Consider the following 57,671-nt stretch of genomic DNA (forward strand, 5'->3'; position numbering starts at 1 on the left):
AAATCTGCGAACTCACCTGGCAACTCAAAGGCCAAGCCACCGGCCGCCAAGTCGACAACGCCACCGTCGGCATCACCGCCAACCAAGGCCTCTTCGGCCACGGCAGCTCCGTCATCATCGCCCGCTGACACGGACGGGTTCGACGAGCCATGCCGGAACTCATCACCGTGCGCGTCAAACCCGGTAGCGCCAAGGGCCCGCTGGTGGAAGCCGGTCCGGACGGCGAGCTGACCGTCTATGTCCGCGAACGCGCCGTCGACGGTAAAGCCACTGCCGCGGTCGTCAAGGTCCTCGCGGACCATTTCGGCGTACCCCGCAGCCGGGTCGAGCTGGTGTCCGGCGCTGCGTCGCGCATCAAGCGCTTCCGCATCGACTGAGGTCTTCAGTGGGCGGCGCTGGTGGTGTCGGTGTGGCACGCGTCCGGCGGGGTGCCGACGACGTCGAGCGCGGGATTGCGGTCGAAGAAGCCGAAAGGTTTGAGCCAGAACGACACCACGTCGACGGGCATCACCGGCCAGTCCTCGGCGCGGGTGATGTGGTGGATGCCGAACACGTACCACAGCACCACGTCGGTGTTCTCGATCGGGCGATCCGCCGCGGTCCAGCGCGTCAGCCCGGTGTCGCGCGCCGACTGATTGACGAATTCGCCTGCGGGCCAACGTTCGTCGGGTCGGTTCGGGGTGACCCACAGGGTATGGGCGATCACGCCCGCGCGCTCCAGGACCGGCGATCCCGGCTCGAACATCGCCGGGATCGCGCCGCTGGGCACCAGTTTGTACGCCGGGTGCGCCCCGAGGGCGGTGACGACGTTGGGGTTGACCACCTTCCACGCACGCTGGGTCGCGAAGCTGACGTCCTGCTTGGCCTCCCCCTCGGTGCGCAGCGGAATGTTGTGCACCACCAGCGACAGACCGTGCGGATTGTCCGGTCCGACCGGTTCGGCGAACGACTCCGACATCACCACGGTGTTGTCGGGACCGTCGATGTCCATGTCGAGACGGGCGACCAGGAAGTGCTGGTGGAACGGCGCGTAGGTTCGTTCGTCGACCAGGGTGCCGTTCGGGTTCGGCGCGCCGGCGGGCAGTGGCGTGGTGACCATGATGCCGGTCGCGCGCACCTCGCATTCGATGTTGCCGTCCTGATAAAGCCGCCAATAGACCAGGTATTCGTAGTTGGCGACCGTGACGTGGAACGAGATCGTCAGCCGGCGCATGCGCCGCACCTCGGCACCGATCTCGTGGTCGACGTGCTTCCACAGCACGGCGTTGTCTTCCTCGTGGATGCAGATCGCGTTGGTGATCGTGTACGGCTCACCCTTGCTGTTGTGCAGCACCGCGTCGAGGTAGCGGATCTCGCCGAGGCAGTCGCAGCCGAGTTCCAGCGAGGTCGTCATGAACCCCAGTCCCCATTCGCCGATGTCGAATGCGGTGCGGCGGTAGTGATCCGGCGACGGGTCGCGGTAGGGAACGATCATCTCGGCGAACGACATGCGGTGCGCGATCGAGCGGTCCCGGTCGCCGTCGCGGTAGCGCACGGTGTGCAGGGTCATGCCCTCGCGGTGGTTGAATCCGATACGCAGCGACCAGTTCTGCCAGCTCAGGAGCCGGCCGTCGAGGGTGAACGACGGGCCCTCGGGCTGGGTGATGTGGAGTGGCTTGAGCGGTTCGCGGCGGCCGCGGCCGAGGATGCGCTCGGGGATGTGCGCGGGCACGTACTCCCCCATCACCTCCGGCATCGCCTCCCGGCCCGCCGCGAACGGTCCGTCGTCCTCGACCCGCAGCAGTTCCATCGTGTTCAGGTCGATCACGCAGTGCAGCCCGCTGATCAGCCGCGCGTACGGGTTGGCCCCGGGTGCGGCCTTGACCCAGCTGTCCGACCAGCCGATGCGGCGGTCCCGGAACTCCGGCGGGGCGACGGCCTCACCGTAGGTCCAGGTGTCGAAGAACACCAGGTCCATGTCGGTGATGCCGCGGCCGCGCAGGGCGGCGACGACGTCGGGGTGGGTGCGCAGCAGTTGATCGCACTCCACGAACTCGTCGACGGTGAAGTTCGCCTGCACCCCGGGGATGTGCTCGAGCACCTCGACCCGCGCGTCGGTCAGGTTCACCACGGCCTTGTAGGTGGCGTTGGCGGAGCGGTTGAGGCACAGGGCCTGTGCGCGGCGCGGCGGCCGCGGCCCACCCTGATCGAAGTCGGCGAGCTCGGCCTTGGACGGCTCGACCAACTCGATGGACGCGAAACGCCACCCAGGTTCGGTTCCGGAGGCCGGGGCGACACCGTGCTCGCGGCGCAGTGTCTCGGCGACCGCGGTGAACTCGTCGGCGCCGAGCGGATCGAGCGGATACGACACGGATCAACGCAACCACATCAGCCGACCCGCGGCGGGGTGATTCGGCCAACGCGTCAGCGATGGGCCAGGAAGAAACCCTCCCAGGCCCGGCGGCGCTCGGAGTGCGGGTCGAGTTCGACGCGGCGGCGCCGGTCGAGCACCAGAACCGGCCGCTCCTCGCGGGTGTACTGCGGCCAGTCCGGGCCGGGTACCGCGCGCTCGGCGAACGACAGCCATCTCCCCTGCACATCGTCGGTGACCTTCTTGGCGCTGCGCGAGTCCAGCCCCGCGGCCAGCAGCCTGCCGAACCGCGACCGGTAGACGTCGAACACCGCGAGCAGCTCGGTCGCGTGGGTCGCCCCCATGCCGGACAGGCGCAGCGCGGCGGTCGCGTAGTCGTAGCGGTAGACGTACGTCGGCGCATGCGCCGAATGCCCGTGCGCCATCTGCCACACCGCCGACCCGAAGATGAAGTCCCCGCCGAACCTCACGCACGCGTCGGCGGCCGGATAGCCCGGGTAGGCGGCCAGAATCTGTTGGCGTGCTTCCGGATCCACGGCGGCGAGCAGCTTCTCGATGGCCGCCTGGTTGGTCGGCAGCAGTTTGAGGAAGCGGGTGAACAGCCGGCCCTCGTCGGCGTTGGTGCCGACGATCAGCGGCACCCGGTGCGCCGTACCCTCGCGCATCGCCTCGATCGGATCCTGGGGCAGATACTCGGTGCCGTAGGTCGGCCCGATCGCGAACGCGCCCAGCATGTCCCGCTGCCCGTCGAGGATCACCTGATCGAGGGCGTCGACGAGTTCGGCGGGCCGCGCCGCCATCAACGCCTGCGCGGCGTCGGAACCGCTCGCGCCGAGCCGGCGGGCGAACCGGGTCGCATACTCGGCGGCGGTGTCGACGTCGCTGATCATCCCGGCTGCCGGGCTCTGCGAGATCGCCTGCGCGAAAAGGCCTTTGGCCTCCGGTGTGGCCATCAGCGTGGCGACCGCGTGGGCCCCCGCGCTCTCGCCGAAGATCGTGACGTTGTCCGCGTCCCCGCCGAACGCCGAGATGTTCTCGCGCACCCAGCGCAACGCCATCACCAGGTCGCGCAGGAACAGGTTGTCGTCGATCCGGATCCCCTCGGTGGACAGCGACGACAGGTCCAGGCACCCGAGGGCACCGAGCCGGTAGTTCACCGACACGTACACACAACCCTTGCGGGCCAGCGAAGCGCCGTCGTAGATCGGGGTCGCCGAACTACCCAGCAGGTATCCGCCGCCGTGGATGAACACCATCACCGGCAGCGGATCACCGGCCCCACGGGTTTCGGCGCCCACCGGGGCCACCACGTTCAGGGTCAGGCAGTCCTCGCTCATCGGCTGGTATTTGCCAGGGGCGAGGATCGTGTACATCCGCTGCTGCGGCGAGCAGGCACCGTAGCCATGGCAATACCGCACCCCGGGCCAGGGCTGAACCGGCTGGGGGGCACGCAGGCGCAACGGGCCGACCGGCGGCCGCGCGTACGGGATGGATCGCCAGCGGTTGACGCCGTCGCGGGTGAAGCCCTCGACGGTGCCCGAGGCGATCTTCACTCGGACGGTGTGCTCGTGCATTCTGCGACCGTAGCGAACTCCCACGCGGCCTGCCTGACGATCCCACCCGTGTCCGATGGCTAACCTGGCCGAATGCGTATCGCTGGCTTGCTCGCGGTGAGCGTCCTGGTTGCTGCCTGCTCTCAATCGGTGGGCGGCCAGGCCGAATCGTCGCAGCCGTCCTCCTCCCCGCCGCCTCCACCGTCGACGCAGCCGTCGGTTTCGCCCTCGACGCAGGGTCCGGCCGCGCCGTCCGGCGCGCCCGCGGCGACCGCGTCGATCGACGAGGTCATCGCCTGGATCGAGGCGGGCACCCCGGCCGACGCCGAGTCCTTCCACGTCACGTTCCGCGACGGGGTGACCACCCGGCTCGGCGAGGAGACCGCCTTCGTCGCCGCGTCCGGCACGCCGCACAGCTACACGCAGTGCATCACCGGCGCGGGCACGTTGACGTGCCTCCTCGATCTCACCTCACCTCCGCCGCGCCCGGCGCAGGCCGAAGGCCAGTGGAAGCCGGGCTGGATCGAGTTCTCCGGCACCGATCTGACGGTCGGCGCGCTGCGCGGCGACCCCGGTCCGTTCCTGAACGGATCCGGAGCCGAACTGCCGGCCGGGCAGTCGTTGACGTTCGGCGACACCCGATGCCGCAGCGACGTGTCCGGTCTGTACTGCGTGAACTACGCACACCGCGGCGCGGTGCGGATCGCCGCCGACGGGGTGGCGCCGTACGGCTGCCTGGCCGAGACCGCCGCCCCACCCGAGGCCGCGGCCCGGTTCAGCTGCTGAAGGCGCGTCACTCCGCGCCGAGACGGGCCTTCTCGCGGGCCTTGTCCGGATAGGTCAGGGTCATACCGACGGCGCCGACGATCACGACGACCGGGATCACCGCTTTGGTCACGTGCACGGTGGCCGGAGCCATCACCGCCAGGTAGCCCAGGACCGCGATGAGCGCGAACACCAGCGCCCACATCAACGTCAGCACCTGGTTGGTGCGCCGGAACGCGGTTTCCTCCCAATCCTGGCGCGCCGCGCTCGGAGGTGCGTACTGCGCGGTGAACGGTTCGAATCCCAGCGACGCCAACGCCATCACGGCCAGCACCCCGCTCGACAGCGTGGTCGCGTAGGTGTCCATCCAGTCGAGATCCTGCGCGCCGACGAACAGCCCGGCCACCGTGACCGCGGTGAAGAACACCGCGGTGACGATGTCGAGGAGCCGTAGCCCGGCGAATCCGACCGACACCCCGAGGAGCAGCGTCGAGAGCACCGCGCAGATCGCGCCGAACATCCAGGTGCTCGGCCCGTCGGCGACGACCCAGTAGATGATCCACGGGATGAACCCGATGAACGGACTGCGCTCGAACCATTGGTCCACGCCGAAAGCATTACAGAGTCCGGGTCGGGCGACACGTTTGCGTCTCCGTATCGAACCCTCAGCCGAGCCGGAAGGTTCCGGTGACCAAGGTGGGCGTCACGCTGACGCCGTTGATGGACGCCTGGGGACGGCCGTCGGGCAGGAATTCGATCGGGCCCGCGGGTGAGAGGTTGCGCTTGTTGCGGACGTTGTTGCGCACGTCGAAATCGCTGAACTCGTCGAGGTGGAACGGGTCGAAGTCGCGGTTGCCCTCGGCGAATCCGCTGAACTGCACCCCGGTGGCGGTGCCGTCGGGCCGCACCACCCAAGACGCCCGCACACCGTCGGATTCGGCGGTGTACATGCCGGCGACGCCGGAGACCGACGCGGCGGTGAAGGTGTAGTCGACGTCGTTCATCCTGACGGTGCCGACGAGGTCGGTGCCGTCGAAGTCGGCGGCCAACGTGTCGCGGAATCGGGACTTCAGGTCGATCGCCCCGTCGGTCTGGTTGCCGAAGAACCATGCCTCGTCGTCGATTCCGTTGCAGGCGTAGGCCGCGACCTCGGCTCCGTCGACGCTGACGCCGATCGTCATGGTCTTGCCGTCGGGGGCGGCCATGTCGGCCATGTAGCGGGCGGTGGCCGGAAATGCGACGACGCTGGTGGTCTCGGGCGCGGGCTGCGCGGGTGTGGTGGTGTCCGTCGTCGACGTGCTGGTGCAACCGGACAGCGTCCCGAACGCCATCGTCGCACCGACCGCCGCGAGCAGGGAACGGGTGGTTTTTCTCATGGGGCCAGCATGATCTTCGCCGCGACGGCGTACTTGGAGATTGTGTGGAGATTGCGTGGAGATCGTCCCTACGGTCCGCGCAGGAATGCGGCCACCTCGTCGCAGAACATCGGCCAGGCGGGCTCGGTCGCGGTGAGCAGATGGTTGTTGCTCGGCAGCGCGACCAGGCGGGCGTCCGGGATCAGTGCCGCCAGTTCCTCCCCGTAGCGCAGCGGGACCCGGCGGTCGTCGCGCGAGTGCAGCACCAGCGTCGGGCACCGCACCTGCGCACACAGTTCGCGCACGTCGATGCGACCGAACTCCTCGAGGAAGTGCACCGCGTTCTCCGGTGAGGTGGTGCGGCGCTGCAACTGGTCGAACGCGGCCCAGTCCTCGCGGGTGCCGTCCGGGCGGAACTGCGCGGCGAACACCTGCCGGAAGGCGGGATCGTCGCGGCCCCAGCCCACCCGGGCGAGCTCGAGATCCAATGCCGCAGCGCGCTTTTCGTCCTCGTTCTGGGCTCTGACGGCACGACCCCTGGCGTACGCGCCGCACAGCACCAGGTGGCTGACGTGGTCGGGGTGGCGCGCCGCGTAGGCGACCGCGACGGCACCGCCCTGCGACACCCCCAGCAGTGCGAACCGGTCCAATCCCACGGCGTCGACGACGGTCTCCAGATCGGTGACCCAGTCGTCGAACGTGAACGCGCCGACGTCCCAGTCGGACAGCCCGCAGCCGCGCTCGTCGTAGCGGACGAACCGGTACCGCAACGACATCTCGCGCACGCCGTGCCGCCACACCGGGCTCTCGCTGTCGTAGCTCAGGTGCGTCATCCAGTTCGCGGCCTTCACCAACGGCGGCCCGTCACCGGAGACTGCGTACGCCAGACGCACCCCGTCGGCGGCGCGGGTGAACGCGATGTGCTGCGCGGGGATCGGCGCCTCGGGTTCGGCCTCCGGCGTCCCGGCGGTCTGCGCGTCGCGCACCCGGCCCACGAACTGGTATCCGCGGCCGCGCACGGTGCGGATGTAGCGCTGCGATTCGCCGTCGTCGCCCAGCGCGCGCCGCGCGGCCTTGATCCTGCTGGTCAGCGCCGCCTCCCCGACGAAACGCCCACCCCAGACGCTGTCGAAGAGTTCTTCCTTGGTGACGAAGCGGTCGTGGTTGCTCACCAGGAGGGTCAGCACGTCGAACACCTGGGGTTCGACCTTGATCACCGTCTCACCGGAGCGCAGTTCGTAGCGGGCGGCATCGAGGACGTAGTCGTCGAAGCACCAGACCCGTGGCGACGAGGAAAGCGCGGAATCAGCGCTGCTCACGCGCTAACAGTACCGACAATCACGCCCTCGGGGGCGGTTGATCAGCGCCAGCCGTCGGCCGCGCGGGCGGCCTGCATCACCGCGTCGCACAGCTCGCGCAGTTCGGCCGTGCCGGCCCCCTCCTCGAGTGCTGTCGCCATGTCTTCGGCCGCACACCGGACCTGGTAGACGCGGTCGGCGAGCACCGAGGCCTCCTCGGCGGACAGCACCACGGCGTCCTCGGGCACCGAGGTGCCCTTCACGAGGGCCCGTTGTTCGTAGGCGCGCTGCCGGCACGACTGCCTGCAGTACTGCCGGCGCCGGCCCATGCCGGCGTCGGCCACTTCGCGGCCGCACCAGCGACACGTCTGGGGTCGCCGGCGGGTCCCGGTCGCGGGGCTCAGCGAGGTCACGTGGGTGACTGTAGACGGGGGCGTTGGGTAATCCCGGTATCATCAACCGACGAGTCGGGAACTCTTCGCACACGTTTGACGTTGACGATCCCGGACCAAAAGCATTCGCAGAGGAGTTGACGATGGCTGATCGTGTCTTGAGGGGCAGCCGCCTCGGAGCAGTGAGCTACGAGACGGACCGCAACCACGACCTGGCGCCGCGTCAGGTCGCCCGCTACCGCACCGAGAACGGTGAGGAGTTCGACGTACCGTTCGCCGACGACGCCGAGATCCCCGGCACCTGGCTGTGCCGCAACGGCCTCGAGGGCACCCTGATCGAGGGTGACGTCCCCGAGCCCAAGAAGGTCAAGCCGCCGCGCACGCACTGGGACATGCTGCTGGAGCGTCGTTCGATCGAAGAGCTCGACGAGCTGCTCAAGGAGCGCATGGAGATCGTGAAGGCGCGCCGCCGCGGATAGTGCCTGGCGCCGCGCCTCAGCGCGCGGCGCCGCGGGCGCGGTCGATGCGCGCCCGGATTCCCCACTGCGCGACCTTGACGATCGCCTCGCGGATCGTCGACCCGTCCATCTTGGACACACCGTGCTCACGTTCGGTGAACGTGATCGGCACCTCGACCACGGTGAAGCCGGCATTGATGGACCGCCAGGTCAGATCCACCTGGAAGCCGTAACCCTTCGAGTCGACGGCGCCGAGCTCGATCTTCTCCAGCACCTCACGCCGGTAGGCGCGGTATCCCGCGGTGATGTCGTGGATGTCGACGCCGAGCAGGATCCGCGAGTACGCGTTCGCGGTCCGCGACAGCACCAGCCGCCGGCGCGGCCAGTTACGCACGTTTCCGCCGGGCACATACCGCGACCCGATCACCACGTCCGCGCCCGCGTCGATCTCGTCGAGCAACCGGTGCAGGTCTTCCGGGGCGTGACTGCCGTCGGCGTCCATCTCGACCAGCACCGTGTACTGGCGGCTCAGCCCCCACGCGAAGCCGGCGAGGTAGGCCGCGCCGAGCCCGTCCTTGGACGTGCGGTGCATGACGTGCACACGGTCGGGGTCGGCGAGCGCGAGTTCGTCGGCCAGCTCGCCGGTGCCGTCGGGGCTGCCGTCGTCGACGATCAGCACGTGCACGTCGGGGGTCGCGTCGGTGACGCGGGACACGATCGAGAGCAGGTTGTCGCGCTCGTTGTACGTCGGGATGATGACCAGGGTCCGGGCGCTGGGACGCCAGACGGGTTCGGCTTGACCGTTCGAGCCGTCGGGGACGCTCATGTGGCTCCTTCGTCGCTGGTCGATCGCCGACCTCTCAGTCTGGTGGGCACGAATGATCCATTGTGCAGTATCGCCCCCAGAACAGCCGAAACGCCGATGGCCGCCAGCAACGCCTGCAGGTACGGGCCGAACCGGGTGGCCGGTGTGACGGTCGTCTTCAGCCGCACCTGCTGATCGAGGTAGGCCGGCTCGAACCAGCCGGTGCGGGCCACCTCGTGGCCGTCGGGGGCGATCACCGCGCTGATGCCGGTGGTGCCCGCGACGACGACGTAGCGGTCGTGTTCGACGGCGCGCAGCTTGCCGAACGCCAGCTGCTGTTCGCTCATCGCTTGGTCGAAGGTCGCGTTGTTGCTCGGCACAGCCAGCAGCTGGGCGCCGTTGCGGACGGCGTCGCGGGCGGCGCGGTCGAAGATGACCTCCCAGCAGGTGGTGATCCCGATCGGGATCCCCGCCGCCTCCACCACGCCGTCACCGTCGCCGGGCACGAAGTAGCCCGCCCGGTCGGCGTAGGACGACAGCTTGCTGAAGAAGCCACGCCACGGCAGGTATTCACCGAACGGCTGCACGATGCGTTTGTCGTGGCGCTCGGCCGGGCCGCCCTGCGGGTTCCACACGATGACGGTGTTATGCGAGACCGGGTTGGTGCGGCTGTAGCCGGGCGCGGCGACGACTCCCCCGACCAGGATCGGCGCGTTGACCGCCGCGGCAGCCATGGAGATCTCCTGCGCGGCATCGGGGTTCGCGATCGGATCGATGTCGGAGGAATTCTCCGGCCACACCACCACCATCGGTTGCGGGGCGCGTCCGGCCCGGACGTCGTCGGCCAGGCGCAGCGTCTCGCGGACGTGGTTGTCGAGCACCGCGCGGCGCTGGGCGTTGAAGTCCAGGCCGAGGCGCGGGACGTTGCCCTGCACGGCGGCGACCGTGACCGGGGGCTCGTCTCCGGCGCCGAGGCCGGCCTTGCGCACGTGCGGCCAGGCCAGCGTCGACACGATCAGCACCAGCGTGATGCACAAGCCGGGCAGCACGACCGCCGGGGGCGCGGCGGCCCGGGCGGTGGCATCGCGCCGCCACCACGAGGCCGTCTCCAGCACCAGCGCGGCCAGGCTGAAGCCGATCAGCACCACGGCGAACGAGACCAGCGGGGCGCCGCCGACGTGGGCCAGCGGCAGCAGCGGGCTGTGGCTCTGGGAGAACCCGACCACCCCCCACGGGAAGCCGCCGAACGGGACGCTCGATTTCAGCCATTCCTGGGCCACCCACAACGCCGCGAACCACACCGGCCTGCCGGGCAGCCGCCGCACGACCACGGCCAGCAGCCCGAACAGCGCTGGGAACAGCGCCTGCGCGGCGCTGAGCGCCAGCCACGGCAGCGCCCCGACCAGCCCGCTGATCCAGGGCAGCAGTGGCACGTAGAACGCGAGCCCGAACAGGAACCCGTAGCCGAAGCCGCCTGCGGCGGTGGTGCGCTCGCGGGTCAGCACCCATCCGAGAAGCGCGAACGCGAGGATCGCCAGATACCACCAGCCGAACGGCGGGAAGCTGACGCACAGCGCCAGCCCCGCCACGATGGTGACACTCAACACGGGCAGGCGATCGACGATCGCCTGCCCGAGACGCCGTATGCGCGAGGGCGTCTCGGCCTCAGCCGTCTCGGTCTCAGCCATGGATGACTTCGCCCCGGTGCACGGTCTGCCTGCACCGCGGGAGGTCGTCGGTGAGGCTGGGCAGGACCGGCACCCGGGACCGCGGATCGGTGGACCAGCGCTGCACGGCATCGGTGGGGGCGCTGACGTCGAACGCGTCGGCTTCCCACACCGCGTAGCTCGCGGGCGCTCCCGGCACCAGGGTGCCGGTGATGCCGTCGCGGACTCCGCCGGCCCGCCACGCTCCCTTGGTCGCCGCGGCGAACGCCGCCCGCGCCGAGATCGCGCTGCCCGGGGTGTGGTGGGTGGTCGCCGCGCGGACCGTCGCCCACGGGTTGATGTCGGTGACCGGGCTGTCGGACCCGAACGCTAGGGGCACGCCTTGGGATGCTAACAGCGCGAACCGGTTCAACCCGGCGGCTCGATCGGCACCGAGCCGCTCGGCGTACATGCCGGTGGGCCCGCCCCACAGCGCGTCGAAATTCGGCTGCATGCTGGCGATCACGCCCCAGCTGCCGAGCTTGGCGGCCTGCTCCTCGGTGACCATCTCCAGGTGTTCGAGCCGGTGGCCGCAGCGCGCGACCGCGGGCCCGCCGAAGCGGTCCACGGTGGCCTGCAGGGCCGCCGTCACCGCGGCGACCGCGGCGTCGCCGATGACGTGGAAGCCCGCGGTCACCCCGGCCTCGGTGCAGGCGCACAGGTGCGCGGTGATCGCGTCGACGTCGAGGTAGCTGTTGCCGTGCGGGGCCGCGCACTCCGGTCCGGCGTCGGTGTAGGGGTCGTGCAGCCACGCGGTGCGCGATCCGAGCGCGCCGTCGACGAACAGGTCGCCGGCCAGTCCGCGGGCCTGGGTCTGCGCGATCAGGTCCCGGGCCTCGGCGGCGGTGCCGACGTGTTCGCCCCAGTAGCCGACGACCTCGACTCCGTGCTCGTGGGTGCGCAGTTCGTGCCAGTCGTCCAGGCCGCCGATCTGCGGACCCGCGCATTCGTGCACGGCGACGATGCCGGACGCCGCGGCGGCGTCCAGCGCGGCGGTGCGGGCCTGCGCGCGCTGGCCGGCGGTCAGCTGCTCGCGAGCGACGCGGCGCACCCGGTGGTGTGCCTCGGCGATCAGGGGCAGGTCGTCGGCGATGCCGGCGGCGTGGCGCAGCGGTGTCGATGCGACGGCGGAGTGGACGTCGACGCGGGACAGGTAGGCCGACCGCGGTCCGATCGCGGCGTCGATATCGGCGGTGCTGGGCGCGCTGCGCTCCGGCCAGGCCGTCTCGTCCCAGCCGTGGCCCCAGATCACCCCGTCGGGATGCGCGGCGGCGAACTCCCGCAGCAGCGTCAGGCAGTGCCGCAGCGAGGTGGCGCCGCGCAGGCCGAGTCCGGTCAGGGCCAGGCCGGTGGCCGTGGTGTGGACGTGGCTGTCGACGAAGGCGGGGGCGACGAAGGCACCGTCGAGGTCGGTTTCGGTCGCGTCGGGGAACTGTGCCCGGCCAACGTCGTCGCTGCCCAGCCAGGCCACGACGCCGTCGCGCACGGCCATCGCCGTCGCATCCGGCATCGCCGGGCTGTGGACGCGGCCGTTGAGCAGAAGGGTGGTGCTCACTCCGGCGAGCGCGGCAGTGCGGGTCCGGCGGGCGGGACGTCGCTTCGGAAGTCGCCCGGGACGTCATCGATGACCTCGATGACCTCACCGTCGACGTACTCGCCGCGGCCCGACCGGCGGGTGGCTGCCGAACCGACGGTGCTGACACCGACGATCAGCGGCGCGCGCCGGGCCGCCATCGCGGTGAGGACGGGCCGCGCGGCGGCGCGGGTCGGCGGCAACAGCAGCAGCGCACCGAGGACGGAACTGGCCAGGCCGGGAATCACGACGAGCACGGTACCGAGTGCCACGAGCACGCTGTCGGTGACGGCGCCCTGCGCGTCGGCCAGCGTCAGCCCGGACCGCAGCTTCTGCAGATGGCGGCGCAGCTGCGAACCGGCGAGTGCCAGGCCCAGCAGGAACGCGCCGGCGACCAGCAGCATCGTCCAGCCGAAGCCGATCGTCGAGATCAGCGCGACCAGCACCGCCAGCTCGGCCAGCACGTAGACAAGGAACACTCGCATCGCCATAGTGTGCCAACGGATGGGACGCGGTGACGGTTCCGGGGGCGCGTTCAGCTCACTGCGAGGCGGCCTCGACCTCGATCGCGGCGTGCACCTTGTCGACCCCGCCGCGGATGAGCGCCTGCGGCACCCACCACCACGCATGCCACCAGTAGCGCCGGGTGACCATGTCGAACACCCGCCGGGTCTCGGAGGCGGGGAGATTGCGCGCCACCGCCTCGACGGGTTCACCCTTCGGCTTGCCGAGCACCCCGCACTCGCAGATCGTGACCCGAGGGGTGTTGCGGATGCGTTTGGTCTTCCAGGACCCGGCGTCGGTGCTGATCAGCAGTTTGTCGCCGTGCGGGACACCCCACACCGGGGTCGGCTTGGCTCTACCGTCCTTGGTGAAGGTGGTCAGCAGCAGGTATTTCGCGGTGTAGACGTCGGTGAACGTCGGGTGCCGGTCCCCGGGGTGCGCCATGAACCTTCTAGTTGACCGGTCTGATCTCGATCGAAACGTTCTTCTCCATCCCGCCGCGCAGCTTCGAGAAGAAGTTGAACGTCTTGCCCAGCAGGCCGTAGCGCTTGCCGAGGGCGTCGTAGGTCTTGGCGTTCATCGCCTTGGGCAGGATCACCGCGGTGGCCTCGACGGCCTCGCTCTTCGGCTTGCCGGAGCGGTCGCACTCGGCGATCGTCACCCGAGGGGTGTTGCGGATGCGCTTGACCTTCCAGGACGACTCCTGGGTGATCGCGATCAGCGCCTCTCCGGCCGGGGCGGCCCAGATCGCTGTCGGCTTCGGCCTGCCGTCCTTGGTGAAGGTGGTCAGCAGGATGTATTCCGACTTGGCGACGTCGGCGAAGGTCACAGGCATACCGACCAATCTAGTGAACGTCAGCCCTCGAGGTCGCCCTCGGTTTCCAGCAGCACCTGCCGAAGACCGTCGAGAGTGGACTGCTCCGGCGCGGCCCACATGCCGCGGCCGGCGGCCTCCAGCAGCCGTTCGGCCATCCCGTGCAGCGCCCACGGGTTCGACTCGTTCATGAACTTGCGGTTCTCCGGGTCGAGCACGTAGCTCTGGGTGAGCTGTTCGTACATCCAGTCGGCCATCACCCCGGCGGTGGCGTCGTAGCCGAACAGGTAGTCGACGGTCGCGGCCATCTCGAACGCGCCCTTGTAGCCGTGCCTGCGCATCGCGTTGATCCAGCGCGGGTTGACGACGCGGGCGCGGAACACCCGGGTGGTCTCCTCGTTCAGCGTCCGGGTGCGCACCGCGTCGGGCCTGGTGTTGTCGCCGATGTAGGCGGCCGGGTCCTTACCGGTCAGCGCGCGCACCGTGGCGACCATGCCGCCGTGGTACTGGAAGTAGTCGTCGGAATCGGCGATGTCGTGCTCGCGGGTGTCGGTATTCTTGGCGGCCACCGCGATTCGCCGGTAGGCCCGGTTCATGTCGTCGGTGGCGGGCGCCCCGTCGAGGCCGCGACCATAGGCGAAGCCGCCCCAGGCGGTGTACACCTGCGCGAGGTCGGCGTCGTCGCGCCAGTTGCGGCTGTCGATCAGCTGCAGCAGACCGGCGCCGTAGGTTCCCGGCTTGGAGCCGAAAATCCTTGTGGTGGCGCGCCTCTGGTCACCGTGCTCGGCCAGGTCGACCTCGGCGTGCGCGCGCACGTAGTTGTCCTCGGCCGGCTCGTCGAGGCCGGCGACGAGCTGCACCGCGTCGTCGAGCATCGTGACGACGTGCGGGAACGCGTCGCGGAAGAACCCGGAGATGCGCACGGTGACGTCGATGCGGGGGCGGCCCAGCTCGGCGAGCGGGATCGCCTCCAGGTCCACGACACGCCGTGATGCGTCGTCCCAGATCGGCCGGACCCCGAGCAGCGCGAGGACTTCGGCGATGTCGTCGCCCGCGGTGCGCATCGCCGAGGTGCCCCACACCGACAGCCCGACCGACTCAGGCCAGCGGCCGTAGTCGGTGCGGTAGCGCTCCAGCAGCGAATCCGCCATCGCGACACCGGTTTCCCATGCCAGCCGGGACGGCACCGCCTTCGGGTCGACGGAGTAGAAATTGCGCCCGGTGGGCAGCACGTTGACCAGACCGCGCAGCGGTGAGCCGGACGGCCCGGACTCGATGAACCGGCCGTCGAGGGCGCGCAGGATCTGCTCGACCTCACCGGCGGTGCCCGCCAGCCGCGGCACCACCTCGGTGGCGGCGAACCGCAGGATCGCCGCGACGTCGGGGTCCTCGGTGAGGCTGTCGACGGCCGCGGCGTCCCAGCCGGTGGCCTGCAGCGCCGCGACGAGTTCGCGGGCGCGGGCCTCGGCGGCGTCGACGGCGGCGCGTTCGTCGCTGCCGTCCTCGGTCAGGCCCAGCGCCTGGCGCAGGCCCGGCACCGTCTGTTCGCCGCCGAACAGCTGGCGCGCCCGCAGGATCGCCAGCACCAGGTCGACTTGCGCCTCACCAGTTGGGGTTTCACCGAGGATGTGCAGGCCGTCGCGAATCTGCACATCCTTGATCTCACACAGCCAGCCGTCGACGTGCAGCAGCATGTCGTCGAACGAGTCCTCGTCGGGGCGGTCTTCCAGCCCGAGGTCGTGGTCCATCTTCGCCGCGCGCATCAACGTCCAGATCTGCTGGCGGATCGCGGGCAGCTTGCCCGGGTCGAGCGCGGAGATGTTGGCGTGCTCGTCGAGCAGTTGCTCCAGACGCGCGATGTCGCCGTAGGTTTCGGCGCGGGCCATCGGCGGGATCAGGTGGTCGACCAGCGTCGCATGGGCGCGGCGTTTGGCCTGCGTACCCTCGCCGGGGTCGTTGACCAGGAACGGGTAGATCAGCGGCTGATCGCCCAGGGCGGCGTCGGTGCCGCAGCCCGCGGACATGCCCAGGGTCTTGCCGGGCAGCCATTCCAGGTTGCCGTGCTTGCCCAGGTGCACGATCGCGTCGGCTTCGAAGCCGTTGGAGAAGCCGCGATCGAGCCAGCGGTAGGCGGCCAGGTAGTGGTGGCTCGGCGGCAGGTCCGGATCGTGATAGATCGCCACCGGGTTCTCGCCGAAGCCGCGCGGCGGCTGAACCATCAGCACCACATTGCCCGATCGCATCGCCGCGATCACGATCTCACCGTCGGGGTCACGGCTGCGGTCGACGAACAACTCGCCCGGCGGCGGGCCCCAGTGCTCGGTGACCGCATCGGCCAGGTCGGCGGGCAACGTCGCGAACCAGTCGCGATAGTCCTTGGCGGACACCCGGATCGGGTTTCCGGCCAGCTGCCCCTCGGTGAGCCAGTCGGCGTCCTGTCCACCGCGCTCGATCAGGGCGTGGATCAGCGCGTCACCATCGCGGGCTTCCAGACCCGGAACCTCACCGACGTCGTAGCCGGCGTCGCGCATCGCGGTCAGCAGCCGGATGGCGCTGGCCGGGGTGTCGAGGCCGACCGCGTTGCCGATGCGGGCGTGCTTGGTCGGATACGCCGAGAACACCACCGCGATGCGTTTGTCGGCCGGGGCGATCGAGCGCAGCCGGGCGTGGCGGACCGCCAGGCCCGCGACCCGTGCGCACCGTTCGGGATCGGGGACGTAGGAGATCAGCCCTTCGTCGTCGATCTCCTTGAACGAGAACGGGACCGTGATGATGCGGCCGTCGAACTCGGGCACCGCGACCTGGGTCGCGACGTCGAGCGGCGAGAGCCCGTCGTCGTTCGCGTCCCACTGCCCCTTCGAACTGGTCAGGCACAATCCCTGCAGGATCGGGATGTCAAGGGCGGCAAGGTGAGCGACGTTCCAGGTGTCGTCCGCACCGCCCGCGCCGACGGCGGCGGGTGTCGCGCCACCTGCGGCGAGCACCGTGGTGATCAGCGCGTCGGCGGTGCCGAGCAGCTCGATCAGCGCGTCGTCGGCGGTGCGCAGCGACGCGCAGAACACCGGAAGTGCCACTCCCCCGGCGTGTTCGATCGCCTCGCAGAGCGCCTCGATGTAGCGGGTGTTGCCCGCCAGGTGCTGGGCGCGGTAGTACAGCACCGCGACCGTCGGTCCGTCAGCGGTTACCGAGGGGCGTTGCAGCACACCCCAGTTCGGGGTGGTGACGGGTTCGGCGAAACCGAAGCCGGTCATCAGCACCGTGTCCGACAGGAACGCGTGCAGGTTGGCCAGGTTCTCGGTACCGCCCTGCGCGAGGTAGATGTGCGTCTGCACCGCGACCCCGGCCGGCGTCGTCGAATGGGCCATCAGGTCGGCGTCGGGGGTCTGCTCGCCGCTGACCACCACGGTCGGCACCCCGCTGGCCACCACGGCGTCGATACCGTCCTCCCAGGCGCGGTAGCCGCCGAGGATGCGCACGATCGCGATGTCAGCGCCGCGCAGCAGTTCGTCGAGTTCCCCGTCGACCAGCCGGGCCGGGTTCGCCCACCGGTAGGCCGCTCCGCTGGCCCTGGCGGTGATCAGGTCGGTGTCCGACGTCGAGAGCAGCAGAACGGTCGGGCTGGCGGCGGGTTCGGTCACCCCTCATTCGTACCGGACCGGGGTCGGGCCGCTGAGCGCGGTCTCGGCTCAGCCGTGCCAGCGGCTGTACCAGGTCTGGCGGTAGGGCAAACCGAGCGCGGCGACGAGTGCGGCGACGATGGCGGCGAAGACGATGAGTTCGAACATCGGCGTTCCTTTCACGTGTTCGAATGACTACGCGGACGGTACCGCCGGTACTGGGTAAATTGCGGGTTGTGTGCGCGAGGAGACGACTCGTCGCGCCGAGTGACGTAGGTCACGAACACGGTGCCGGCACAGCGGAATCCCGGAGCTACTCGGCGGTGATGAAGCCCTGCTCGACCATCCAGTCGCGGGCGACGACGCTGGGGTCGAGGCCGTCGACGTCGACGGCCTTGTTCATCGCCATGATCGCGTCATTGGTCAGTGCCGCCGTGACAGGCGCGGTCACCTCGGCGATCTCGGGATGGGCCTCGAAGAACTCGCGCTTCATCGTCACCGACGGGTTGTAGTGCGCGAAGAACTGCTTGTCGTCGGTCAGCACCACGAGGTTCAGCGCGGCGATGCGGCCGTCGGTGGTGAACACCTCGCCGAAGTCGCATTCGGTGCCGTCGGCGGTGGCCTGATAGATGATCCCGACCTGCAGGATCGGGGTCTGCGCCCGCGCCGGGTCGAAACCGTAGGCGGCGGCCATCCCCGGGAAACCGTCCTGGCGGGCCCGGAATTCGGTGTCCACGCAGGTGCGCGCCGCGGCGGGATCGCGCAGCACCAGCGCCGCGTAGTCCGACAGGGTCCGCACGCCGGTCCGCTCGACGGTCTGCGGGCTGGCGGCCAGCGCGTAGGTGTCGTCCATCGGTCCGGGTTCCAGCCACACCATGTCGTTGCGCCGGAGGTCCTCGTCGCGGACAGCCTCGTACTGTTCCCGGGTGTCCGGGATGGGTTTCTCGTGGCCGAGGTAGTTGATCCACGCGTTGCCGGTGAACTCGTAGGCGACGTCGACCTGCCCGGAAAGCTGTGCCTCCCTTGTACTTCGGGAGCCGACGATGCCGGTCAGGTCGCGGACGTCGGCGCCCGCGGCGGCCAGCGTGAACTCCAGGATGTAGCCCATGATCACCTGCTCGGTGTATTCCTTGGACCCGACGGTGATCTGCACGCCTTCAAGACCGGGGGTGGGCTGGATGGTCCCGGGCCCGACCCGCAGCGGCACCGTGCTGCCCGATCCGAGCCCACAGCCGGACAGCACGACCGCGATCGCGGTCGCCAGGACGAGCACCGTGCGCATCCTCATCAGCGCAACCCCTTCGGGCTGATGAAGTGTTCGGCGAGTCCGCCGAGCCAGTCCACCAGCAGCGCCAGGCACACCGCGAGCACGCTGCCGAGGATCAGCGTGACGTCGTCCTGCAGCTTGTAGCCGGTGTCGATCAGGATGCCCAGCCCGCCGGCATTGACGAGGAACGACAGCGTCGCGGTACCGACCGCGAGCACCAGCGAGGTGCGCAGTCCCGCAAGGATGTACGGCACGGCCAGCGGCAGTTCCACCCGCAGCAGCAGCGAGCGTCGCGACATCCCCTGCCCCAGTCCGGCGTCGATCAGCGACCGGTCGACCTGGTCGATGCCCAGGATGGTGCTCGACAGCACCGGGAGCAGCGAGTACAGCGCGATCGGCAGTACCCCGATCCAGAATCCGGTCTTGGCGGTCACCAGGAACAGCAGCACGAGCAGGCCGATGGCGGGTGCGGCCTGGCCGACGTTCGCGATCCCGACGAACAACGGCCGCAACATCTTTGCGCCGGGGCGGGTGACCAGCACCCCGAGCGGTATCCCGATCAGCAGCACGATCGCGGTCACCGCGGCGGTGATCAACAGGTGCTGCCAGATCAGCGTCGCCACATTGGCCGGGTTGATGTTCTCCTGCTGGGTGGCGGTCAGGTCGCGGTCGAACGCCCAGAACACCACGGCCGCCGCGACGATCAGGACCAGCACCGGCTGCACGAACAGCCGCAGCCGCTCGCCCCGCGCGGCCGCCGGGGCGCCGGGTGCGTCGGCGGGCGCCGTCACTGTCGAGGTCACGACGGGTCGTCCCCGGCGGCCGCCGACGCCGCGGAAGACTCCGCCTTGGCGCGCAGGCTGGTGATGGTGTCGATCAGGGTGTCGAGCGTGACCACGCCCTCGTAGCGGTTGCCGGGGCCGGCGACGACGGCCGAGGCGTGTTGTTCGGCCAGGATCGCCTCGAGGGCGTCCTCCAGCGTGGAGTAGGTGCTGACCACGTCGAGCTTCTCGACCGCGTCGGCCAGGGTGGCGGCGTGCCGCAGCCGGCTCTCACGCACCCAGTTGACCGGCCGTTGCCGGTCGTCGAGCACCACCGCCCAGTCGTGCTCGGTGGCCGCGATCACCGCGCGCACCGCCTCGACGCTGTCGCCGCGGTGCACGGACGGCCGAGGTTCCAGCGCGACGTCCTTGACCCGCAACAGCCCCAGTTGCTGCAGCGAGGCCCCCGACCCGACGAAGCCGGCGACGGTGTCGTCGGCGGGGTTGGCCAGGATGTTCTGCGGGGTGTCGTACTGCAGCACCTTGGACTGCTGGCCCAGCACCGCGATGCGGTCGCCGAGTTTGACGGCCTCGCCGAAGTCGTGGGTGACGAACACGATGGTCTTGCGCAGTTCGGTCTGCAGCCGCAGCAGCTCGTCCTGGAGGGTGCTGCGGGTGATCGGGTCGACGGCGCCGAACGGTTCGTCCATCAACAGCACGGGCGGGTCGGCCGCCAGTGCCCGGGCCACCCCGACGCGCTGCTGCTGTCCACCGGAGAGCTGACGCGGGTAGCGGTCGGCGTACTGGGCGGGTTCGAGCCCGACCAGGTCGAGCAGTTCGTCGACCCGGTCGTTGATCCGGCGGCGGTCCCAGCCGAGCAGCCCGGGAACCAGGCCGACGTTCTGGCGGATCGTCATGTGCGGGAACAGACCCGCCTGCTGGATCGCGTAGCCGATCGAGCGCCGCAGTTCGGTGGGCTTGATCGCCAGCGCGTCCCGGTCGCCGATCAGGATCCGCCCCGAGGTGGGTTCGCTGAGCCGGTTGATCATCCGCATCGTGGTGGTCTTGCCGCAACCGGACGGCCCGACCAGGACCACGATCTCCCCGGCCGGGATCTCCAGCGAGACGTCTTCGACGGCAGGCGTTTTGGCGCCCGGGTAGACCTTCGACACGTGGTCGAGTTCGATGCGCGCCCCGCTCGGGCCTGATTGGGTGCCGGATTGCGCGGATTGTGCTGTCACCGAATGCCTTTCGACGTCGTGAGCCGCCCGAGCAGAACCAGGGCGGCGTCGAGAACGAGCGCCAGGATCACGATGAGCAGCGTTCCGCTCAACGCCATCGGCAGCGCGGTCGGGCTGCCCACCCTGGCCAGCCCGGCGAAGATCAGGTTTCCGAGGCCGGGGCCTTTGACGTACGCCGCGATCGCGAGCACGCCCATCGACATCTGGGTGGCCAGCCGCATCGCCGACAGCACGGCCGGCCAGACCAGCCGCAGCTCGACCCGGCCCAGCGTCTGCAGGCGGCTCATCCCGATGCCGCGTGCCGCATCGGTCAGCGCCGGGTCGACCGCGTTGAGCCCGACGATGGTGTTGCGCACGATCGGCAGCAGCGAATAGAGCACCAGCGCCGCGACGCTCGGGATCACACCCAGGCCGAACAGCGGGATCAGCAGGCCCAGCAGCGCGAACGCAGGCACCGTCAGGATCACGCTGGACGTCGCGGTAGCGATGTTGGCCGCCAGCGCGTTGCGGTAGGTCAGCACCCCGATCGCCACGCCGATCACGGTCGCGATCAGCACGCTTTGCACCACCGCGCTGACGTGCTGATAGGAGTCGAACGCGAGCTGCGGGTAGTGCGTGGACACGTAATCCCACAGCCCGGTCATGACGGCTGCACGTACCCGATCTTGAAGTGGTCGAAACGGGTCCGATTCGATTCGTGCTGAATCAAAGGATGGTCCGCGGGCCCCGATCCAGGCACGGTATTCGAGCGGGATCTACGGAGGAGAACGGATGTCAACACTGCACGTGGTCAAGCTCGGCGCCCATATCGGGGCGCGTATCGACGGGGTGGATCTCGCCCGCGGGGTCGACCCCGACACGGCGGCGCGGATCAACGCCGCCCTGCTGGAGCACAAGGTGATCTTCTTCCGGGGTCAGCACGATCTGGACGACGAGGGGCAGCTGGAGCTGGCCCGCGCGCTGGGTACGCCGACCACCGCCCACCCGACGGTGACCTCCCGCGGGGCCAAGGTGCTGCCGATCGACTCGCGCTACGACAAGGCGAACGCCTGGCACACCGATGTGACGTTCGTCGACCGCATCCCGAAGGCGTCGTTGTTGCGCGCGGTCACGCTGCCGCCCTACGGCGGCACCACCGCGTGGGCGTCGACCGAGGCCGCCTACGACCAGCTTCCGGAGCCGCTGCGCGTGCTCGCCGAGAATCTGTGGGCGGTGCACACCAATCAGTACGACTACGCCGGCGACGCCGACGCGCGCCTGCGCCCGCTCGCCGACACCGAACGCCAGTACCTCGAGGAGTTCGTCTCCGACTACTACGAGACCGAGCACCCGGTGGTGCGGGTGCACCCGGAGACGGGGCGCAAGGTGCTGCTGGTCGGCCTGTTCGTCAAGCACTTCGTCGGGCTCGGGCACGCCGAGTCCGCCACGCTGTTGAACCTGCTGCAGGCCCGGATCACCAAGCTGGAGAACACCATCCGGTGGAACTGGGAGCTGGGCGACCTCGCCATCTGGGACAACCGGGCCACCCAGCACTACGCGGTGTCCGACTACGACGACCAGTTCCGCCGCCTGAGCCGGGTCACGCTGGCCGGCGACATCCCCGTCGACGTCGCAGGCCGGCCCAGCCGGGTGATCGCCGGCGACGCGTCGTCGTACTCGCCGGTGGTCGACCCGGTCCGGCCCGCGGCCCCGGCCAGCCTCGCGAGCTGACGGTCCGTCGGGCCGGCGAGTACCGTGGACGCGTGGTCAGAGCGCGTGAGACGGACGCATGTCCGGGGGCGCTGCAGACCCACCGCGCGGCCGACGGGGACCTGGTCCGCATCCGGTTGCCCGGCGGGGCGATCACCGCAGCCCAGATGGAGACCGTCGCGCAGGCGGCCATCGAGTTGGCCGCTTCGACGCTCGAGCTGACCTCGCGGGCGAACCTGCAGATCCGCGGGGTGCGTGACCCCGCCGCGGTCGCCGCGCTGCTGACCGACGCCGGGTTGCTGCCGTCGACGTCCCACGAGCGGGTACGCAATATCGTCGCGTCTCCGCTGTCGGGACGTGCCGGCGGCGCGTGCGACGTCCGAGGGCTGGTCACCGCGCTCGACACGGCCGTACAGGCCGATCCGGCCCTGGCCGCGCTGCCCGGCCGGTTCCTGTTCGGCATCGACGACGGCCGCGGCGACATCTCCGGTCTCGGCGCCGACGCTGGTGTGCACGCCCTCGACACCTCCACCGCGGCACTGCTTCTCGCCGGCCGCGACACCGGTGTGCGGATCCCGCTGGATGCCGCCGTCGACGAACTCCTCGGCGTGGCCCGCCGATTCCTCGACGTGCGCGGAAAGCACTGGCGGGTCCGCGAACTCGACGACCCGATGCTGCTGGTCCGCGGCCGCGACGCCGACGCGCCGGCCGGCGCCACCTGGCCGCCGGTGACCCGCCCCCCGGTCGGCTGGATCGAGCAGGACGACGGCCGGATCGCACTCGGCGCGGCGGTGCCGCTGGGGGTGCTCGACGCCCAGCTGGCGCGCTACCTCGCCGCGGTCGAGGCGCCGATGGCGGTGACGCCGTGGCGGTCGATTCTGCTGTTCGACCTCGACGAAGAGGTCGCCGATGTGGCGCTGCGGGTGCTGGCCCCGCTCGGGCTGATCTTCGACGAGAACTCGCCGTGGCTGTCGGTGTCGGCGTGCACCGGCAGCCCGGGCTGCGCACAGTCGGCCGCCGACGTGCGGGCCGACGCCGCCGCGGCGGTGGATCCCGCCGTCCCGGGGCACCGGCACTTCGTCGGGTGCGAACGCGCCTGCGGCAGTCCGGCACACGCCGAGGTCCTGGTGGCGACCGGAGACGGCTACCGGAGCCGAAAAGCCCACCCGTAGGGTGAGCGGGTGCTCGACTACATCCGCGACGCCGCGGAGATCTATCGCCAGTCGTTCGCGACCATCCGTGCCGAGGCGGATCTGGCGCGGTTCCCCGAGGACGTGGCCCGCGTGGTGGTGCGGCTGATCCACACCTGCGGGCAGGTCGACGTCGCCGAGCACGTCGCCTTCACCCCCGACGTGGTGGCACGCACGCATGCCGCGCTGGCGGCCGGCGCCCCGATCCTGTGCGACTCGTCGATGGTGGCCGCCGGCATCACCCGGTCGCGGCTGCCCGCCGACAACGAGGTGGTGTCGCTGGTGGCCGATCCGCGTGCCCGCGACCTCGCCGCCGAGCTGGGCAGCACCCGGTCGGCCGCCGCGGTCGACCTGTGGGCCGAACGCATCCCCGGCGCGGTGTTCGCGGTCGGCAATGCGCCGACCGCGCTGTTCCGCCTGCTCGAGCTCGTCGACGACGGGCTGGCCGCACCGGCGGCGGTGCTCGGCGGACCGGTCGGGTTCGTCGGCTCCGCGCAGTCCAAACAGGAACTCATCGACCGTCCGCGAGGCATGTCCTACCTCGTGGTTACGGGCAGGCGCGGCGGCAGCGCGATGGCCGCCGCCGCGGTGAACTCGATTGCGGCAGAGGAAGAATGAGCACTCGTCAGGGAACACTCTGGGGTGTCGGGCTCGGGCCCGGCGACCCTGAACTGGTCACCGTCAAGGCGGCCCGGGTGATCGGTGCGGCCGATGTGGTCGCCTACCACAGCGCCCGCCACGGCCGCAGCATCGCACGCGGTATCGCCGAGCCGTACCTGCGGGACGGCCAGATCGAGGAGCACCTCGTCTACCCGGTGACCACCGAGACGTCCGACCATCCGGGCGGCTACGCCGGCGCGATGGAGGACTTCTACCGCGAGTCCGCCGACCGGATCGCCGCGCACCTCGACGCCGGGCGCGACGTCGCGTTGCTCGCCGAGGGTGACCCGCTGTTCTACAGCTCCTACATGCACATGCACACGCGGTTGACGCAGCGATTCGACGCGGTCATCGTGCCCGGGGTGACGTCGGTCAGCGCGGCGTCGGCCGCGGTGTCGACACCGCTGGTGCAGGGCGACCAGGTGCTGACGATCCTGCCCGGCACACTGCCGCAGGCCGAGCTGCAACGCCGCCTCGCCGACACCGACGCCGCGGTGATCCTCAAGCTCGGCCGCTCCTACCCCGCTGTCCGGCAAGCGCTTTCGGGGGCGGGCCGGCTCGACGACGCGTTCTACGTCGAGCGCGCCAGCACCGAACGGCAGCGGGTGCTGCCCGCCGCCGATGTCGACGACGGATCGGTGCCGTACTTCGCACTCGCGATGCTCCCCGGTGACGGGCGCAGACGCGCGGGCACCGGCTCGGTCGCGGTCGTCGGGCTCGGCCCCGGCGACACCGGGTGGATGACCTCGCAGAGCCGCCACGAGCTCGCCGCGGCGACCGACCTGATCGGGTACGGGCCGTACCTGGACCGGGTCGGACTGCGCGACGGGCAGCGCAGACATCCTTCCGACAACACCGACGAACCCGCGCGGGCCCGGCTGGCGTGCGAACTCGCCCAGCAGGGCCGCGCGGTCGCGGTGGTGTCCTCCGGGGACCCCGGGGTGTTCGCGATGGCGACCGCGGTGCTCGAAGAGGCCGAGCAGTGGCCGGGCGTCGAGGTCCGGGTGATCCCGGCGATGACCGCCGCCCAGGCCGTGGCGAGCCGGGTCGGTGCGCCGCTCGGGCACGACTACGCGGTGATCTCGCTGTCGGACCGGCTCAAGCCCTGGGACGTGATCGTGCGCCGGCTGTCGGCGGCCGCGGCGGCCGACATGGTGCTGGCGATCTACAACCCGGCGTCGAAGTCGCGCACCTGGCAGGTCGGCGCGATGCGCGATCTGCTCCTCGAGCACCGCGATCCGGCCACCCCGGTGGTGATCGGGCGCGACGTCGGCGGTCCGCACGAGTCGGTCACGGTGACCGCGCTGGGCGACCTGGACCCGGCCGCCGTCGACATGCGCTGTCTGCTGATCATCGGCTCCACCCAGACCCGCTGGCACCGCAGCGCCGACGGCGCGGACCGGGTGTTCACGCTGCGCCGCTATCCGCCGAGTTGACAAGCGTCGTACATAATTGACAGTCGTCAGAACCGCAGGTTAATCTCCGCGCGTGCAGCGAGGACTACCGGTGCGGTCCCCGACCGACCGGCGTCAACCACAGAAGAGCGACCTGCGCCGCGTCGCGATCCTGGAATCCCTGAACCATCATCTGCGGGAATCGGGTTTCGACGCACTCAACATCGCCGACGTCACCCGCCGCGCCGGGGTGACCCGCTCGGCGTTCTACTTCTACTTCGAGAACAAGGCCGCGGGTGTGGCCGCTCTGCTCGAGCCGATGTACGACGACGGCTTCCTGGCCGGCGACATCCTCACCGACACCACCCGACCCCCGCGTCGGCGCATCCGCGGCATGCTCGAGGCCCTGCTCGACACCGTCGACGAGCACCGCTACCTGCTGCAGGCCATGCTCGAGGCACGCGCGACCAGCCCGTCGATCCGTGACGTGTGGGATCAGGCCCGAGAGACCTTCGTCCCGACCGTCGCGCAGATGATCACCGCCGAACGCGACGGCGGGCGCGCGCCGGGCGGGCCCGCACCCGAGATCCTTGCCAGCATCCTGCTGGAGTTCAACGACCGCCTGATGGAGCGCTACACCGTCGGCGGCCGGCTCAGCCGCGAAGACCTGCTGACCGCGGCCGAATCCGTATGGCTGCGCACGATTTACCTCAACGACGAGGACAACCACCGATGAGCGCTTGCGCGAAGAGCATCAAACCCCGAAGGACGGCGCCGTGAGCATCCCCCGCACCCCGGAAGACATCACCCCACAGTGGCTGGGCTCGGCACTCGGAACCGAGGTCGACGACGTCACCGTGACCGCGATCGGCACCGGGCAGACCGGCGCGACGTACCGGGTGAGCGCGGCCTACCCGTCACCGTCGGCGGATCGGCCCACCACGTTCGCGGTCAAGTTGCCCGCCCAGGACGACGCGGTGCGTGAGCGGGTCGCGCTGGGCTACCTGTCCGAGGTCGACTTCTACTCGTCGATCACCACCCATGTCGCGGTTCCCGTCCCGGACTGCTTCCACAGCGAGATCTCCTCGGACGGTTCGGATTTCGTGCTCATCCTGGCCGACATGGCGCCGGCCGAACAGGGTGACCAGATCGCCGGATGCAGCACCGCGGAGGCCACGCTGGCCGTCGAGGCGCTGGCCGGTCTGCACGGCCCCAGCTGGGGTGACCGCCGCTTCTTCGACCTGCCGTCGATCGTGATGCCCAAGCCGGGAGACGAGGCCGCCTCGAAGGGCCTCGGGGACGTCGCGGTGATGGCGGCGAACATGACGCTCGACAAGCTCGGCGGCTCGGTCAGCGACGAGGACCGCGACACGCTGCTGACCTCGATGGGCCTGGTCACGCCGTGGCTGATGGCCGAACCGGACCGATTCTCGCTGATGCACGGCGACTACCGGCTCGACAACCTGCTCTACGACCCCGACCGCACCCGCGTCACCGTCGTCGACTGGCAGACCGTCGGGATCGGTTTGCCGACAAGGGATCTGGCATACTTCACCGCGACCAGCCTGCTTCCCGAGGACCGCGCGACCGTCGAACGCGACCTCGTCGAGCGCTACCACGCCGCACTCGTCGGGCACGGCGTCACCGGGTACGACGTCGAAACCTGTTGGCAGGACTATCGGCTCGGCGTGTTCCAGGCGCCGCTGATCACCACGCTGGGGTTCGCGTTCGCGGCGTCGACCGAACGCGGCGACGAGATGATCCTGACCATGCTGCACCGCGGTTGTCGCGCGATCCGCGAGCTCGGCGCGATCGACCTGGTCAGGTCGTATGAGGCTTCGTCGTCGACCACTGCGTGACCGGCATCGCCGGACGCCATCCGGTGAACGAGCCGACCGCGTCCCCGCGGTAGTGCTGGTAGCGCCGCAACTCGCCGCCGTGTCGTGAATACCACTGCGCCAGCACGGCTTCGGACTCGACGGTGACAGCGTTGACCACGATCCGGCCGCCAGCACGGAGGTGTTCCCAGCAGGCCTCGATCAGGCCAGGGCTGCTGACCCCGCCGCCGACGAACACCGCATCCGGCGGAGGCACCGACGCGAACGCCTCGGGCGCTCCCGCCGCCGTGTCGACGCGCGCGCCGAACGTATCGGCGTTTCCGGTGATCCGTGCCCGCCGGGTCTCATCGCGTTCGAACGCCACGGCGCGACAACCCGGCCCGGACAGGCACCACTCGATCGCGACACTGCCGGATCCGGCCCCGACGTCCCACAGCAGTTCGCCGGGCCGCGGCCCCAGCGCCGCCAGGGTGGCCGCCCGGACCGCCTGTTTGGTGATCTGTCCGTCGTGGGCGAACGCGTCGTCGGGCAGCGCGCCGTAACGCCGCTCGTCGGGCAGGTACCGCACCGCCATCACGTTGAGGTCGTCGACGTCCCCGGGTGGCCGGGCCGCCCATTCCCGCGCCGTGGACGAACGCCGCAATTCCCTTGGGCCGCCGAGCTGTTCGAGGATCGTCAGCTCCGAGTCGCCGCGGCCGGTCGCGGTCAGCAACCGCGCCAGCGCCACCGGGCTGGAACCGTCGCGCGACAACACCACGGCCTGACCGCCGCGGCGCACCGCGGTGTGCACATCGTTGGTGACCAGGCTGATGATCTCGGTGTCCTGAACCGGCCAGCCGACCCGCGAACACGCCAGCGTCACCGACGACACGTGCGGCAGCACGGCGACCCGGTCGGCGCCGAACATCCTGATCAACGTGCTGCCGATGCCGTGCAGCAACGGGTCGCCGCTGGCGACCACGTGGACGTCGCCGTCGGTGTCGTCACCAAGTGCGCGCAAGGCGGGCAGCAGCGGCGACGGCCACGCGCGACGTGTCGCGGTGACGCTGTCGTCGAGCAGCTCGAGCTGCCGCCGCGACCCGTAGACGACTGTCGCCCTGGCCAACTCGTCCTTCGACGCGGCCGGAAGCCCCGACATCCCGTCGGCGCCGATACCCACGACGACGATCATGACCGTCTGTTCTTCGCGCAAGCGCTCATCAGTAGCTTTTTGTTCTTCGCGCAAGCGCTCATCAGCTGTTTGTTCTTCGCGCAAGCGCTCATCACCGCGGCAGCCTCCGCCACATCCACCTCGGCATCATCCGGAACACGCAAGCCAGCACCGCCAGCGACGCCGGGATCCACACCGTGGTCCGGCCCTTGCGCAGCGCCCTCACCGTCGCGTCGGCGACCTGCGCGGGCGTGCTCGACAACGGCGCGGGCGACATTCCCTCGGTCATCCTTCCGATCACGAATCCCGGCCGCACCAGCAGCAGCCGCACCCCGGTGCCGTGCAGCGCGTCGGAAAGCCCGTTGCAGAATCCGTCCAGCCCCGCCTTGGCCGAACCGTACACGTAGTTGGCGCGGCGCACCCGGTACCCGGCGATCGACGAGAACGCCACCAGCGTCCCCGAACCCGCTGTGCGCATCCGGTCGGCGAGCACCGTCAACAAGCTCACCTGCGCGACGTAGTCGGTGTGCGCGATGGACGCGGCGTGCGCGGCGTCCTTCTCGGCGCGGGACTGGTCGCCGAGGATCCCGAACGCCAGCACCGCGGTGCCGATCGGCCCGTGCTCGGCGATGATCGCGTCGACGACGGCCTCGTGTGCGGCCAGGTCGTCGGCGTCGAACTCGACCGCGTGCATCGCAGTCGCCCCCGCCTGCCGCACCGCGGCGATCTCCGCCTGCAGATCCGCGGACCTGCGGGCGGCCAGCACCACCGTCACTCCGGGGGCCAGCCGCTGCGCCAGCTCCCCACCGATCTCACTGCGGCCGCCGAACACGACGACCAGGCCGGTATCGCTCACAGCGCCGATTATCTCCTGCGCTAGCGTGGACCCCGATGCCGAAGCCGACGACACGACTGACCGACGATGCGCTCGAGTTCCTGACCGAACGCCATCTGGCGATGCTGACCACCCTGCGCGCGGACGGCTCGCCGCACGTCGTCGCCGTCGGGTTCACCTTCGACCCGGCCACCCACATCGCCCGGGTCATCACCACCGGCGGCTCCCAGAAGGCCGTCAACGCCGAGCAACGCGGCGTCGCGGTGCTCAGCCAGGTCGACGGCGCCCGCTGGCTGTCGTTGGAGGGTGCAGCCACCGTGAACTCCGACCCCGACGCGGTCCGCGACGCCGAACGGCGCTACGCGCAGCGCTACCGCACCCCGCGGCCGAACCCGAAGCGCGTCGTGATCGAGGTTCGGGTTCAGCGGGTGCTGGGCTCGTCCCGGCTGCTCGACCGCGGCGAGGCCTGACCGGGCTCAGGGCACCGGCACCACGACCAGGTCGTGCGGCCGGTTGTTGACCGACAGGGCACCGTCGGCGGTCACCACCACGATGTCCTCGATGCGCGCGCCCCACTGTCCCGGGAAGTAGATCCCCGGCTCCACCGAGAAGGCCATGCCCTCGGCCAACGGCAGCGTGTTCCCGGCGACGATGTAGGGCTCCTCGTGCACGGACAGCCCGATACCGTGTCCGGTGCGGTGCACGAACGCATCCGCCAGGCCCTCGGCGGCGAGCACATCGCGGGCGGCCGCGTCGATCTGCTCGGCGGTGACCCCGGGACGCACCGCGTCGACCGCGGCGCGCTGGGCCCGCTGGAGCACCGCGTACCGGCGTGCGACCTCAGGGTCGGGCTCGCCGAGGCTGTAGGTGCGTGTCGAATCGGAGTTGTAGCCTGGATCGTAGGGACCGCCGATGTCGACCACGACGATGTCACCGGCCTGCAACTCGCGGTCGGAGCACTCGTGGTGCGGGTCGGCGCCGTGCGGCCCCGATCCGACGATGATGAAGGCGACCTCTGAATGTCCTTCCGCGACAATCGCTTCGGCGATGTCGGCAGCCACGTCGGCCTCGGTGCGGCCGGGGACGAGAAACTCCGGGACCCGCGCGTGCACCCGGTCGATCGCGGCGCCCGCCTTGCGCAGCGCGTCGATCTCGGCGGGATCCTTGATCATCCGCAGCCGGCGCAGCACGTCGGTGGCCAGCACCGGCACCGTGCCCAGCACCTCGGCCAGCGGCAACAGGTGCAGCGCGGTCATCGAATCCGTCACCGCAACCTGCTGTGGCCCGTGCCCGCCGAGGGTCTCGGCCACCATCCGGTACGGGTCCTCACCGTCGACCCAATCACGAACCGCCACACCGAGTTCGGCCACGGCCGACTCCTTCAGCGCGGCGAGTTCCAGACGGGGCACCACGATCGTCGGGTCCCCCACGGCCGGCAGCACCAGCGCGGTGAGCCGCTCGAAGGTCTGCGCCCGCGATCCGGTCAGATAGCGCAGGTCGTAGCCGGGGGTGATGACCAGACCGGCCAGCCCGGCATCCGCGGCGGCGGACGCGGCGGCGCGCAGTCGGTTCGCGTACACGGCGGTCCCGAAACGAGCTTCCGTCATACCGTCCAGGCTAGTGCCGGGCCGGACTCCTCCGCGAGCAGACACAAACTCGCATGACACGCCGCGAGAGTGTGCGAGTTTGTGTCTGCTCGCGGGGAAAGGCGACCTGGCAGGATGGCGCGCATGGCCACCCAACCCTCACTGGTGCTCCTCGACGGCGCGAGCATGTGGTTCCGTTCGTTCTTCGGTGTCCCGTCCTCGATCACCGCGCCGGATGGGCGGCCCGTCAACGCGCTGCGCGGATTCCTCGACGCCGTCGCGACCGTGATCACCCGGGAACGCCCGCACCGGCTCGTGGTGTGCCGTGACGACGACTGGCGGCCGCAGTGGCGTGTCGATGCGATCCCGTCCTACAAGGCGCATCGGGTGTTGGAGGAGAACCCTTCCGGCGAACCGGATGTCGAGGAGGTTCCCGACGAGCTGACCCCGCAGGTCGACATGATCATGGAGATCCTCGACGCGTTCGGGATCGCCACCGCGGGTGCGCCGCAGTGCGAGGCCGACGACGTGCTCGGCACGCTCGCCGAGCGGGAACGCCGAGATCCGGTGGTGGTCGTCAGCGGCGACCGCGACCTGCTGCAACTGGTTCGCGACGAACCGGTCCCCGTCCGGGTGCTGTACCTGGGGCGCGGCCTGGCCAAGGCGGTCAAGTACGGCCCGCACGAGGTCGCCGAGACCTACGGCGTGCCGATCGACCGCGCCGGGCCTGCCTACGCCGAGCTGGCGCTGCTGCGCGGAGACCCGTCCGACGGGCTGCCCGGGGTCCCCGGCATCGGGGAGAAGACCGCGGCGACCCTGCTGGCCCAGCACGGCTCCCTGGACCGCATTCTCGTTGCGGCCCAAGACCCGTCGTCGAAACTGTCGAAGGCGCACCGCAACAAGCTGCTGGCCGCCGCCGACTACATCGGCAAGGCCGAGCCGGTGGTGCGGGTGGCCACCGACGCTGAAGTGGACTGGTCCACCGACGGCGACAAGCTGCCCCTGTCCGCCCGCGACCCGCGCAAAGTCGTCGAACTCGCGGAACGCTACGGCGTGTCGTCGTCGATCGGGCGTCTCCAGGCAGCGCTGGACGCGCTGCCCGGGTGACGCCGGGGCGCTACTTCGGGCGTCCCACCTCGTAGGTGCCGTTGTCGTCCTGGAAGGTCACCGTCACCTGGCGCTTCGTGCCGTCGATGCTGACCTCGCAGTTGAAGCTGTCGCCCTTCTTGACCGTCGGGCTCACCCCGTCGTTGCACTTGACGTCGTTGACGTTCTTGGCGCCGTAACCGTTGGTCTCGTCGGTGAGGATCTGACGGACACCGGTCTGGGCGGCGTCGATGTCGAGCTTGGTGGTCACGAAGAAGCCCGGCTTCCAGAAACCGAGCACCAGCACCGCTGCCAGCACGATGGCGACGAGCACACCGACGACACCGCCGATGACCGCCATCGAGCGCTTCGACCCGCCCTCCTGGCCCGGCGCCGGATACCCCGGCGCCCCCGGGTACTGGCCGTACTGACCGGGCTGTCCGGGCTGTCCGTACTGCCCCGGCTGTCCGTACTGGCCGGGCTGCCCGTACTGGCCGGGCTGCTGCGGGTAACCGCCGGGCTGGCTGTACTGACCGGGCTGCGGATACGCGGCCGGGTTGTATTCGGTCGGCTGCTGCTGGCCGTACTGATCCGGCGCCGGGTACTGCTGCGGCGAATAGGTCGGCGGCTGCGTCGGCTGCTGATACTGCGGATACTGCTGCGGCTGGTAGGCAGGCGGCTGCCAAGCCGGCTGCTCGGTGCTGGGCGGCTGCCAACCCTGATTCGCCGCGCCCTGATTCGCGTCGCCGGCCGGTTGGTCGCCCTGCTCAGGCTGCTGACCCGGCCACGGCTGCGTCGGGTCAGATCCCTGCGGTCCGCTCATTTCTCTCCTTGGTCATCCGCGCGCCTGGTGCGACGGGGGCCTGCTGCGACAACACACTACCCGGCATCAACAGCTACGACGCCGCGCCGAACGTCGTTGATAGCGCGTTTCGCGGTCGCCCGCAAAGCCGGTGTCGGCGCGGCGTTGCGCACCTGATCAGCGAGATCGAGCACCTGCCTGCACCAGCGCACGAAATCACCCGCCGACATCGACGCGCCGGTTCCCCCGGTGTCCCCGGCGGCCAGCGCCGAGGCCAGGTCCCCGGTCGCGGCCCACCGATGGATCGCGGCGACGAAACCGGTGTCGGGTTCGCGGCTGGGCGGGAGCCGGTGGCGGTGCTCGTCGGCGCGCAACTCACCCGACAGCGCGCGGGTGCGGTTCAGGGCGCGGCGCAGCCGTCCGGTCGGGATGTCCGAACCGTCCTGCGCACCCGGACCGTCGCGGCGGGACTCGTAGAGCACCGAGGACAGCGCGGCCGCCAGTTCGGCGGCGTCCAGGCCCTCCCACACCCCGGTGCGCAGACATTCGGCGACCAGCAGGTCGCTCTCGCTGTAGATGCGGGCCAGCAGCCGGCCGTCGTCGGTGACCGCGGGGCTGTCATCGGTGGTCGTGATGAATCCGCGCTCGGTCAGCAGCACCACGATCCGGTCGAAGGTCTGCGCCAGCGAGTTCGTCGCCGCCGAGATCTTCTGGCGCAGTTGCGCGTTGTCGCGCTCGACCCGCAGATAGCGCTCCGCCAGCCGGGCCCGCTCCTCCCGGTCGGGCAGCGAATGCGCCGAGTGGGCCTTGACCCGGTTCCGCAGCGCGATGAGCTCGGGGTCGATGTCGCCCTCGGGTGCCGGACCGCTGCGCCGCCGGGCCGACGGGACGTCGAGGTTGCCGGCCGCCGACCGCAGCGCGGAGGCCAGGTCACGCCGGGCCCGCGGGTTACGGAGCTCGACGTGCTTGGGCAGCGACATCCTGCCGAGCGGACCGGCCGCGCCTGCGTAGTCGGCCGACGAGATCCGGCCGGCCCACCGATGTTCGGAGAGCACCAGCGGCCGCGGATCGTCGTCGTCGCGCGCGGGTTCGAGCACCACGGCCAGCCCGCCGTGCTTGCCGTGCGAGATCGAGATGATGTCGCCACGGCGCAGCGCCGCCAGCGCGTCGTTGGTGGCCTGCCTGCGCTGCAACCGCGACGCCCGCGACTGTGCGCGTTCGCGTTCGGTGATCTTTCCGCGCAGACGAACGTAATCCAGGATCGGCGCGTCGCGGCCGCCCATCTCGGCGGCGAGTTCGGTGAGCATCCGTTCCCCGCGCTCGACCCCGCGCACCAGGCCGAGCACCGAACGGTCCGCCTGGTACTGCGCGAACGACCGCTCCAGCAGCCGGTGCGCCTGCTCGGGACCCATCTGGTGGACCAGGTTGATCGTCATGTTGTAGGTCGGGGTGAACGAACTGCGCAGCGGGAACGTCCGGGTCGACGCGAGCCCGGCGACCTCGGCGGGGTCGACGTCAGGGTTCCACAGCACCACGGCGTGGCCCTCGACGTCGATGCCGCGCCGCCCGGCCCTGCCGGTCAGCTGGGTGTACTCCCCCGGCGTCAACGGCATGTGCTGCTCGCCGTTGTACTTCACCAGCCGCTCCAGCACCACCGTGCGGGCCGGCATGTTGATGCCCAGCGCCAACGTCTCCGTGGCGAACACGGCTTTCACCAGACCGGCGGTGAACAGCTCTTCGACGGTGTGGCGGAACGTCGGGAGCATGCCCGCGTGGTGGGCGGCCAGGCCGCGCAGCAGCCCTTCGCGCCACTCGTGGAAGTCGAGCACGATCAGGTCGGTGTCGTTGAGGTCGGCGGTGCGGCGGTCGACGATCTCGGCGATGCGGGCCCGCTCCTCGTGCGTGGTCAACCGCAGCGACGACCGCAGGCACTGCTTGACCGCGGCGTCGCAGCCCGCGCGGGAGAAGATGAAGGTGATCGCGGGCAGCAGCCGCGCCTGCTCGAGCACGGTGATCACCTCGGGCCGCCCGGGCGTGCGGTACACCCCCTGCGGGCGGCCCTGTCTGCCGCGGCCGCGGGGCTGCCAGTCCAGCAGCCGGTCGGCCTCGCGGCGGTGCGCGATGTGGCGCAGCAGCTCCGGGTCGACGAGCAGGTTGCGTCCGGCCGGACCGGACGCGCGGTAGTCGAACAGGTCGAGCAGTCGCTTGCCGACCAGGACGTGCTGCCACAACGGCACCGGCCGGTGCTCGTCGACCACCACCGTGGTGTCGCCGCGCACCGCCTTGATCCAGCCGCCGAACTCCTCGGCGTTGCTGACCGTCGCCGACAGGCTCACCAGCCGCACCTCCTCGGGCAGGTGCAGGATCACCTCCTCCCACACCGCACCGCGCATCCGGTCGGCGAGGAAGTGCACCTCGTCCATCACGACGTAGGAAAGGCCGTGCAGGGCCGGCGAATCCGCGTAGAGCATGTTGCGGAGCACCTCGGTGGTCATCACCACGACATCGGCGTCACCGTTGATCGACTGGTCACCGGTCAGCAGGCCGATGCGTTCGGGCCCGTACCGGGCCACCAGGTCGTTGTGTTTCTGATTGCTCAGCGCCTTGATCGGGGTGGTGTAGAAGCATTTGCGCCCGGCGGCCAGGGCCAGATGCACCGCGAACTCGCCGACGATCGTCTTACCCGCACCGGTGGGTGCGCAGACCAGCACGCCGTGCCCCTGGGCCAGCGCCTCACAGGCGCGCACCTGGAAGTCGTCCAGCGAGAACGGCAACAGCGCGGTGAACGCCGCGAGACTGTCCGCGGACGAACCGTCGGACACCTCAGGTCGCGTCGTCATCAATCACAAGTCGCGACGGGGCGGGCACCGCGGTCGGCGCCTCGACGGGTTCGGCGGTGCCGATCGGGGCGGCCTCGTCGTCGGGGACGTCGTCGAGAGCGGCGCGGCGGGCCTTGCGCTTGTCGCTGATCCGCGCGATCTGGATCGCGACCTCCATCAGCGCCGTCATCGCCAGCGCCAGCGCGAGCATCGAGAACGGATCCGAGCCGGGGGTGACGAACGCGCAGAACACGAACAGACCCATGATCAGGCCGCGCCGCCACGCGCGCAGCCGCTCGTAGGTCAGCACGCCGACCAGGTTCAGCATGATGATCAGCAGCGGGAACTCGAAGCTGATCCCGAACACCAGCAGCAGGTTGATCAGGAATCCGAAGTACTGGTCGCCGGACAGGGCCGTGATCTGCACGTCGCTGCCGACGGTGAGCAGGAACCCCAACGCCTTGGCCAGCACGATGTAGGCCAGCAGGGCGCCCGCGACGAACAGACCCGCACCGACCGTGACGAACGCGACCGCGAACCGGCGCTCCTTGGCGTACAGCCCGGGGGTGATGAAGGCCCACATCTGATAGAGCCACACCGGGCAGGCCAGCACGATGCCCGCGGTCATGCCCACCTTGAGTCGCAGCATGAACTGGTCGAACGGCGCGGTGGCCAGCAGCCGGCATTCGCCGTCGGGTGCGATGGTCGCGCGCGCCGAGTCGGGCAGCGAACAGTACGGACCCCGCAGCCAGTCACCGAGGCTGGGCAGGCCGAGCACGCCGTGGCTGTACCACAGGAATCCGAGGATGGTGGTCAGCAGCACCGCGGCCACCGAGATCAGCAGCCGGCTGCGCAGTTCGGTCAGATGGTCGACCAGCGACATCGTGCCGTCGGGGTTGACCCGGGACCGCCGCTGCCGGGGGTCGAGCTTCTTGAAGAGTCCGGGTATCTGCACAGGGGGCCTAATTGCTGCTCACAGCCGCGAAATCACGAACGCGGCCGTAGCCGCGTCCTGCGAATTGTCCGGTCAGGCCGGGCGTTTGTCCGAACTGGGGTTCGTCGACGGCTCCACGACCCGCTCGGACGTGATCTGCGTCGGCTGCGCGGACTGCTCCGGCCCGGTCGAATGGGATGTCGGGTTCGAATCCGACTGCATCTCCTTGATCTCGGACTTGAAGATGCGCATCGACTTGCCCAGCGAGCGTGCCGCGTCCGGGAGCTTCTTGGCGCCGAACAGCAGGACGAACACGGCAATCACGATCACCCAGTGCCAGGGTTGTAGACCACCCAATTTGGTTACCTCCAGACGTCTGGCGCTCAGCTTACTCGCCGGCGGAGTCGATGCCGACCCGATACGCCGCGAGCGCGGCCGACGCGGACTGCCGGACCTGCTCGGCGAGCCCGGCCGGGGCAAGTACCCGCACCGCGGCGCCGAAGCCCAGCACGAACCGCGTCATCCACTGGTCGGAGGCGTACGTCATCGACGCTTCGCAGGACCCGTCGGGGAACTCCTTGCGCACCCGCAGCGGGTAGTAGTCGAACATCCACGACGCCGAACGGTCGATCAGCAGGGTCGCGGTCGGCAGCGACGGATCGGCGGTGTCCGGGTCGAACAGCGAGGTGTCCGGGCCGGACCGCACCGCCGGGGGTGGCGGCACCGCCGGTTCGTCGAGCACGCGCGCGTCGACGATGCGGTCGAACCGGAACAGTCGCACCGACTCGGCGGTCCGGCACCAGGCCTCCAGATAGCTGTGGTCGGCGACGAGCACCACCCGGATCGGGTCGACCACCCGGCTGGACAGCATGTCGCGCGACGCCGAGTAGTACTCGATGGCCAGCGCCCGGTCGTCGCGCACCGCGGTGCGCACCGCCGCGGCGGCCTCGCTCTCGACCGGTGCCGGCTCGTCGACGGCCGCACCCTCGACGTGGCCGACGGCCCCTGCCGCGGATTCGATCTTCGCGATCGCACTGCGGGCGGCCTCCGGGTCGACCATCCCCGGCACGTCGACCAGCGCGCGCAGCGCCACCAGCACACCGGTGGCCTCGGGCGAGGTCAGCCGCAACGGGTGGTCGATGCCGGCCGAGAAGGTGACCTCGATGGTGTCGCCGGAGAACTCGAAGTCGATTAGGTCACCGGGTCCGTAGCCGGGCAGCCCGCACATCCACAGCTGGTTGAGATCGTCGCGCAGCTGTTTGACGCTGACCCCGAGGTCGGAGGCGGCCTCGGTGTAGGTGATCTTCGGGTTGGCCTGGAAGTACGGCACCATGTTGAGCAGCCGCACCAGCCGGGCGCTGATGGCGGTCACCGGGTCTCGGCCCCCTTGCCTGCCTCGATGCCCGCGTCGACAGTCGCCAGATGCGCCTCCAGCCGCGCGATGACTTCGTCGCGCAGCGATTCCGGTTCCAGCGCCAGCGCGTCGGCGCCGTAGCTGGCGACCTCCCTGGCGAGCCGGTCGAACATGCCGATGTCGATGGTGATCTCCTCCCCCGCGCGTCCCCCGATCGTCCTGGACCGGACCACGGTGCCGCGGCGGCGCAGCGCGGTGGCGCGCCCGTCGGCCACCCACACCGTGGCCTGCCCGGCCGTCGGCCACTCGCCGACCACCTTGGCGACGATGCCGCGCAGGTCGACGTCCTCGGGTCTGCGCACCGCGCCCTCGGGCCCGGTCGGCCGCACCTCGGGGCCGATGCGGGACAGCCGGAAGGTCCGGATCGCATCGCGGTCGCGGTCGTGGCCGACGACATACCAGCGGCCCCGGTCGGTGACCACACCCCACGGCTCCAGCGTCCGCGTCGTGTACGGCTCGCTGCGCGACGGACGGTACGGGAAGGTGACCGCACGTCCGGAGTCGATGGCGGACAACAGGATTCCGAGCACCTCCTCGGAGCCGCGCAGCCCGGGCAGCGCGCCGGTGGAGGTGATGGCCACGTCACCCTCGGGCGCCTCGACGTCGACACCCGCGGCGCGCAGTTTCAGCAGCGCCCCCTGGGTGGCGGTGATCAGCTCCGGGGATTCCCACAGCTGGGTGGCCACGGCGACCGCGGCGGCCTCGTCCGGGGTCAGTTCCACCGCGGGCAGCGCGTACGCGTCGCGGTTGATCCGGTAGCCCTCGGTCGGGTCCGACGGGGACACCCGGCCGGTCTCCAGCGGGATGCCCAGGTCGCGCAGTTCGTTCTTGTCGCGCTCGAACATCCGCGAGAACGCTTCGTCGCTGGCCTCACCCGAATAGCCGTACACGGTTTCGCGGATGCGGTCGGCGGTGATGAAGGACCGCGTCGACAGCAACGCGATGACCAGGTTCATCAAGCGTTCGACTTTCGAGATCGCCACGGCTACGAGCTTAGGGTGCGCGGCACATCCCGTTCGACAGGCGATGTGCGAGTCCGGGCACAATCGATGCGATGGGCACCCGATGGCAGCAGTCCGACCGGCCGCGCGGCCGCGATTACGACGCCCGCTGGCAGCAGCTGGCGGCGTCCGGGGCGAACGTGCACGGCGAGGCGGACCTGATCGAGGAGCTGCTGCGCCGCACCGGCGGCGCCCGCGTCCTGGACGCCGGCTGCGGAACCGGAAGGGTCGCAATCGAACTCGCCGCACGCGGCTACTCGGTGGTCGGGGTCGACGCCGACCCGGGGATGCTGGAGGCCGCACGGGCCAAGGCGCCGGCGCTGCGGTGGGTGGAGGCGGACCTGGTGGACGCCGACAGACATCTGCACGAGACGTTCGACGTGGTCGCGCTGCCGGGCAACGTGATGATCTTCCTGGCCCGCGGCACGGAGGAGGCCGTGGTCGCGGCGCTGGCGCGCCTGCTCGCGCCCGGTGGCTTGGTGGTCGCGGGCTTCCAGCTGGCGCCGGGACGGCTGACGTTGCAGCGCTACGACGAGATCGCCGCCGCGGCGGGCCTGACGCTCACCGACCGCTGGTCGACGTGGGACCGAGCCCCGTACGACGGCGGTGACTACGCGGTGAGCGTGCACCGGCTCACATAGACGCCCGGCTCACATAGACGCCCACTCACATAGAAGCTATGAGCCGCTTCACCCGCTCGTCGACCGAGCGGAACGGGTCCTTGCACAGCACGGTGCGCTGAGCCTGGTCGTTGAGCTTGAGGTGCACCCAGTCGACGGTGAAGTCACGGCCGGCCTCCTGGGCGGCGCTGATGAACTCGCCGCGCAGCTTGGCCCGGGTGGTCTGAGGCGGGGTGTTGACCGCGGCCTCGATCTCCTCGTCGGTGGTGATGCGGGCGGCCAGCCCCTTGCGCTGCAACAGGTCGAACACGCCGCGGCCCCGCTTGATGTCGTGGTAGGCCAGGTCGAGCTGGCTGATCTTCGGGTCGGACAGCTCCATGTTGTAGCGGTCCTGATAGCGCTGGAACAGCTTGCGCTTGATCACCCAGTCGATCTCGGTGTCGACCTTCGCGAAGTCCTGGCTCTCCACCGCGTCGAGCTGGCGCCCCCACAGGTCGACGACCTGCTCGATCTGGGTGTTGGGCTCGCGGCTCTGCAGGTACTCCACCGCACGGGCGTAGTACTCGCGCTGGATGTCGAGCGCGCTGGCCTGCCGCCCGCCCGCCAGCCGCACCGGGCGCCGCCCGGTCAGGTCGTGGCTGACCTCGCGGATCGCGCGGATCGGGTTGTCCAGCGAGAAGTCGCGGAACGCGACACCGGCTTCGATCATCTCCAGCACCAGCGACGCCGACCCGACCTTGAGCATCGTGGTGGATTCGCTCATGTTCGAGTCGCCGACGATCACGTGCAGCCGGCGGTACTTCTCGGCGTCGGCGTGCGGCTCGTCGCGGGTGTTGATGATCGGGCGCGAGCGGGTCGTCGCCGAGGAGACGCCCTCCCAGATGTGCTCGGCGCGCTGCGACAGGCAGTAGGTCGCCGCCTTGGGCGTCTGCAGCACCTTGCCGGCGCCGCAGATCAGCTGGCGGGTGACCAGGAACGGCAGCAGCACATCGGAGATCCGGGAGAACTCGCCGGCCCGCACGATCAGGTAGTTCTCGTGGCAGCCGTACGAATTGCCCGCCGAGTCGGTGTTGTTCTTGAACAGGTAGATGTCGCCGCCGATGCCCTCGTCGGCGAGGCGCTGTTCGGCGTCGATGAGCAGGTCTTCGAGGACGCGCTCACCGGCGCGGTCGTGGGTGACCAGTTGGGTGAGGCTGTCGCATTCGGCCGTCGCGTACTCCGGGTGGCTGCCCACGTCCAGATACAGGCGCGCACCGTTGCGGAGGAACACGTTGCTGCTACGTCCCCACGACACCACCCGGCGGAAAAGGTAGCGGGCGACCTCGTCGGGACTCAGTCGTCGGTGGCCGTGGAACGTGCAGGTCACCCCGAATTCGGTCTCGATGCCCATGATTCGTCGCTGCACCTCATCGAGACTACTTGTTGTCTGGCTCACAGGTCGGCCGGACACTCGCATCACGAGGGCGCCCCTGTGGATAACCGGGGTCGAGCCCCTGCGGCCGGTGTCAGCATGAGCCATGGGGGAAATCGCACATGTCGACCCGGACCGGCTGATCGCCGCGGCCGACCGGTTCGGCCGCGTTGCCGACGACGTCGCGCGCGAACGCCGGCCCGCCCTCGACCCGGCGGCGCTGGCCGGCGCCGCGGTGGCCGCCGTCGACGTCGACGGCCTGCTCGCGGACGGGGTCACGGCGGTGATCGCGGGCTTGAACGACTGGGCTGGCGCCGCCAGTGCGACAGCCGAGTCGTTCCGGCAGACCGATACCGCCAACGGAGCCCGGTTCGGTCCGCGATGAGCCCGACGGTCTCGCTGGCGCGGCAATGGAATCCGGAGGCGCTACTGGCCCTGGCCCGGGAGTGCGACGACGCGGCGCGCACGCTGTGCGCCCATCTCGACGACGCGGTCGGCGAGGCCGATCGCAGCCGGGAGCACTGGATCGGCGACGCTGCCGACGCGGCCCGCGCTCGTGCCCGGGAGCTGGAGGAGCAGGCGGACACGGTGGCGGCGCGGATGGTGACGGCGTCGGCGGCCGCCCGCGACGGCGCCGCGCAGATCGGGTCGGCGCGCGACACCGTGCTGGATCTCGCGGATACCGCGACGCTGGAGGGCTTCGCGGTGTCCGAGGACGGATCGGTGGCCGTCGGCGCCGGCCCGACTCCGCTGCTGGTGCTGCTCTCCGGCGGTTCGGACGCGGTCGCCGCCGACCTGCTGCGGGTGCGGGCCGGTGAGCTGACGGCCCGGCTGACCGGGGCGCTGCACCGGCTCGACGCCGCCGATGCCGACGCGGCCGCCGACCTCGCGGCGGCGCTGCGCGGCCCCGAACCCGCGCCACCGGCGGCGACGGTGCCCGCGGGCGCCTGGCCGGTCGGCGCCGGCGACGTGGTGGCCGGCTGGCCGGCGATGGGCCAGGACCGGATCGCCGCCCAGATCGACGCGATGACCGACGCGCAGCGCCGCGAGTTGATCGCGCGGTTCCCGCAGCAGGTGGGTAACACCGACGGGGTGCCATGGCCGATGCGGGTCGCGGCCAACCGGACCAACATCGCCGCGGCGATCCTCGCCGAGTCCGGTGCCGACGAGCCGTCCACCCGCCGGATCGAGTTCTATCGCGGTCTGCTCGGCGAGGTCGACGACCCGGCAGGCGGCGCGCGGATCTCCCGCCAGATCCTGGCTTTCGATCCCGCCCGCGCGTCCCTGGTGGAACTGCACGGCGATCTGGGCGCCGCGCGCAACGTCGCGGTGCTGGTGCCGGGCGTGAACACCGCGATCGAGCGCTCGGCGGCGAACACCGCGACCGCGCGAAGGTTCGTCGCCGGGTCCGGCGGGCAGGTCGCGGTGATCACCTATCTGGGTGGCCCGTTCCCGCAGGTGCCCGACGTCGCCTCGGTGCTGGACGCAGCTGATCCGCGCTATGCGGTGGAGATGGCGCCGCGCCTGGTCGCGTTCAGCGAGGACGTCGCCCGGCAGGCACCCGACGGCGCGCTGGTGACGGTGATCGGGCACTCCTATGGCGGGTCGATCGTCGGTACCGCCGAGACCCTGGGCCTGACCTCGGACCGCACCCTGTTCCTGGCCGCGGCGGGCGCCGGGGTCGGGGTGGACGACTCCGGGGACTGGCACAACCGCAACCCGTTCGTCGAACGCTATTCGATGACCGCGCCCGGTGACTTCATCGAGCTGGTGCAGGGCATCCCCGGCGGGCCGCACGGGGCCGACCCCGACGAGATGGCCGGCGTGATCCCGCTGCGCGCAGGCAATTACGACGACGGCACACCGGTGGCCGGCTGGGATGCGCACTCCGGCATGCTGAACCGGCCGTCGGATTCGTGGCGGACGATCCTGTCCGTCATCACCGGGGGTTCAGTGGCGGCCGCGCCAGCCTAGCCGCGTGCTGATCTGGTCGGCGGCCTCGACGATCTGGCCGGCGACCTCATCGAAGCGATCGACCGACAACCGGTAGGACGGGCCGGAAACACTGAGCGCCGCAACCACTTGCGAGTGCAGGTCGTGGACCGGCGCGGCGACCGCGTTGAGCCCGACTTCGAGTTCCTCACTGACACTGGCCCATCCACGCTCACGAACGGCGGCCAGCTGGGTCTGCAGGCCGGCCATGTCGGTGACCGTCGCCTCGGTGAACGACGGCAGCGGAGTCGTCAGCCGCGCCCGCACGTCGTTGGGGTCCAGCCCCGCAAGCAGCACCTTGCCGCTGGAGGTCGCATGTGCCGGGCAGCTCTGCCCCACCCAGGTGCGCAGCGTGATCTCCGCGGGCCCGATGGCCTCGACGATGTTGACGATTCGATCCTGGTCCAGCACAGCAAGATTGGCGGTCTCCCCGACCGAGACGCTGAGCATGTCGCATGCGGCCTGGCCGAGTTTGACCAGATCGTTCTGCCCGCCGGCGACGTGCGCCAGCCGCGGGATCGCGAACCCGAGCCGGTACTTGCCGCGCTCGGAGACCTGCTCGACGTAGCCGCGGGATTCCAGCACCGCGACCAGCCGCGACACGGTCGACTTGTGCACCCCGAGTTCGGCGGCGATCTCGGTGACACCGGCCTGACCGAGTTGCGCGACGATCTCGAGCACCAGCAGTGCGCGATCGACCGACTGAACCGCGGCGGGCTGGTCCGGGGAGGACGTGTCCAGGTGCGCAGGCATTACCGGGCCACCTTATACGCCGATGCGGCCGAGGTTGACGACACGTCGGCGCACCGCGGCGATCTCGCGCACCCCGTCGCCGAGCAGACTGCGGTGCAGCGGGGACAGTTCCGACATGGTGACGACGTCACCCGGGGTGCGCCCGGCGGCGATCTGCTCGACCTGGTGGGTCATCCGCAGCCGCTGCAGCATCGCGAACACGTCGCACAGTGTGCGGCTGTCGGCCTCGGTGAGCGCACCGGCCTGCGCGGCGGCTGCCAGCCGCGCCGGGGTGCTCGCCGAGGTCATCCCGGCCGAAAGTCCGCCCCAGCGGGCGAGGTTCACGATCGGGGTCAGCGCGTGGTTCTTCACATCGAACGTCCCGCCGCGGCGCGCCAACACATCCCGCAGCGACCATGTCCGGATCTTGCCCGCCAATGCGTCGAGCAGCTGCAGCCGCAGCGTCTCCGGGTGCTGCCGGCGGATCCGCTGGAAGGCCTCCGCCGCGGTGTGCAACGCGGCGTCACCCCACCCCACCCGCGCGTCCAACAGCAGCGACGACATGATCAGGCCACGGTCGCGCAGCGGGTCTTCGACCCACGCGTGCGCCGCGCGCGACCACTGCGACTGCGACCGCGCGAAGGCCGGCGTGGACGCGATGGCGCCGTTGCTGTCGGCCGGCAGTCCGCAGCCGTCGAGCAACCGGTGAACCTCCGCGGCGACGGACCGCAGCCGCACGTCCTGCCCGTCGAGGTCGTCGCGCCACGACAGCGCGCTGTCGACGTCCGATGACGGCATCGCCTCACGCCGCGCGATGCTGCCCAGCGTCAGCCACGCGAAGCCGTCGACGCCGGAGTTCTCGGGCCGCGCGAGAACGAGTTCGAGGGCGCGGCGGATCAGGCTGTCGATGACCACCGACAGGATCGCGCTGGTCGCCGCGGCGTTGGTGCCATTGGCGAACAGTTCGACCGCGGAGGCGGTGACCCGCTCGCCCACCTGCTGCAGCTGGGCCGAGTCACCGGCCTGCGCGATCGCGCGGCGCAGCTGGAAGCTCTGCCGCGCGGAGGCGGCCAGCAGGTCGGCATCCTCGAGGACCCCGAGCACCTCGCCGCGCGCGGTCAGCACGGGCATGTGCCGCAGACCGCATTCGAGCATCTCCATCAGCACGCTGTCGGCGGTCAGGTCGGCGGTGACGGTGCGCGCCGGTGCGCTCATCACCCGCTCGACGGCGACGTCGACCGGCAGCCCGGCCGCGACCACCTTGGTGCGCAGGTCGCGGTCGGTGAAGATGCCGAGGCCGCCGTCGGGCAGCCGGATCAACGCGCAGGACACGTGGCGCTCGGTCATCCGCACGACCACGTCGCGTACCGAATCGGTCGGCTCGACCAGCAGCGCCTCGGCACCGATGAGCCCGGCGACCGGCCTGCTGTCGACGGCGGGCGCGATCGCCGGCCGCTCCCGGCCGAGATTCCATCCCGACGCCAGGAACGCCAGCCCCGCCGGTTTCGCGAACTGGGCCCGCACCAGCGCGCCCGGCAGCTTGACCAGGGTGCTGGGCACGGTGGTGCGGGCCTCGAAATCCATTCCGGCTCCGGCCAGCAGCGGCATGTAGCCGAAGATGCCGCCCGGCGTCACGACGTCGATCAGGGAGCCGTCGCCGACCGAGCGCAACGCGACGCCGCCCTCGCACACCATCCACACCTCGTCGGGCACCCGCGCCGAATAGTCCGCGACCACCGCGGCGGCCGGGAAGCGTTCGAGTGCGGCACCGGCGGCCAGCGCCGCGAGTTCGTCCTCCGTCGCCCCCTGGAACGGGGTGTGTTCGGCCAGGAAGGCCGGCAGATCGCGGCCGTCAGGCAAGAGATCGGGGCCGTCAGGCAAGAGATCGGCGCCGTCAGGCGGTTCGGATGAGGTCGGCACACTTCTCCGCCATCGTCATCACGGTGATGTTCGGATTGACCGCAGGCAGTTTCGGCATCGCCGATGCGTCCACGACGCGCAGACCCGTCACACCCTTGACCCTCAGCTGCGGGTCGAGGACCGCCATCGGATCGCCTGCCGCTCCCATCCGGGCGGTCCCGGCCGGGTGGTACACGGTGTTGTGGCACCGGTGGATGTAGTCGAGCAGCTCGTCGTCGGTCGTCGCGGCCGGCCCGGGGGCCAGTTCCCGGGCCACCCACGGTGCCAGCGGCGCCTGCTCGGCGATCCGGCGGGCCAGCCGGACACCGGCCAGCATGATCCGCTCGTCGTAACCGTCGGGGTCGGTGAAATACCGCGGATCCACCCGGGCCCGGTCGCGGAAATCGCGCGAGCGCAGTCGCACCGTGCCCCGAGACCGGCCCTGGGTCACGTTGGGCGTCAGGCAGAATCCGTTGTCGGTGGTCGGATAGCCGTGCCGCAGCGTGTTCATGTCGAACGGCACGCTGCCGTAGTGCATCATCAGGTCCGGCTGGGCCGGGGTCCCGTCGGGCACCGGGTCGACGGTGGTGAACAGTCCGATCTCCCACCATTGTGTCGAGCTCGTGACCATCGGCTCGGCCGCTTCCCAGAACACCAGCCCCTCGACGTGGTCGTCGAGGTTGGCGCCGACCCCGGGCGAGTCGACGCGGACGTCGACACCGATCTCGCGCAGGTGCGCGGTGGGTCCGATCCCGGAGAGCATCAACAACTTCGGGGTGTCGATCGCACCGGCGGTGACGATCACCTCGCGGCGCGCCGACACCGTGTCGTAGCCGGTCAGGTCCGCGCGCTGATAGCGCACTCCCGTCGCACGGGACGCGTCGTCGAACAGGATCTCCGACACCCATGAGTCGGTGCGGACCTCGAGATTCCCGCGGGTGCCGAGGATCGGGTGCAGAAACGCCTTCGACGTCGAATTGCGGATACCGTCCTCGCCGGCGTTGATCTGGAACCAGCCGGCTCCGTTGCGAACCGTCTCACCGCGGTTGAACTTGACCGTCGGGATGCCGAGCAGCGCGGCGGACTCCAGAACCGCTGTGCCGCAAGGGTCGTCGGGTGGAACGTCACGCAGCAGCACCGTCTCGGTCAGCCGGCGGGCCAGCGGAAGCACCTCGGCGGCGCTCCAGCCGGTCGCACCCATCGCCGCCCACTCGTCGAGCGCTTCGGCAGGCGGGAGGAACGCGATGCACGAGTTGTGCGACGAACACCCGCCCAGCACCTTGGCTCTGGCGTGGCGCATGAACGAGTTGCCGCGCTCCTGCGGTTCGATCGGGTAGTCCCAGTCGTATCCGGAGTCGAGCAGCCGCATCCAGTCCGACAACACCAGGATCGCGTCGTCGTCGACGTCGGACGGTCCCGCCTCCAGCAGGCACACGGTCACGTCGGGGTCCTCGGACAACCGCGCCGCCAGCACGCACCCCGCGGTGCCGCCCCCGGCGATCACGTAATCGAATGTGCCCGAGTCACCCATCGAGCGACTCCGCGGCATGCGATTTCAAGGTCCCGATGTGATGGCGGCCCTTCACCGCGTACCACACCAGACCGGAGCCGAGGATGACCCCGATGTAGACGAACGCACCCCAGGTGTTGTACCAGGGCTCGCCGTACACCTCGGTGCGCGGCCAGGCCAGGTTCAGCGCCATCCCGACGCCCCACACCACCGCGACGATGTTCACCGGTAGGCCCCAGCGACCCATGGTGAAGTAGCCACCCTCCTTGAGATCCTTTGGCGGCCACTGCCCTTGGAGACGCTTCTTCAGCAGCGGCCCGGTCACCATCAGGTAGGCCAGGTAGATCATGATGATCGCGATCGAGGTCAACACGGTGAAGATCTGCGCGTTGCCGACGTTGAGCACCAGGATGGCCACCGCGATCACCCCGATGGTCACGGCGGGCACGATCGGCGTCTGGGTCTTCGGGTTCACGGTGGCCAGCTTCTCGCCGAACGGCAGCGCATTGTCACGCGCCATCGCGAACGTAAGGCGGATCGCCGCGGTGTGCACCGCCAGCGTGCAGACCGTCACGGCGATGACGATGCAGACCAGGAAGATCTTGCCGAGCGGTCCCCACATCACCTGCTCGACGATGTACTGCAGGCCACCGCTGCTCTCCCCGAGCTGCGGGTCCTGAAGGTTCGGCGCGGCCATCACCGCGAAAACCAGGATGCCGCCGCCGATCACGAACGACGCGAGGATCGCACGGGCGATCGCCTTGGGTGCGGTTCGTCGTGGTTCGACCGTCTCCTCCCCCAGCGAGCTGGCGGTGTCGAAGCCGTACATCACGTATCCCGAGGCCAGCGACGCGATCAGGAACGCACCGAGGAAGCCCAGGCTCTGGCCCTCACCGTATCCGTTGGTGGAGAAGAAGATCTCGGGCGTGTGCTGGACGTTGATCGCCAACAGGAACACGATGAGCACGGCGGCGATCAACTCGATGAACACGCCGCTGGAGTTGATCATCGACATCAGGCGCACTCCGAGCGCGTTCACCAGCGTGGTGAACGCGATCAGGACGGTGCCGAGCAGCACCGCGTTGGCCGCATACGACCTGGCGTCGGACCCGTCGCCGATGATCTGGAAGCCGCTCCACAGTCGCGGCAGGTTGAGTTGGTAGGCCAGCGCGACCGCGGAGATCGTCACGATCGACGCGGTGAGCATCAGCCAGCCCGACGTCCACCCGACCAGTCGGCTGGCGAGCTTCTTGCTCCAGTTGTACACCGACCCCGCCACCGGATACTTGGCGGCGAGCTCCATGAAGCACAGCGCGACGGCCATCTGCCCGACGAACACGATCGGCCACGACCACAGATAGGCCGGCCCGGCCGTGCCGAAGCCCCAGTAGAAGAGCTGGAACGTGCCGGTCAGAATCGAGATGTAGCTGACGCCCGCCGCGAAGCTGGCGAACTTCCCGATGCTGCGGTCCAGCGACTCCTTGTACCCGAAGTCCTCCATGCCGCTGTCGGCATGCGGTTGTCTGATCACCATGTCGGGCCTGTCCTTTCCCGGACGGTCTAATTTTTAAACCAGCCCGCGGCGCCGGGAGCGGTGTTGTGCCAGATGTGCTTGAGCTCTTGGTATTCCGCCAGGCCGGTGGGGCCGAGCTCGCGGCCGTTGCCCGACTTGCCGAATCCGCCCCACTCCGCCGCGGCGGTGTAGTAGCCGAAATCGTTGAGCCATACGGTCCCGTGCCGCAGCGCCCGCACCACACGTTCGCCGCGCGCCGCATCGGAGGTGCGCACCCCGGCGGCCAGACCGTATTCGGTGTCGTTGCCGAGCGCGATCGCCTCGGCTTCGGTGCCGAACCGCTCGACGGTCAGGATCGGCCCGAAGGTCTCCTCGGTGACGATGCGCATCGAGCGATCGCAGCGGTCGAAGACGGTCGGGAGGTAGAAGAAGCCGTCGGCGAGCGCGGGATCGGTGGGCCGGGCCCCTCCGGTGACAAGCTGCGCACCCTCCGAGATCCCCAGTTGCACATACTGTTCCACCTTGTCGCGGTGCTGCTCGGAGACCAGCGGCCCGGTTTCGCTGGCCGGGTCCAGGCCGTCGCCCATCGTGATCCTGGCCGCCCGCGCGGCCACCGCGGCGACGAACTCGTCGGCGATGGACTCCTCGACGATCAGCCGGGTGCCCGACGAACAGACCTGGCCCGAGTGCAGGAACACCCCGGTCAGCACGTGGTCGACGGCGGCGTCCCAACTCGAGCCGTCGTCCCCGTCCCTGATGTCGGCGAACACGATGTGCGGGTTCTTGCCGCCGAGTTCGAGCGCGACCTTGGTGACGTGTTCGGCCGCGGTCCTGGCGATGGTGCGGCCGGTGGCCAGACCGCCGGTGAACGAGATGAAGTCGACGTCGGGATTGTCGGTGAGCGCAGGCCCGAGCGTCGCGCCACTGCCCTGGATCAGGTTGACCACACCGGCAGGCACGCCGGCCTCGTCGAGCAGGCGGGCGAACGCGATCGTGGACAGCGGGGTGACCTCGCTGGGTTTGGCGACCATCGTGCATCCGGCGGCCAGCGCGGGTGCGACCTTCCACGACATCTGCAGCAGCGGGTAGTTCCACGGGGCGATCAGCACGCATACCCCGATCGGCTCGCGCACGACACGGCTGATCACGGCGGGATCGCCGACGTCGACCACCCGGTCGGCTTCGACGCCGACGAGTTTGGCGTAGTAACGGAACACCGTCGTCACGTCGTCGATGTCGATGCGGCTCTCGGCCAGTGTCTTGCCGGTGTCCACGGTTTCCAGCCGGGCCAGCGACTCCTTGTCGCGCTGAAGCAGATCCGCGACGCGATCGAGCAGCGCGGCGCGTTCGGCGGCCGTGGTGGCGCGCCACGGGCCGTCGTCGAATGCGGCGCGGGCCGCGGCCACCGCCGTCCCCGCGTCGTCCGGGGTGGCCTCGTCGACCACCGCGGCGATGCCGCCGGTGGCAGGATTGATGATGTCGCGGGTTCCGCCGTCGGAGGCATGCCGCCACGTTCCGCCGATCCACAGATCGGGTTCGCCGTCCATGTCTCTGGCCCTCTCGCGTCGTCCTACACCGCAGCCGCCAGCCTCGACAGTACCCATTCGTGGAACACGGCGAGGTGGTGTTCTGCCGGAACGAGTACCCCGCCGTTGCGGTATGCACGCGAGGACATCGCCGGCTGGGTGCGCTCGCACGCGGCGAAATCCTGTTCGTTGACCCGGTGGAACAACTCGACCGAGCGGGACATGTCCTGCCCGGAGTTCAGCACGTCGCGGGGGTAGAGCCAATCGCATTCCACCACGGTGCGATCCGCGGCCAGCGGATACATGCGGTGGAAGATCACATGGTCGGGCACCAGGTTGACGAAGACCGTCGGCTTGACGGTGATCGCGTAGTACCGCCGATCCTGATCCTCGGTCAGACCGGGCAGTCGCCCGAAGCCGGCCGCCCCGTCCACCGTGAAACCCTGTACCTGAGAACCGAATTCGGCCCCGCGTCCGACATTGGCCTGCGCCGCCACGCCTTTCGTGAACTCGGGCAGCACGCCGACCAGTTCCGGGTGGATGGAGCTGCAGTGGTAGCACTCCATGAAGTTCTCGACGATCAGTTTCCAGTTGGCCGCGACCTCGTAGACGACGCGGTGCCCGACGTCGAGCCCGCCGATGCCGTAGCGGTTGATCGCGTCGGCATCGCCGAGCGTGGCGGTGGCCTCGGCCACCACGTCCTCGAACGGCGGTGGGACGTCGGCCAGGCACACCCATGCGTAGCCGAGCCATTCGGTCAGCGCGACCGGCACCAGCCCGTAGCGCTGCCGGTCGATCGGCGATCCGGCGTCGTCGGTCAGCGTGCCGATGTTGGGCGCGGCCATCAACCGGCCGTCCAGCCCGTAGGTCCACGAGTGGTACGGGCATCGCAGGCTCCGTCTCACCTGCCCCTCGGATTCGGTACACAGTTGGGCACCGCGGTGTCGGCACACGTTGAGGAACGCCCGCAACAGCCCGTCGCGTCCGCGCACCAGCAGCACGCTCTCGCGGCCGACCTGAACCTTCCTGAACCGGCCCGGCTCGGCGAGGTCCGCCGAGCGGACCGTGCAGAACCATCTGCTCTCGAAGATGTTCGCCTGCTCGGCGGCGAAGAGGTCACCGCTGGTGTAGTAGTGGCCGGGCAGGGTGGCCAGCAGTGCGCTCATCGGGTCGTCACCAATCTGCGGGGGTCGAACAGCGAGATCGGGTGCGCCGTCGCACCGGAGATGGCGAGGTCGGCGAGGATCTCGCCGACCACGGGTACGAATTTGAAGCCGTGCCCGGAGAATCCGCACGCGACCGTCACGTGCCTGCTGTCCGGGTGCCGGGCGATCACGAAGTGCTGGTCCGGGGTGTTGGCGTACATGCACGTCGCCGAATGCACGCACGGGCCGTCGAGCGCGGGCAACAGTTCACGGACCCGGTCCCGCATCTCGCGGATCTCGTGATCGCCGACCGTGCGGTCGATCGTCTCCGGGGTGCACGGCACGCCCTTGCGGAAGAACGCGACCTTGACTCCGCCGCGCGGGCCGTCGATGGCCGGGAAGCCGTAGATCTGCATCCCGGAGGCGTTCTCGTCGATGAAGATCGGATGGTCGGCGAACGCCGCCGTGCCGCCGACGGGATCCAGCCAGTACAGCACCTGGCGCTCGACGCTGATCGGGATGCCGAACTCCGCGAGCAGTTGCGGTGCCCACGCTCCGGGGCAGATCACCACCTGCCCGGCGGTGAAGGTCCCGGTCGCGGTGCGCACCGCGACCCCGTCGGCCGTCTCCGACCAGTCCAGCACCTGTTCATCGAACCGCAGTGTGACTCCGGCCTTCTGGGCCAGGTCGAGGTGGGCTTGCACGGTCAGCTCCGGGCGGGCGAAACCGGCCTTCGCCTCGAACAGCGCGACGTCGCCGGAGTTCGGCGTGAAGTTCGGGTAGCGCGAACGGATCTCGGCGGCGTCGAGCAGTTCGTGCGGCAGATCCCATTCCCTGGCCGCGCGCAGACTGCCCGCGACGGTCAGACAGTCCGGGGGTCCGATGAACAGGCCGCCGGTCATCCGGTACACGTCGCGCCCGCTGTCGGCGGCGAGTTTCCCCCACAGCTCGTAGGAGCGCAGCAGCAGCGGCACGTAGGCGGGGTCCTCGAAATAGGACTGCCGGATGATCCGGGATCCGCCATGGCTGGAGCCCTTGTCGTGGGCCGGGGTGAACTTCTCCAACCCGAGGACCCGTTGTCCGCGCGCGGCCAGGTGGTAGGCGGCCGCGCTGCCCATCCCACCGAGCCCGATGACGATGACGTCGTAGCTCATCGACTACCTCTTGATCCGTGACATGCCCGGGTCCACGACGGGTTCGGCGTGCACCGCCGCGGTGTGGGTGGCCCCCCGGTACGCGACGGTGACCGGGTCACCGGGCCGCACGCCGGCGGGCAGCCACGCGTAGGCGACGGTGCGCCCGAGGGTGGGCGAATACCCGGCGCTGGTCACGTATCCGACGCAGTGCTCCCCCACCGACACAGGTTCCTTGCCCAGGACGGCGGCGTCGGGATCGTCGAACACGATGCTGCGCAACACCGACGCCGGCGGCGGCGCGTCACGCAGCGCGGCCTTGCCGACGAACTCGGCCTGCTTGTCGAGACGGACGGCGAACTCCAGGCCCGCGGCGGCCGGCCGGTGTTCGGTGGTCATATCGGTACCCCAACTGCGGTAACCCTTCTCGATACGCAGGCTGTTGAACGCGAGCCGGCCCGCCGGGATGATCCCGTGCGCGGCACCGGCGTCGGCCAGCAGATCCCACAGCGCAGCGCCGTATTCGGCGCTGGCGTAGATCTCCCAGCCGAGTTCGCCGACATAGGAGACCCGCATCATCGTCACCGGGATCGCGTCGAGGTGGGTGTGCAGCGCCCGGAAGTACTTGAAGCCCTCGTGGGACAGATCGTCGGGGCACAGCGGTGCGACCACGTCACGCGCCGACGGCCCCCACACCCCGACGCAGCAGGTGCCGCCGGTGATGTCGCGCAGCGTGACGTCGGCCGGCTTGTGCCGGGACAACCAGTCGAAGTCCATCGGCGAGTTCGCGCCGACCTGGAAGGTCTGCGGCGCCATCCGGGCCACGGTCAGATCGCTGCGGATTCCGCCGTCGTGGTCGAGCAGCAGGGTGTAGGTCACCGAGCCGACGCTCTTGTCGACGTTGTTGGTGGTCATCTCCTGCAGGAAGGCCGCGGCGCCCGGTCCGGCCACCTCGTAGCGGGTCAGCGGGGTCATGTCGTACATCGCCACGTGCTCGCGGGTCCAGTGCGCTTCGGCCACAGAGATCGGCGACCAGAACCGCGCCGCCCAGCCTTCTCGGTGGGGTACGGCCAGTCCGTCGTCGAAAAGCCGTTGCGCCAGTTGGGCATTGGATTCGAACCAGGCCGGCCGTTCCCAGCCGCCGCCCTCATAGAAATAGGCGCCGAGTTCGGTGTGGCGGGCATGGAACGGGCTGGTGCGCAATCCGCGCAGCGCGCTGCGGTACTGGTGCGGGTGGATGATGTCGTAGACCTCGACGAACGCCTGCGAGCTGGTCTGCATGACGAACTTCGGGCTGCGGGCCACGTCCTCGAAGCGGTACAGATCGCACTCGTGGGTGTCGATCGACGGTGTGCCGTCGACGATCCATTCGGCGGTTGCCTTGGCCACCCCGGCCGAATGGGTGACCCATACCGCCTCGGCGACCCAGAACCCCGGGAGCTCGCGGTGCTCACCCATGATCGAGAAGCCGTCGGGGGTGAACGAGAAGATGCCGTTGAAGGCCTCTTCGATCTTCGAATCATGCAGTGCGGGAAGCAGATCGGCGGCCGCAGTCCACGCGGGGGCGAAGTCCTCCTCGGTGAACGGCATCATCGACGGCATCGGCTCGCCCGCGGTGTCGGCGGACAGGGTGTCCATGTCGACCGGCATCGGCCGGTGGCTGTACGAGCCGATACCGAGACGGTCGACGTGCTCCCGGAAGTACAGGTCCTGGTCCTGGTGGCGCAGGATCGGGAGGCCGGCCTCGGCGAGTTCGGTGTTGCGTCCGACGAGTTCGGCGATCTGTCCGGTGCGCGCGTACTGGTGCGCCATCGGCACCAGCGGAAGGGTGAGCCCGACCTGCCGGGCCAGATGCGCACCCCAGAAGCCGGCGGCGCACACCACGACGTCCGCGTCGAGGTCACCGTCGGCGGTGCGCACCCCGGTGACCCGCGCGCCGTCGTCGAGGATGCCGAGCACCTCGGTGTGGGGACGGAACGTCGCTCCGCGTGCGCGGGCGCGCAGGGCCTGGGCCTCGGCGGCGCGCAGCGCCTTGGCCAGACCGTCGTCGGGGGTGTGGAATCCGCCGAGGACGCGGTCGCGGTCGATCAGCGGGTGCAGCCGCACGCATTCGGCCGGGGTGACCAGGCGGCCTTCGATCCCCCAGGACTGGGCCCAGCCGGCTTTGCGGTGCAGGTCGGCGAGGCGTTCGGGGGTGGTGGCGACTTCGAGGCCGCCGACCGGGTTGAACGCCCAGCCCCCGGGGTGGTCGAGCGCCCGGAACTTCTCGACGGTGTACCGCGCGAACGCGGACATGGTCTTGGACGGATTGGTCTGGAAGACCAGGCCGGGGGCATGCGAGGTGGAGCCGCCGGTGGCGAACAGTGGCCCGCGGTCGACGACGGTCAGATCGGTCCAGCCGCGGGCGGTCAGTTCGTCGGCCAGTGAGGTACCGACGATGCCCGCACCGATGATCACGACTTTTGGCATGGCTTGACCGCTTCCGAAGACGACGCGTTGTGAAGATTTCCCAGACAGTTGCGTATTACGCAACCTGATTCGTCATGCGCAACAACTCAACAGATCATCCATCGCCGGCGGCCACCGCGCAAGGGGTGTCAGAAAAGCAGAACGCACCCTGGCGTTTCGAGAAGCGCCAGGGTGCGTGTGAGACCGGTTCCGACTACTTGTCGGCGGCGTCCGCCGTGCCTGTGTCGGCCTTGTCAGCGTCGGCCTTGTCTGTGTCGGCCTTGTCAGCGTCGGGTTCGTCGCCGGAGTCCGGCTGCGGTAGCAGCGCCTCCAGGGCAGATCCGGTGATCCGGCGGAACGCGCGCCTCGGCCGGTTGGCGTCGAGGATCGCGACTTCCAGCGTCGCCGGGCTGAGCGTGCGGGCTTCGCTGCCGTTGCCGCCCGCGCCGAGCGCGGCCACGGCGATCCGCACCGCGTCGGCAAGATCGGCGTTCTCGGTGTAGGACTCGTTGAGCGCCGTGGAGATCGGCTCGGTGGTGCCACCCATCACCACGAAATGCGGCTCGTCGGCGATCGACCCGTCGTACGTGATCCGGTACAGCTCAGGCGGTTTCGTCTCGCCGTAGTGGGCGACCTCGGCCACGCAGAGCTCGACCTCGTAGGGTTTGGCCTGCTCGGTGAAGATGGTGCCCAGCGTCTGGGCGTACACGTTGGCGAGCTGGCGCCCGGTCACGTCGCGGCGCGAGTACGCGTAGCCCTGGGTGTCGGCGAACCGGATGCCGCCACTGCGCAGGTTGTTGAACTCGTTGAACCGGCCGACGGCGGCGAAGCCGACCCGGTCGTAGAGTTCGCTGAGCTTCTGCAGCGACCGCGACGGGTTCTCCGCGACGAACAGCACGCCGTCGGCGTAGGCCAGTGCGATCACGCTTCGGCCGCGGGCGATTCCCTTGCGTGCGAGCTCGGAACGCTCGCGCATCGCCTGCTCGGGCGAGATGAAATACGGGAAGCTCACTGCTCGTCACCTCGAACGGGCTTGGCGTCAGGACCGAAAGTATCTGCCCGGGAACGGTTCTGGATGATCGCCCGACACGTGTCGGCGATCTGCTGCTCGGAGATCTCGACGGCCCCGTCGGCGGTGATCACCACGGCCGTCGGGAAGATGCCCCGCACCAGATCCGGTCCGCCGGTGGCGGAGTCGTCGTCGGCGGCATCGTAGAGCGCCTCGATCGCGACCCGCAGCGCCGAGTCGGCGTCGGTGACCTGGGAGTACAGCTTCTTCATCGACGACTTCGCGAAGATCGAGCCGGACCCGACCGACTGGTAACCCTCTTCTTCGAGGTTGTGGCCGCCCGCGGCGTCGAAGGACACGATGCGCCCGGCGGCCTCGGGATTGGGGTCATCGAGGTCGTATCCGGCGAGCAACGGCAGCGCGACGAAACCCTGCAGTGCCGCACCGAGATTGCCGCGCACCATGGTGGCCAGCCGGTTCACCTTGCCGGGGAACGTCAGCGCCACACCTTCGAGCTTCTCGTAGTGCTCCAGTTCGACGGCGTACAGCCGCGCGAACTCGACGGCGATCGCCGCGGTGCCCGCGATGCCGGTGACCGTGTAATCGTCGGTGATGTACACCTTCTGGACGTCGCGGCTGGCGATCATGTGCCCCTGGGTGGCGCGCCGGTCACCGGCCATCACCACGCCGCCGGGGAATTTGAGCGCCACGATCGTGGTGCCGTGCGGCACCACGTCGGTGGGCGCGCCGGTCGGGTGCACCGCGCCCGGCAACAGATGCGGCGCCTGGTGACGCAGGAAATCGGAGAACGACGACAAGTTCACCCCGCCATGCGTCATGGCCGAGGACGCGCTGAAGGCGCCGGGTAAAGCGGACGGGAAGGCGGACTTATCTCGATCCGGCCAGGTCACTGTCCACCCTTCTGCACGTATGCACGGACGAAGTCCTCGGCGTTCTCCTCCAGGACGTCGTCGATCTCGTCCAGCAGGTCGTCGGTTTCTTCCGTCAGCTTCTCGCGGCGCTCCTGCCCGGCGGCCGTGCTGCCGGTGGGGTCGTCGTCTTCCCCGCCCCCGCCGCCACGCTTGGTCTGCTCCTGAGCCATTGCTGCCTCCTGGTAAGTATGGTCTCCCCACCCTACCGTCCGGTTCACGGTTTGCCGGGGATAGCTGGATCAGGTCGTCAGCTGTTCGACGAGTTCGGCTGCGCTGTCGACTGAATCCAGCAGAGCACCGACGTGAGCTTTGCTCCCGCGCAGCGGCTCCAGGGTCGGAATCCGCACCAGCGAGTCACCGCCCAGATCGAAGATCACCGAATCCCAGCTCGCCGCGGCGATGTCGGCGCCGAACCGCCTCAGGCACTCGCCGCGGAAGTACGCGCGGGTGTCGGTGGGCGGGTTCTCGACGGCGTCGAGGACCTGCTGCTCGGTGACCAGCCGCTGCATCGATCCGCGGGCCACCAGCCGGTTGTAGAGGCCCTTGTCGAGCCGGACGTCCGAGTACTGCAGGTCGACCAGGTGCAGCCGCGGCGCGTTCCAGCCCAGGTTCTCCCGGTGCCGGAAGCCCTCCAGCAGTCGCAGTTTGGCCGGCCAGTCGAGCAGGTCGGCGCACTCCATCGGATCGCGTTCCAGCAGGTCCAGGACGTGCGCCCAGGTCTCCAGCACGTGCGAGGCCCGGGGATCCGGGTCGCGGGCGTCGACGAGTTTCGCGACGCGGTCCAGGTAGATCCGCTGCAGTGCCAGCGCAGTCATCTCGCGGCCGTCGGCCAGCGCCACCGTCGCACGCAGCGACGGATCCCGCGACACCACATGCACGGCGTGCACCGGCCGGGCGAGCGCCAGATCGGTCAGTTCCAGCCCGATCTGCGGGCCCTCCTCGAT

Annotated in this window: 53 protein-coding genes and 1 pseudogene (1 of these 54 running past the window's edge); 15 read left to right on the plus strand and 39 right to left on the minus strand. The window is 70.0% G+C overall.

Features of this window, described 5'->3' with window-relative positions:
• Window positions 1–128: pseudogene (locus tag BST38_RS29045) on the plus strand (lipid-transfer protein); the annotation flags it as partial.
• Between the two features lie 21 nt (window positions 129–149).
• Window positions 150–377 (plus strand): DUF167 domain-containing protein, encoded by a 228-nt coding sequence (locus tag BST38_RS16465; protein WP_083144424.1) that lies wholly within the window; start codon window positions 150–152, stop codon window positions 375–377.
• Window positions 378–382: 5 nt separating this feature from the next.
• Here BST38_RS16465 and BST38_RS16470 read toward each other — a convergent pair whose 3' ends face one another.
• Window positions 383–2,350 (minus strand): primary-amine oxidase, encoded by a 1,968-nt coding sequence (locus BST38_RS16470; RefSeq protein ID WP_083144425.1) that lies wholly within the window; start codon window positions 2,348–2,350, stop codon window positions 383–385.
• Window positions 2,351–2,403: 53 nt separating this feature from the next.
• The gene (locus BST38_RS16475) at window positions 2,404–3,924 is read right to left on the minus strand and encodes a carboxylesterase/lipase family protein (RefSeq protein ID WP_083144426.1); all 1,521 of its coding nucleotides are present in this window, start codon (window positions 3,922–3,924) and stop codon (window positions 2,404–2,406) included.
• 72 nt (window positions 3,925–3,996) lie between these two features.
• On the opposite strand from BST38_RS16475, the gene BST38_RS16480 reads away from it, so the two are divergent.
• Window positions 3,997–4,689, plus strand: a complete 693-nt coding sequence (locus tag BST38_RS16480) for a hypothetical protein (protein WP_083144427.1) — start codon at window positions 3,997–3,999, stop codon at window positions 4,687–4,689.
• Window positions 4,690–4,696: 7 nt separating this feature from the next.
• Here the strand turns inward: BST38_RS16480 and BST38_RS16485 are convergent, their stop codons facing one another.
• The 4 genes from BST38_RS16485 to BST38_RS16500 form a co-directional block, all read right to left on the minus strand.
• Window positions 4,697–5,275, minus strand: coding sequence for a DUF3159 domain-containing protein (locus BST38_RS16485; protein ID WP_179963961.1), 579 nt, complete (start codon window positions 5,273–5,275; stop codon window positions 4,697–4,699).
• A gap of 58 nt (window positions 5,276–5,333) precedes the next feature.
• Entirely contained in the window at window positions 5,334–6,044 is a 711-nt protein-coding gene (locus BST38_RS16490; RefSeq protein WP_083144429.1) for a hypothetical protein, read from the minus strand.
• A gap of 68 nt (window positions 6,045–6,112) precedes the next feature.
• A complete protein-coding gene (locus BST38_RS16495; RefSeq protein WP_083144430.1) occupies window positions 6,113–7,342 on the minus strand; it encodes an alpha/beta hydrolase in 1,230 nt (409 codons plus the stop codon).
• Between the two features lie 41 nt (window positions 7,343–7,383).
• Window positions 7,384–7,734 (minus strand): hypothetical protein, encoded by a 351-nt coding sequence (locus BST38_RS16500; protein ID WP_083144431.1) that lies wholly within the window; start codon window positions 7,732–7,734, stop codon window positions 7,384–7,386.
• 122 nt (window positions 7,735–7,856) lie between these two features.
• Between BST38_RS16500 and BST38_RS16505 the strand changes: the two genes are divergently transcribed.
• Complete coding sequence (locus BST38_RS16505; RefSeq protein ID WP_083144432.1) at window positions 7,857–8,192, plus strand: RNA polymerase-binding protein RbpA; 336 nt, start codon at window positions 7,857–7,859, stop codon at window positions 8,190–8,192.
• Between the two features lie 16 nt (window positions 8,193–8,208).
• Here the strand turns inward: BST38_RS16505 and BST38_RS16510 are convergent, their stop codons facing one another.
• The 11 genes from BST38_RS16510 to BST38_RS16560 all read right to left on the minus strand — a co-directional run bounded on the left by BST38_RS16510 (window position 8,209) and on the right by BST38_RS16560 (window position 21,103).
• Window positions 8,209–8,997, minus strand: a complete 789-nt coding sequence (locus BST38_RS16510; protein ID WP_083144433.1) for a polyprenol monophosphomannose synthase — start codon at window positions 8,995–8,997, stop codon at window positions 8,209–8,211.
• The gene (lnt, locus tag BST38_RS16515; protein ID WP_083144434.1) at window positions 8,994–10,664 is read right to left on the minus strand and encodes an apolipoprotein N-acyltransferase; all 1,671 of its coding nucleotides are present in this window, start codon (window positions 10,662–10,664) and stop codon (window positions 8,994–8,996) included. Before lnt ends, BST38_RS16510 begins: the two co-directional genes overlap by 4 nt.
• Window positions 10,657–12,192: an amidohydrolase gene (locus tag BST38_RS16520; protein ID WP_083144524.1), complete on the minus strand. Its 1,536-nt coding sequence runs from the start codon at window positions 12,190–12,192 to the stop codon at window positions 10,657–10,659. Before BST38_RS16520 ends, lnt begins: the two co-directional genes overlap by 8 nt.
• 41 nt (window positions 12,193–12,233) lie before the next feature.
• Window positions 12,234–12,746 (minus strand): FxsA family protein, encoded by a 513-nt coding sequence (locus BST38_RS16525; protein ID WP_083144435.1) that lies wholly within the window; start codon window positions 12,744–12,746, stop codon window positions 12,234–12,236.
• Window positions 12,747–12,795: 49 nt separating this feature from the next.
• Complete coding sequence (locus tag BST38_RS16530) at window positions 12,796–13,203, minus strand: PPOX class F420-dependent oxidoreductase (protein WP_083144436.1); 408 nt, start codon at window positions 13,201–13,203, stop codon at window positions 12,796–12,798.
• 7 nt (window positions 13,204–13,210) lie between these two features.
• On the minus strand, window positions 13,211–13,594 hold the full coding sequence (locus tag BST38_RS16535; RefSeq protein WP_083144437.1) for a PPOX class F420-dependent oxidoreductase: 384 nt from the start codon (window positions 13,592–13,594) through the stop codon (window positions 13,211–13,213).
• Window positions 13,595–13,614: 20 nt separating this feature from the next.
• The gene (cobN, locus tag BST38_RS16540; protein WP_083144438.1) at window positions 13,615–17,211 is read right to left on the minus strand and encodes a cobaltochelatase subunit CobN; all 3,597 of its coding nucleotides are present in this window, start codon (window positions 17,209–17,211) and stop codon (window positions 13,615–13,617) included.
• A 292-nt stretch (window positions 17,212–17,503) separates the two neighbouring features.
• Window positions 17,504–18,478: a glycine betaine ABC transporter substrate-binding protein gene (locus tag BST38_RS16545; RefSeq protein ID WP_083144439.1), complete on the minus strand. Its 975-nt coding sequence runs from the start codon at window positions 18,476–18,478 to the stop codon at window positions 17,504–17,506.
• Window positions 18,478–19,260, minus strand: coding sequence for an ABC transporter permease (locus tag BST38_RS16550; protein WP_179963960.1), 783 nt, complete (start codon window positions 19,258–19,260; stop codon window positions 18,478–18,480). Before BST38_RS16550 ends, BST38_RS16545 begins: the two co-directional genes overlap by 1 nt.
• Entirely contained in the window at window positions 19,257–20,459 is a 1,203-nt protein-coding gene (locus BST38_RS16555) for an ABC transporter ATP-binding protein (RefSeq protein ID WP_083144441.1), read from the minus strand. Before BST38_RS16555 ends, BST38_RS16550 begins: the two co-directional genes overlap by 4 nt.
• Window positions 20,456–21,103 (minus strand): ABC transporter permease, encoded by a 648-nt coding sequence (locus tag BST38_RS16560; RefSeq protein ID WP_083144442.1) that lies wholly within the window; start codon window positions 21,101–21,103, stop codon window positions 20,456–20,458. Before BST38_RS16560 ends, BST38_RS16555 begins: the two co-directional genes overlap by 4 nt.
• A gap of 127 nt (window positions 21,104–21,230) precedes the next feature.
• Here BST38_RS16560 and BST38_RS16565 point away from each other — a divergent pair, with 127 nt between their 5' ends.
• The 6 genes from BST38_RS16565 (at window position 21,231) to BST38_RS16590 (ending at window position 27,251) form a co-directional block, all read left to right on the plus strand.
• Window positions 21,231–22,169, plus strand: coding sequence for a TauD/TfdA dioxygenase family protein (locus BST38_RS16565; protein ID WP_083144443.1), 939 nt, complete (start codon window positions 21,231–21,233; stop codon window positions 22,167–22,169).
• A 32-nt stretch (window positions 22,170–22,201) separates the two neighbouring features.
• Complete coding sequence (gene cobG / locus BST38_RS16570; protein WP_083144444.1) at window positions 22,202–23,320, plus strand: precorrin-3B synthase; 1,119 nt, start codon at window positions 22,202–22,204, stop codon at window positions 23,318–23,320.
• Window positions 23,321–23,329: 9 nt separating this feature from the next.
• Window positions 23,330–23,956, plus strand: coding sequence for a precorrin-8X methylmutase (locus BST38_RS16575; RefSeq protein WP_083144445.1), 627 nt, complete (start codon window positions 23,330–23,332; stop codon window positions 23,954–23,956).
• A complete protein-coding gene (locus BST38_RS16580) occupies window positions 23,953–25,434 on the plus strand; it encodes a precorrin-2 C(20)-methyltransferase (RefSeq protein ID WP_083144446.1) in 1,482 nt (493 codons plus the stop codon). The genes BST38_RS16575 and BST38_RS16580 overlap by 4 nt, the downstream gene beginning before the upstream one ends.
• A gap of 70 nt (window positions 25,435–25,504) precedes the next feature.
• Complete coding sequence (locus BST38_RS16585; protein ID WP_083144447.1) at window positions 25,505–26,128, plus strand: TetR/AcrR family transcriptional regulator; 624 nt, start codon at window positions 25,505–25,507, stop codon at window positions 26,126–26,128.
• A gap of 40 nt (window positions 26,129–26,168) precedes the next feature.
• On the plus strand, window positions 26,169–27,251 hold the full coding sequence (locus BST38_RS16590) for a phosphotransferase family protein (RefSeq protein ID WP_083144525.1): 1,083 nt from the start codon (window positions 26,169–26,171) through the stop codon (window positions 27,249–27,251).
• On the opposite strand, the gene cbiE is transcribed toward BST38_RS16590, so the two are convergent.
• Both cbiE and dprE2 read right to left on the minus strand, forming a co-directional pair.
• On the minus strand, window positions 27,214–28,401 hold the full coding sequence (gene cbiE, locus BST38_RS16595) for a precorrin-6y C5,15-methyltransferase (decarboxylating) subunit CbiE (protein ID WP_083144526.1): 1,188 nt from the start codon (window positions 28,399–28,401) through the stop codon (window positions 27,214–27,216). The two genes, BST38_RS16590 and cbiE, sit on opposite strands and share 38 nt — an antisense overlap.
• A gap of 91 nt (window positions 28,402–28,492) precedes the next feature.
• On the minus strand, window positions 28,493–29,236 hold the full coding sequence (gene dprE2 / locus BST38_RS16600) for a decaprenylphospho-beta-D-erythro-pentofuranosid-2-ulose 2-reductase (protein ID WP_083144448.1): 744 nt from the start codon (window positions 29,234–29,236) through the stop codon (window positions 28,493–28,495).
• 35 nt (window positions 29,237–29,271) lie between these two features.
• Here dprE2 and BST38_RS16605 point away from each other — a divergent pair, with 35 nt between their 5' ends.
• Complete coding sequence (locus BST38_RS16605; protein ID WP_083144449.1) at window positions 29,272–29,685, plus strand: F420-dependent biliverdin reductase; 414 nt, start codon at window positions 29,272–29,274, stop codon at window positions 29,683–29,685.
• A gap of 6 nt (window positions 29,686–29,691) precedes the next feature.
• Here BST38_RS16605 and BST38_RS16610 read toward each other — a convergent pair whose 3' ends face one another.
• Window positions 29,692–30,822 carry a M24 family metallopeptidase gene (locus BST38_RS16610; protein WP_083144450.1) on the minus strand — a complete coding sequence of 377 codons (1,131 nt, stop codon included), beginning with the start codon at window positions 30,820–30,822 and terminating at the stop codon, window positions 29,692–29,694.
• A 114-nt stretch (window positions 30,823–30,936) separates the two neighbouring features.
• Here BST38_RS16610 and BST38_RS16615 point away from each other — a divergent pair, with 114 nt between their 5' ends.
• Complete coding sequence (locus BST38_RS16615; protein ID WP_083144451.1) at window positions 30,937–31,908, plus strand: 5'-3' exonuclease; 972 nt, start codon at window positions 30,937–30,939, stop codon at window positions 31,906–31,908.
• Between the two features lie 10 nt (window positions 31,909–31,918).
• On the opposite strand, the gene BST38_RS16620 is transcribed toward BST38_RS16615, so the two are convergent.
• From BST38_RS16620 to BST38_RS16645, 6 genes are all read right to left on the minus strand, one after another.
• The gene (locus BST38_RS16620) at window positions 31,919–32,710 is read right to left on the minus strand and encodes a DUF4333 domain-containing protein (protein ID WP_083144452.1); all 792 of its coding nucleotides are present in this window, start codon (window positions 32,708–32,710) and stop codon (window positions 31,919–31,921) included.
• 56 nt (window positions 32,711–32,766) lie between these two features.
• Complete coding sequence (locus BST38_RS16625; protein ID WP_083144453.1) at window positions 32,767–35,529, minus strand: DEAD/DEAH box helicase; 2,763 nt, start codon at window positions 35,527–35,529, stop codon at window positions 32,767–32,769.
• Entirely contained in the window at window positions 35,513–36,463 is a 951-nt protein-coding gene (gene tatC, locus BST38_RS16630; protein WP_083144454.1) for a twin-arginine translocase subunit TatC, read from the minus strand. The genes BST38_RS16625 and tatC overlap by 17 nt, the downstream gene beginning before the upstream one ends.
• Before the next feature lie 72 nt (window positions 36,464–36,535).
• Window positions 36,536–36,799: a Sec-independent protein translocase subunit TatA gene (gene tatA, locus BST38_RS16635; RefSeq protein ID WP_083144455.1), complete on the minus strand. Its 264-nt coding sequence runs from the start codon at window positions 36,797–36,799 to the stop codon at window positions 36,536–36,538.
• Window positions 36,800–36,830: 31 nt separating this feature from the next.
• Entirely contained in the window at window positions 36,831–37,814 is a 984-nt protein-coding gene (locus tag BST38_RS16640; protein ID WP_083144456.1) for a helix-turn-helix transcriptional regulator, read from the minus strand.
• Window positions 37,811–38,839 carry a helix-turn-helix transcriptional regulator gene (locus tag BST38_RS16645; protein ID WP_083144457.1) on the minus strand — a complete coding sequence of 343 codons (1,029 nt, stop codon included), beginning with the start codon at window positions 38,837–38,839 and terminating at the stop codon, window positions 37,811–37,813. Before BST38_RS16645 ends, BST38_RS16640 begins: the two co-directional genes overlap by 4 nt.
• 71 nt (window positions 38,840–38,910) lie before the next feature.
• On the opposite strand from BST38_RS16645, the gene BST38_RS16650 reads away from it, so the two are divergent.
• Window positions 38,911–39,498, plus strand: a complete 588-nt coding sequence (locus BST38_RS16650; RefSeq protein ID WP_083144458.1) for a class I SAM-dependent DNA methyltransferase — start codon at window positions 38,911–38,913, stop codon at window positions 39,496–39,498.
• 25 nt (window positions 39,499–39,523) lie between these two features.
• On the opposite strand, the gene pafA is transcribed toward BST38_RS16650, so the two are convergent.
• Window positions 39,524–40,882: a Pup--protein ligase gene (gene pafA, locus BST38_RS16655; protein ID WP_104864914.1), complete on the minus strand. Its 1,359-nt coding sequence runs from the start codon at window positions 40,880–40,882 to the stop codon at window positions 39,524–39,526.
• Between the two features lie 112 nt (window positions 40,883–40,994).
• Here pafA and BST38_RS16660 point away from each other — a divergent pair, with 112 nt between their 5' ends.
• A complete protein-coding gene (locus BST38_RS16660) occupies window positions 40,995–41,273 on the plus strand; it encodes a DUF7162 family protein (RefSeq protein WP_083144460.1) in 279 nt (92 codons plus the stop codon).
• On the plus strand, window positions 41,270–42,862 hold the full coding sequence (locus BST38_RS16665; RefSeq protein WP_083144461.1) for an alpha/beta hydrolase: 1,593 nt from the start codon (window positions 41,270–41,272) through the stop codon (window positions 42,860–42,862). The genes BST38_RS16660 and BST38_RS16665 overlap by 4 nt, the downstream gene beginning before the upstream one ends.
• Here BST38_RS16665 and BST38_RS16670 read toward each other — a convergent pair.
• The 12 genes from BST38_RS16670 to dop all read right to left on the minus strand — a co-directional run.
• Window positions 42,839–43,633, minus strand: coding sequence for an IclR family transcriptional regulator (locus tag BST38_RS16670; protein WP_083144462.1), 795 nt, complete (start codon window positions 43,631–43,633; stop codon window positions 42,839–42,841). The genes BST38_RS16665 and BST38_RS16670 overlap by 24 nt on opposite strands.
• Window positions 43,634–43,645: 12 nt before the next feature.
• A complete protein-coding gene (locus BST38_RS16675; RefSeq protein ID WP_420872543.1) occupies window positions 43,646–45,532 on the minus strand; it encodes a putative nucleotidyltransferase substrate binding domain-containing protein in 1,887 nt (628 codons plus the stop codon).
• The gene (locus BST38_RS16680; RefSeq protein WP_083144463.1) at window positions 45,507–47,042 is read right to left on the minus strand and encodes a GMC family oxidoreductase; all 1,536 of its coding nucleotides are present in this window, start codon (window positions 47,040–47,042) and stop codon (window positions 45,507–45,509) included. The genes BST38_RS16675 and BST38_RS16680 overlap by 26 nt, the downstream gene beginning before the upstream one ends.
• Window positions 47,035–48,555 (minus strand): APC family permease, encoded by a 1,521-nt coding sequence (locus BST38_RS16685; protein WP_083144464.1) that lies wholly within the window; start codon window positions 48,553–48,555, stop codon window positions 47,035–47,037. The genes BST38_RS16680 and BST38_RS16685 overlap by 8 nt, the downstream gene beginning before the upstream one ends.
• Window positions 48,556–48,581: 26 nt before the next feature.
• Window positions 48,582–50,081, minus strand: coding sequence for an aldehyde dehydrogenase family protein (locus BST38_RS16690; RefSeq protein ID WP_083144465.1), 1,500 nt, complete (start codon window positions 50,079–50,081; stop codon window positions 48,582–48,584).
• 23 nt (window positions 50,082–50,104) lie between these two features.
• Window positions 50,105–51,226, minus strand: coding sequence for an aromatic ring-hydroxylating oxygenase subunit alpha (locus tag BST38_RS16695; RefSeq protein ID WP_083144466.1), 1,122 nt, complete (start codon window positions 51,224–51,226; stop codon window positions 50,105–50,107).
• Window positions 51,223–52,359 (minus strand): N-methyl-L-tryptophan oxidase, encoded by a 1,137-nt coding sequence (gene solA, locus BST38_RS16700; RefSeq protein WP_083144467.1) that lies wholly within the window; start codon window positions 52,357–52,359, stop codon window positions 51,223–51,225. The genes BST38_RS16695 and solA overlap by 4 nt, the downstream gene beginning before the upstream one ends.
• Window positions 52,360–52,362: 3 nt before the next feature.
• Window positions 52,363–54,807, minus strand: a complete 2,445-nt coding sequence (locus tag BST38_RS16705) for a GcvT family protein (RefSeq protein ID WP_083144468.1) — start codon at window positions 54,805–54,807, stop codon at window positions 52,363–52,365.
• Window positions 54,808–55,000: 193 nt separating this feature from the next.
• A complete protein-coding gene (prcA, locus tag BST38_RS16710) occupies window positions 55,001–55,798 on the minus strand; it encodes a proteasome subunit alpha (RefSeq protein WP_083144469.1) in 798 nt (265 codons plus the stop codon).
• Window positions 55,795–56,706 (minus strand): proteasome subunit beta, encoded by a 912-nt coding sequence (gene prcB, locus BST38_RS16715; protein ID WP_083144470.1) that lies wholly within the window; start codon window positions 56,704–56,706, stop codon window positions 55,795–55,797. The genes prcA and prcB overlap by 4 nt, the downstream gene beginning before the upstream one ends.
• A complete protein-coding gene (locus BST38_RS16720) occupies window positions 56,703–56,897 on the minus strand; it encodes a ubiquitin-like protein Pup (RefSeq protein WP_011893953.1) in 195 nt (64 codons plus the stop codon). The genes prcB and BST38_RS16720 overlap by 4 nt, the downstream gene beginning before the upstream one ends.
• Before the next feature lie 69 nt (window positions 56,898–56,966).
• Window positions 56,967–57,671: the final stretch of a depupylase/deamidase Dop gene (dop, locus tag BST38_RS16725; RefSeq protein ID WP_083144471.1), read on the minus strand. It continues 804 nt past the right edge of the window; only the last 705 of its 1,509 coding nucleotides appear in the window; the start codon falls outside the window, past its right edge; its stop codon occupies window positions 56,967–56,969.

The sequence above is a fragment of the Mycolicibacterium parafortuitum genome, assembly GCF_002086815.1.
In the GTDB taxonomy this organism is placed as follows: Bacteria; Actinomycetota; Actinomycetes; order Mycobacteriales; family Mycobacteriaceae; genus Mycobacterium; species Mycobacterium parafortuitum.

Bases quoted from the DNA above. Each gene is read 5' to 3' on its own strand.
- BST38_RS16465 (WP_083144424.1), top strand. From the start codon at position 150: ATGCCGGAACTCATCACCGTGCGCGTCAAACCCGGTAGCGCCAAGGGC.
- BST38_RS16475 (WP_083144426.1), bottom strand. From the start codon at position 3,924: ATGCACGAGCACACCGTCCGAGTGAAGATCGCCTCGGGCACCGTCGAG.
- BST38_RS16480 (WP_083144427.1), top strand. From the start codon at position 3,997: ATGCGTATCGCTGGCTTGCTCGCGGTGAGCGTCCTGGTTGCTGCCTGC.
- BST38_RS16490 (WP_083144429.1), bottom strand. From the start codon at position 6,044: ATGAGAAAAACCACCCGTTCCCTGCTCGCGGCGGTCGGTGCGACGATG.
- BST38_RS16505 (WP_083144432.1), top strand. From the start codon at position 7,857: ATGGCTGATCGTGTCTTGAGGGGCAGCCGCCTCGGAGCAGTGAGCTAC.
- BST38_RS16510 (WP_083144433.1), bottom strand. From the start codon at position 8,997: ATGAGCGTCCCCGACGGCTCGAACGGTCAAGCCGAACCCGTCTGGCGT.
- lnt (WP_083144434.1), bottom strand. From the start codon at position 10,664: ATGGCTGAGACCGAGACGGCTGAGGCCGAGACGCCCTCGCGCATACGG.
- BST38_RS16520 (WP_083144524.1), bottom strand. From the start codon at position 12,192: ATGCCGGATGCGACGGCGATGGCCGTGCGCGACGGCGTCGTGGCCTGG.
- BST38_RS16525 (WP_083144435.1), bottom strand. From the start codon at position 12,746: ATGGCGATGCGAGTGTTCCTTGTCTACGTGCTGGCCGAGCTGGCGGTG.
- BST38_RS16530 (WP_083144436.1), bottom strand. From the start codon at position 13,203: ATGGCGCACCCCGGGGACCGGCACCCGACGTTCACCGACGTCTACACC.
- BST38_RS16535 (WP_083144437.1), bottom strand. From the start codon at position 13,594: ATGCCTGTGACCTTCGCCGACGTCGCCAAGTCGGAATACATCCTGCTG.
- BST38_RS16545 (WP_083144439.1), bottom strand. From the start codon at position 18,478: ATGAGGATGCGCACGGTGCTCGTCCTGGCGACCGCGATCGCGGTCGTG.
- BST38_RS16560 (WP_083144442.1), bottom strand. From the start codon at position 21,103: ATGACCGGGCTGTGGGATTACGTGTCCACGCACTACCCGCAGCTCGCG.
- BST38_RS16565 (WP_083144443.1), top strand. From the start codon at position 21,231: ATGTCAACACTGCACGTGGTCAAGCTCGGCGCCCATATCGGGGCGCGT.
- BST38_RS16580 (WP_083144446.1), top strand. From the start codon at position 23,953: ATGAGCACTCGTCAGGGAACACTCTGGGGTGTCGGGCTCGGGCCCGGC.
- cbiE (WP_083144526.1), bottom strand. From the start codon at position 28,401: ATGATCGTCGTCGTGGGTATCGGCGCCGACGGGATGTCGGGGCTTCCG.
- BST38_RS16605 (WP_083144449.1), top strand. From the start codon at position 29,272: ATGCCGAAGCCGACGACACGACTGACCGACGATGCGCTCGAGTTCCTG.
- BST38_RS16610 (WP_083144450.1), bottom strand. From the start codon at position 30,822: ATGACGGAAGCTCGTTTCGGGACCGCCGTGTACGCGAACCGACTGCGC.
- BST38_RS16615 (WP_083144451.1), top strand. From the start codon at position 30,937: ATGGCGCGCATGGCCACCCAACCCTCACTGGTGCTCCTCGACGGCGCG.
- BST38_RS16620 (WP_083144452.1), bottom strand. From the start codon at position 32,710: ATGAGCGGACCGCAGGGATCTGACCCGACGCAGCCGTGGCCGGGTCAG.
- BST38_RS16625 (WP_083144453.1), bottom strand. From the start codon at position 35,529: ATGACGACGCGACCTGAGGTGTCCGACGGTTCGTCCGCGGACAGTCTC.
- BST38_RS16650 (WP_083144458.1), top strand. From the start codon at position 38,911: ATGGGCACCCGATGGCAGCAGTCCGACCGGCCGCGCGGCCGCGATTAC.
- BST38_RS16660 (WP_083144460.1), top strand. From the start codon at position 40,995: ATGGGGGAAATCGCACATGTCGACCCGGACCGGCTGATCGCCGCGGCC.
- BST38_RS16665 (WP_083144461.1), top strand. From the start codon at position 41,270: ATGAGCCCGACGGTCTCGCTGGCGCGGCAATGGAATCCGGAGGCGCTA.
- BST38_RS16670 (WP_083144462.1), bottom strand. From the start codon at position 43,633: ATGCCTGCGCACCTGGACACGTCCTCCCCGGACCAGCCCGCCGCGGTT.
- BST38_RS16680 (WP_083144463.1), bottom strand. From the start codon at position 47,042: ATGGGTGACTCGGGCACATTCGATTACGTGATCGCCGGGGGCGGCACC.
- BST38_RS16685 (WP_083144464.1), bottom strand. From the start codon at position 48,555: ATGGTGATCAGACAACCGCATGCCGACAGCGGCATGGAGGACTTCGGG.
- BST38_RS16690 (WP_083144465.1), bottom strand. From the start codon at position 50,081: ATGGACGGCGAACCCGATCTGTGGATCGGCGGAACGTGGCGGCATGCC.
- BST38_RS16695 (WP_083144466.1), bottom strand. From the start codon at position 51,226: ATGAGCGCACTGCTGGCCACCCTGCCCGGCCACTACTACACCAGCGGT.
- solA (WP_083144467.1), bottom strand. From the start codon at position 52,359: ATGAGCTACGACGTCATCGTCATCGGGCTCGGTGGGATGGGCAGCGCG.
- BST38_RS16705 (WP_083144468.1), bottom strand. From the start codon at position 54,807: ATGCCAAAAGTCGTGATCATCGGTGCGGGCATCGTCGGTACCTCACTG.
- BST38_RS16720 (WP_011893953.1), bottom strand. From the start codon at position 56,897: ATGGCTCAGGAGCAGACCAAGCGTGGCGGCGGGGGCGGGGAAGACGAC.